Annotated in this window: 55 protein-coding genes (1 of these 55 running past the window's edge); 14 read left to right on the top strand and 41 right to left on the bottom strand. The window is 68.8% G+C overall.

All coding sequences use genetic code 11. The features are described from left to right. A protein-coding gene (locus tag CQ047_RS11035; protein ID WP_105675167.1) for an ABC transporter substrate-binding protein crosses the window boundary here: on the bottom strand, positions 1-1,420 show its 5' portion. It extends 221 nt beyond the left edge of the window; the window shows 1,420 of its 1,641 coding nt (coding positions 1-1,420); its start codon is at positions 1,418-1,420; the stop codon falls past the left edge of the window. After that, on the bottom strand, positions 1,420-3,093 hold the full coding sequence (locus CQ047_RS11030) for an amidohydrolase (protein WP_105675165.1): 1,674 nt from the start codon (positions 3,091-3,093) through the stop codon (positions 1,420-1,422). Before CQ047_RS11030 ends, CQ047_RS11035 begins: the two co-directional genes overlap by 1 nt. Before the next feature lie 160 nt (positions 3,094-3,253). Here CQ047_RS11030 and CQ047_RS11025 point away from each other — a divergent pair, with 160 nt between their 5' ends. From CQ047_RS11025 to CQ047_RS11010, 4 genes are all read left to right on the top strand, one after another. After that, positions 3,254-3,916 carry a TetR/AcrR family transcriptional regulator gene (locus tag CQ047_RS11025; RefSeq protein ID WP_105675163.1) on the top strand — a complete coding sequence of 221 codons (663 nt, stop codon included), beginning with the start codon at positions 3,254-3,256 and terminating at the stop codon, positions 3,914-3,916. A gap of 77 nt (positions 3,917-3,993) precedes the next feature. Then, complete coding sequence (locus tag CQ047_RS11020) at positions 3,994-5,244, top strand: flavin-dependent oxidoreductase (protein ID WP_105675161.1); 1,251 nt, start codon at positions 3,994-3,996, stop codon at positions 5,242-5,244. Beyond that, positions 5,241-5,723, top strand: coding sequence for a MarR family winged helix-turn-helix transcriptional regulator (locus tag CQ047_RS11015; RefSeq protein WP_105675159.1), 483 nt, complete (start codon positions 5,241-5,243; stop codon positions 5,721-5,723). The genes CQ047_RS11020 and CQ047_RS11015 overlap by 4 nt, the downstream gene beginning before the upstream one ends. After that, positions 5,720-6,181, top strand: coding sequence for a DUF3237 domain-containing protein (locus CQ047_RS11010; RefSeq protein WP_105675157.1), 462 nt, complete (start codon positions 5,720-5,722; stop codon positions 6,179-6,181). The genes CQ047_RS11015 and CQ047_RS11010 overlap by 4 nt, the downstream gene beginning before the upstream one ends. 41 nt (positions 6,182-6,222) lie before the next feature. Here the strand turns inward: CQ047_RS11010 and CQ047_RS11005 are convergent, their stop codons facing one another. From CQ047_RS11005 to CQ047_RS10995, 3 genes are read right to left on the bottom strand one after another with little or no spacing between them, the layout of a single operon-like run. Then, positions 6,223-6,957 carry a phosphatase PAP2 family protein gene (locus tag CQ047_RS11005; protein ID WP_105675155.1) on the bottom strand — a complete coding sequence of 245 codons (735 nt, stop codon included), beginning with the start codon at positions 6,955-6,957 and terminating at the stop codon, positions 6,223-6,225. Next, positions 6,954-8,429 (bottom strand): carboxylesterase family protein, encoded by a 1,476-nt coding sequence (locus tag CQ047_RS11000; RefSeq protein WP_308737046.1) that lies wholly within the window; start codon positions 8,427-8,429, stop codon positions 6,954-6,956. Before CQ047_RS11000 ends, CQ047_RS11005 begins: the two co-directional genes overlap by 4 nt. Positions 8,430-8,446: 17 nt before the next feature. Continuing rightward, a complete protein-coding gene (locus CQ047_RS10995; protein ID WP_105675151.1) occupies positions 8,447-9,754 on the bottom strand; it encodes an MFS transporter in 1,308 nt (435 codons plus the stop codon). 149 nt (positions 9,755-9,903) lie between these two features. Here CQ047_RS10995 and CQ047_RS10990 point away from each other — a divergent pair, with 149 nt between their 5' ends. Next, positions 9,904-10,470, top strand: coding sequence for a TetR/AcrR family transcriptional regulator (locus CQ047_RS10990; protein ID WP_105675149.1), 567 nt, complete (start codon positions 9,904-9,906; stop codon positions 10,468-10,470). Positions 10,471-10,643: 173 nt separating this feature from the next. Here CQ047_RS10990 and CQ047_RS10985 read toward each other — a convergent pair whose 3' ends face one another. The 5 genes from CQ047_RS10985 to CQ047_RS10965 form a co-directional block, all read right to left on the bottom strand. Next, the gene (locus CQ047_RS10985) at positions 10,644-11,606 is read right to left on the bottom strand and encodes a site-specific DNA-methyltransferase (protein WP_105675215.1); all 963 of its coding nucleotides are present in this window, start codon (positions 11,604-11,606) and stop codon (positions 10,644-10,646) included. A 134-nt stretch (positions 11,607-11,740) separates the two neighbouring features. Next, positions 11,741-12,790, bottom strand: a complete 1,050-nt coding sequence (locus CQ047_RS10980) for a biotin/lipoate A/B protein ligase family protein (protein WP_105675148.1) — start codon at positions 12,788-12,790, stop codon at positions 11,741-11,743. 26 nt (positions 12,791-12,816) lie between these two features. Further along, on the bottom strand, positions 12,817-13,554 hold the full coding sequence (locus CQ047_RS10975; protein ID WP_105675146.1) for a DUF1684 domain-containing protein: 738 nt from the start codon (positions 13,552-13,554) through the stop codon (positions 12,817-12,819). Between the two features lie 131 nt (positions 13,555-13,685). Further along, positions 13,686-14,540 (bottom strand): alpha/beta fold hydrolase, encoded by an 855-nt coding sequence (locus CQ047_RS10970; RefSeq protein WP_105675144.1) that lies wholly within the window; start codon positions 14,538-14,540, stop codon positions 13,686-13,688. Between the two features lie 45 nt (positions 14,541-14,585). Then, on the bottom strand, positions 14,586-15,320 hold the full coding sequence (locus tag CQ047_RS10965; protein ID WP_105675142.1) for a copper homeostasis protein CutC: 735 nt from the start codon (positions 15,318-15,320) through the stop codon (positions 14,586-14,588). A gap of 73 nt (positions 15,321-15,393) precedes the next feature. Here CQ047_RS10965 and CQ047_RS10960 point away from each other — a divergent pair, with 73 nt between their 5' ends. Both CQ047_RS10960 and CQ047_RS10955 read left to right on the top strand, forming a co-directional pair. After that, positions 15,394-15,834 carry a MarR family winged helix-turn-helix transcriptional regulator gene (locus CQ047_RS10960; protein ID WP_105675140.1) on the top strand — a complete coding sequence of 147 codons (441 nt, stop codon included), beginning with the start codon at positions 15,394-15,396 and terminating at the stop codon, positions 15,832-15,834. Between the two features lie 5 nt (positions 15,835-15,839). Next, complete coding sequence (locus tag CQ047_RS10955) at positions 15,840-17,168, top strand: MFS transporter (RefSeq protein ID WP_105675213.1); 1,329 nt, start codon at positions 15,840-15,842, stop codon at positions 17,166-17,168. A 60-nt stretch (positions 17,169-17,228) separates the two neighbouring features. On the opposite strand, the gene CQ047_RS10950 is transcribed toward CQ047_RS10955, so the two are convergent. From CQ047_RS10950 to CQ047_RS10870, 19 genes are all read right to left on the bottom strand, one after another. After that, entirely contained in the window at positions 17,229-17,759 is a 531-nt protein-coding gene (locus CQ047_RS10950; RefSeq protein WP_258132595.1) for a hypothetical protein, read from the bottom strand. Between the two features lie 34 nt (positions 17,760-17,793). After that, entirely contained in the window at positions 17,794-18,261 is a 468-nt protein-coding gene (locus CQ047_RS10945; protein WP_105675136.1) for a DUF4279 domain-containing protein, read from the bottom strand. Positions 18,262-18,269: 8 nt separating this feature from the next. Beyond that, positions 18,270-18,608, bottom strand: a complete 339-nt coding sequence (locus tag CQ047_RS10940) for a hypothetical protein (RefSeq protein WP_146114326.1) — start codon at positions 18,606-18,608, stop codon at positions 18,270-18,272. Between the two features lie 321 nt (positions 18,609-18,929). Further along, the gene (locus CQ047_RS10935; protein ID WP_105675132.1) at positions 18,930-19,415 is read right to left on the bottom strand and encodes a DUF2510 domain-containing protein; all 486 of its coding nucleotides are present in this window, start codon (positions 19,413-19,415) and stop codon (positions 18,930-18,932) included. Positions 19,416-19,860: 445 nt separating this feature from the next. After that, on the bottom strand, positions 19,861-20,379 hold the full coding sequence (locus CQ047_RS18705) for a hypothetical protein (protein WP_146114325.1): 519 nt from the start codon (positions 20,377-20,379) through the stop codon (positions 19,861-19,863). A 737-nt stretch (positions 20,380-21,116) separates the two neighbouring features. Continuing rightward, positions 21,117-21,596: a hypothetical protein gene (locus tag CQ047_RS18700; protein WP_146114324.1), complete on the bottom strand. Its 480-nt coding sequence runs from the start codon at positions 21,594-21,596 to the stop codon at positions 21,117-21,119. Between the two features lie 187 nt (positions 21,597-21,783). Further along, entirely contained in the window at positions 21,784-22,137 is a 354-nt protein-coding gene (locus CQ047_RS18695) for a hypothetical protein (RefSeq protein ID WP_146114323.1), read from the bottom strand. 507 nt (positions 22,138-22,644) lie between these two features. After that, the gene (locus CQ047_RS18690; RefSeq protein WP_146114322.1) at positions 22,645-23,115 is read right to left on the bottom strand and encodes a hypothetical protein; all 471 of its coding nucleotides are present in this window, start codon (positions 23,113-23,115) and stop codon (positions 22,645-22,647) included. Continuing rightward, positions 23,087-23,569, bottom strand: coding sequence for an RHS repeat domain-containing protein (locus CQ047_RS19235; protein WP_105675126.1), 483 nt, complete (start codon positions 23,567-23,569; stop codon positions 23,087-23,089). Before CQ047_RS19235 ends, CQ047_RS18690 begins: the two co-directional genes overlap by 29 nt. An 86-nt stretch (positions 23,570-23,655) precedes the next feature. Further along, complete coding sequence (locus CQ047_RS10915; protein ID WP_146114321.1) at positions 23,656-24,027, bottom strand: hypothetical protein; 372 nt, start codon at positions 24,025-24,027, stop codon at positions 23,656-23,658. Between the two features lie 25 nt (positions 24,028-24,052). Next, on the bottom strand, positions 24,053-30,508 hold the full coding sequence (locus CQ047_RS10910) for a DUF6531 domain-containing protein (protein WP_105675122.1): 6,456 nt from the start codon (positions 30,506-30,508) through the stop codon (positions 24,053-24,055). Then, positions 30,508-31,188 (bottom strand): LPXTG cell wall anchor domain-containing protein, encoded by a 681-nt coding sequence (locus tag CQ047_RS10905; protein WP_105675120.1) that lies wholly within the window; start codon positions 31,186-31,188, stop codon positions 30,508-30,510. Before CQ047_RS10905 ends, CQ047_RS10910 begins: the two co-directional genes overlap by 1 nt. 244 nt (positions 31,189-31,432) lie before the next feature. Continuing rightward, positions 31,433-32,560, bottom strand: coding sequence for a hypothetical protein (locus tag CQ047_RS10900; RefSeq protein ID WP_105675118.1), 1,128 nt, complete (start codon positions 32,558-32,560; stop codon positions 31,433-31,435). A gap of 88 nt (positions 32,561-32,648) precedes the next feature. Beyond that, positions 32,649-33,848, bottom strand: a complete 1,200-nt coding sequence (gene rocD / locus CQ047_RS10895) for an ornithine--oxo-acid transaminase (RefSeq protein ID WP_105675116.1) — start codon at positions 33,846-33,848, stop codon at positions 32,649-32,651. After that, a complete protein-coding gene (gene ddaH / locus CQ047_RS10890) occupies positions 33,845-34,705 on the bottom strand; it encodes a dimethylargininase (RefSeq protein WP_105675114.1) in 861 nt (286 codons plus the stop codon). Before ddaH ends, rocD begins: the two co-directional genes overlap by 4 nt. 172 nt (positions 34,706-34,877) lie before the next feature. Further along, positions 34,878-35,873, bottom strand: a complete 996-nt coding sequence (locus CQ047_RS10885; RefSeq protein ID WP_105675112.1) for an NAD(P)-dependent alcohol dehydrogenase — start codon at positions 35,871-35,873, stop codon at positions 34,878-34,880. Next, entirely contained in the window at positions 35,866-36,090 is a 225-nt protein-coding gene (locus CQ047_RS10880) for a helix-turn-helix transcriptional regulator (RefSeq protein ID WP_105675110.1), read from the bottom strand. The genes CQ047_RS10885 and CQ047_RS10880 overlap by 8 nt, the downstream gene beginning before the upstream one ends. After that, positions 36,090-36,536 carry a hypothetical protein gene (locus CQ047_RS10875; protein WP_223585812.1) on the bottom strand — a complete coding sequence of 149 codons (447 nt, stop codon included), beginning with the start codon at positions 36,534-36,536 and terminating at the stop codon, positions 36,090-36,092. Before CQ047_RS10875 ends, CQ047_RS10880 begins: the two co-directional genes overlap by 1 nt. 163 nt (positions 36,537-36,699) lie before the next feature. Next, positions 36,700-40,344 carry a proline dehydrogenase family protein gene (locus CQ047_RS10870; protein ID WP_105675106.1) on the bottom strand — a complete coding sequence of 1,215 codons (3,645 nt, stop codon included), beginning with the start codon at positions 40,342-40,344 and terminating at the stop codon, positions 36,700-36,702. Positions 40,345-40,490: 146 nt separating this feature from the next. On the opposite strand from CQ047_RS10870, the gene CQ047_RS10865 reads away from it, so the two are divergent. The 3 genes from CQ047_RS10865 to CQ047_RS10855 are packed head-to-tail and all read left to right on the top strand — an operon-like array spanning position 40,491 to position 42,384. Further along, entirely contained in the window at positions 40,491-41,168 is a 678-nt protein-coding gene (locus tag CQ047_RS10865; RefSeq protein WP_105675104.1) for a hypothetical protein, read from the top strand. Between the two features lie 11 nt (positions 41,169-41,179). After that, positions 41,180-41,725 carry a DUF4352 domain-containing protein gene (locus CQ047_RS10860; RefSeq protein WP_146114320.1) on the top strand — a complete coding sequence of 182 codons (546 nt, stop codon included), beginning with the start codon at positions 41,180-41,182 and terminating at the stop codon, positions 41,723-41,725. Beyond that, positions 41,722-42,384, top strand: coding sequence for a hypothetical protein (locus CQ047_RS10855; protein ID WP_146114319.1), 663 nt, complete (start codon positions 41,722-41,724; stop codon positions 42,382-42,384). The genes CQ047_RS10860 and CQ047_RS10855 overlap by 4 nt, the downstream gene beginning before the upstream one ends. Here CQ047_RS10855 and CQ047_RS10850 read toward each other — a convergent pair. Further along, the gene (locus CQ047_RS10850; RefSeq protein WP_105675098.1) at positions 42,339-43,736 is read right to left on the bottom strand and encodes a hypothetical protein; all 1,398 of its coding nucleotides are present in this window, start codon (positions 43,734-43,736) and stop codon (positions 42,339-42,341) included. The two genes, CQ047_RS10855 and CQ047_RS10850, sit on opposite strands and share 46 nt — an antisense overlap. Positions 43,737-43,815: 79 nt before the next feature. Next, the gene (locus CQ047_RS10845) at positions 43,816-44,376 is read right to left on the bottom strand and encodes an acyl-CoA thioesterase (RefSeq protein ID WP_105675096.1); all 561 of its coding nucleotides are present in this window, start codon (positions 44,374-44,376) and stop codon (positions 43,816-43,818) included. A 130-nt stretch (positions 44,377-44,506) separates the two neighbouring features. Here CQ047_RS10845 and CQ047_RS10840 point away from each other — a divergent pair, with 130 nt between their 5' ends. After that, positions 44,507-45,013, top strand: a complete 507-nt coding sequence (locus CQ047_RS10840) for a GNAT family N-acetyltransferase (protein ID WP_105675094.1) — start codon at positions 44,507-44,509, stop codon at positions 45,011-45,013. A 543-nt stretch (positions 45,014-45,556) separates the two neighbouring features. Here the strand turns inward: CQ047_RS10840 and CQ047_RS19110 are convergent. The 3 genes from CQ047_RS19110 to CQ047_RS10825 form a co-directional block, all read right to left on the bottom strand. Then, on the bottom strand, positions 45,557-46,663 hold the full coding sequence (locus tag CQ047_RS19110; protein ID WP_258132594.1) for a cytochrome b/b6 domain-containing protein: 1,107 nt from the start codon (positions 46,661-46,663) through the stop codon (positions 45,557-45,559). A 767-nt stretch (positions 46,664-47,430) separates the two neighbouring features. Further along, on the bottom strand, positions 47,431-48,405 hold the full coding sequence (locus CQ047_RS10830; protein ID WP_105675092.1) for an electron transfer flavoprotein subunit alpha/FixB family protein: 975 nt from the start codon (positions 48,403-48,405) through the stop codon (positions 47,431-47,433). 1 nt (position 48,406) lies between these two features. Next, positions 48,407-49,183 (bottom strand): electron transfer flavoprotein subunit beta/FixA family protein, encoded by a 777-nt coding sequence (locus CQ047_RS10825; protein ID WP_105675090.1) that lies wholly within the window; start codon positions 49,181-49,183, stop codon positions 48,407-48,409. A gap of 101 nt (positions 49,184-49,284) precedes the next feature. Between CQ047_RS10825 and CQ047_RS10820 the strand changes: the two genes are divergently transcribed. Genes CQ047_RS10820 through CQ047_RS10810 form a run of 3 tightly spaced genes read left to right on the top strand, consistent with a single transcriptional unit; the run spans position 49,285 to position 50,838 of the window. Further along, positions 49,285-49,821 (top strand): MarR family winged helix-turn-helix transcriptional regulator, encoded by a 537-nt coding sequence (locus CQ047_RS10820; RefSeq protein ID WP_105675088.1) that lies wholly within the window; start codon positions 49,285-49,287, stop codon positions 49,819-49,821. Between the two features lies 1 nt (position 49,822). Then, complete coding sequence (locus tag CQ047_RS10815) at positions 49,823-50,362, top strand: SRPBCC family protein (RefSeq protein WP_105675086.1); 540 nt, start codon at positions 49,823-49,825, stop codon at positions 50,360-50,362. A gap of 32 nt (positions 50,363-50,394) precedes the next feature. Continuing rightward, positions 50,395-50,838, top strand: a complete 444-nt coding sequence (locus CQ047_RS10810) for a YdeI/OmpD-associated family protein (protein ID WP_105675209.1) — start codon at positions 50,395-50,397, stop codon at positions 50,836-50,838. Between the two features lie 4 nt (positions 50,839-50,842). On the opposite strand, the gene CQ047_RS10805 is transcribed toward CQ047_RS10810, so the two are convergent. From CQ047_RS10805 to CQ047_RS10775, 7 genes are all read right to left on the bottom strand, one after another. After that, on the bottom strand, positions 50,843-51,619 hold the full coding sequence (locus CQ047_RS10805; protein WP_105675084.1) for an enoyl-CoA hydratase: 777 nt from the start codon (positions 51,617-51,619) through the stop codon (positions 50,843-50,845). Positions 51,620-51,665: 46 nt separating this feature from the next. Further along, positions 51,666-52,553 carry a 3-hydroxyisobutyrate dehydrogenase gene (mmsB, locus tag CQ047_RS10800; RefSeq protein ID WP_105675082.1) on the bottom strand — a complete coding sequence of 296 codons (888 nt, stop codon included), beginning with the start codon at positions 52,551-52,553 and terminating at the stop codon, positions 51,666-51,668. Next, positions 52,550-53,755, bottom strand: a complete 1,206-nt coding sequence (locus CQ047_RS10795) for an acyl-CoA dehydrogenase family protein (protein ID WP_105675080.1) — start codon at positions 53,753-53,755, stop codon at positions 52,550-52,552. Before CQ047_RS10795 ends, mmsB begins: the two co-directional genes overlap by 4 nt. Positions 53,756-53,840: 85 nt before the next feature. Then, positions 53,841-55,364 (bottom strand): CoA-acylating methylmalonate-semialdehyde dehydrogenase, encoded by a 1,524-nt coding sequence (locus CQ047_RS10790; RefSeq protein ID WP_105675078.1) that lies wholly within the window; start codon positions 55,362-55,364, stop codon positions 53,841-53,843. An 87-nt stretch (positions 55,365-55,451) separates the two neighbouring features. After that, positions 55,452-55,715 (bottom strand): type II toxin-antitoxin system RelE/ParE family toxin, encoded by a 264-nt coding sequence (locus CQ047_RS10785; RefSeq protein WP_105675076.1) that lies wholly within the window; start codon positions 55,713-55,715, stop codon positions 55,452-55,454. Further along, positions 55,715-56,002 (bottom strand): ribbon-helix-helix protein, CopG family, encoded by a 288-nt coding sequence (locus tag CQ047_RS10780; protein ID WP_105675075.1) that lies wholly within the window; start codon positions 56,000-56,002, stop codon positions 55,715-55,717. The genes CQ047_RS10785 and CQ047_RS10780 overlap by 1 nt, the downstream gene beginning before the upstream one ends. Before the next feature lie 31 nt (positions 56,003-56,033). After that, positions 56,034-56,480, bottom strand: a complete 447-nt coding sequence (locus tag CQ047_RS10775) for a hypothetical protein (protein WP_105675074.1) — start codon at positions 56,478-56,480, stop codon at positions 56,034-56,036. Positions 56,481-56,714 lie beyond the last annotated feature (234 nt).

The following is a 56,714-nucleotide window of genomic DNA, read 5'->3' as shown; positions in this document are numbered from 1 at the left end:
GGTCGGACCAGCCGCCGTAGTTGCTGAACTCGCCGGTGCGCAGAACCGAGTACATCTCGAGCGCGTCGGGGCTGGAGAGGTACCAGCTCGTGTAGAAGAGGTCGACCCCTTCCCTGGCGCTCGGGTCGGAGAACAGCGCCGTGTACGCGGCGGGGCTCACGGACTCGACCTTCACCTTCAGGCCGATCGACTGCGCGGCCGCGGCCGTGGCCTGTGAGATGACGGCGAAGTCGTTGCCGATCGGCGCCGTGACGTAGGTGAGGGTCTCCCCTTCGACGCCCGCTTCGGCGATGAGCTTCTTCGCCTCCTCGAGGTTCTGCTCGTAGTGGGTGATGTCGTCGAAAGCTGTGGTGCGGGCGGCATCCGATCCGTCTCGCCAGACCGACTCGGTGGTCATGACGTCGGTGACCTCGCCCACGCCTCGGGCCGCGGCCTGCACGATGCCCTGGCGGTCCATCGCCAGCAGCAGCGCCTTGCGCACCCTGAGGTCGCCGAGCGGGCCGTCGAGGTCGCTGATCACGATGTTGCCGACGGCGGTGGAGGGGCCGAACAGCACGTCGCCCTTGCCGGAGGCGCGCAGCTGAGGCACGGCCTCCATCGGGATCATCCAGCCGCCGTCGACGCTGCCCGACTTCATCGCGTTCACCCGCGCCGTGGAGTCGCCCATGAAGACGAACGTCACCTCGCCCGAGCGTGCCCGGAGATCCTCGTCCCAGTATCCGTCGTAGCGCGTGAGGGTGATCGACTCCCCCGACTCCCACGTCGTGAAGGAGAACGGCCCGGTGCAGTTGACCCCTCCGGTCGAGTTGCCGTAGTCGGCGCCCTTCTCGGCGAGGGTCGCCGCGGATTCGATCACACCCGCAGAGCCGCCCATCGAGAGGTTGAACTGCGAGTCGGGACCCGACATGGTCACGGTGACCTGGTTCTCTCCCGTCTGCGAGATGTCGACGACGTTCTGGTACACCGAGAACCACGACGATCCGACCGCGGGGTCGAGGTGGCGCGACATGGAGGCGACGACGTCGGCGGCGGTCAACGGCGTGCCGTCGTGGAACGTCACGCCCTGGCGGATGGTGTAGACCCAGGTCTCCGGCGTCGGGTGATCGACGGACTCGGCGAGGGCCGGCGTGAGCGAGAAGTCGGGGTTCAGCCGCAGGAGCGACTCGCAGACGTTCGCGAGCACCTGGTTGTCGGAGTAGTCGAAGGCGTAGGCGTAGTCGAGCGAGTACGGCTCGGAGTAGCTCGCGAAGGTGAACGAGTCGATGTCGCCGCTGGGGGCCGCGGTCGTCGACGTGATCTTCCAGTCGATCGGCTCGTCGGCGCCTCCTCCCCCGGCGGCGGGCGAGCAGGCGGCCAGGGCGGCGACCGAGAGGATGCCGGCGACGGCGACGGCGCCGCCACGGAGGAACATGCGCGACATCAGGACTCCTTGCGGGTGGTGGCGGATTCGGCTTCGTACACGGGCTGCCCCTCGATCCAGGTCGAGGCGACGCGGGTGCGGTGGATCTCGGATGCCGGACCGGCGAACGGGTTCGGGTCGAGCACGACGAGGTTGGCGAGATAGCCCTCGCGGATGCTGCCGGTGTCGCCCTCTCGGCGGTTCACGTACGCGGTGCCGGAGGTGTACGCGGCGAGCGCGGTCTCCAGGTCGAGACGCTGGTGGGCGCCGCCGAGCGGGCCGCGGTCGGAGCCGGGCACGGTGCGGTTCACGGCGATGTGGATGGCCGCGATCGGGTCGGCGGTCGACACCGGCCAGTCGCTGCCGGCGGCGAAGCGGACGCCCTCGCGTGCGAAGTCCCCGAACGGGTACTGCCTGGCCTCCTGCCCGTCCTGGAGGAAAGGGAGGGTGAGCTCGTCGAGCTGGTCCTCGTGCGTGGCCCACAGCGCCTGGATGTTCGCGATGGCGTCGAGCTCCGCGAAGCGGGGAACGTCGTCCTCCGCGACGATCTGCAGGTGGGCGAGGTGGTGCCGGCCGTCGGTCGCGCCGTTCACGTCGTGAGCATCCTGGAGGGCGTCGAGCGCCTCGCGCACCGCCCGGTCGCCGAGCGCGTGCATGTGCACCTGCTGCCCTGCGGCATCCAGCGCGGTGACGTAGCGGCGCAGGTTCTCGGGGGCGATGAAGCTGAGGCCGTGGTTGCAGGTGTCGTGCCCCGAGCCGTCGCGGTACGGCGTGAGCATCGCGGCCGTCTGGTTCTCGGCGACGCCGTCGACCATGATCTTCGTGGTGCCGAGATCGAGGCGGCGGTCGGGATGAGCCGCCGCTGCCGCCTCGCGCCGGGCGATCATCCGTTCGACCTGCTCGATGCCTCCGTCGCGCACCCACCACTGGGCTCCGACCACGTGCACCTTGAGGGTTCCCTCCTCGATGGCCCGCTCGTAGGCGCCGAGCGGATCGGCGATGCCGGCGACCCCGGCGCCGACCATCGCGTCCTGCCAGCCGGTGATGCCGAGGGCGATGAGCTCGTCCTGCGCGCGCAGCAGCCCCTGGTAGGCGAGCTCGTCCGAGGTCGCGGGGCGCACCTGGGCGAACAGGTCGCCCGCGCCCTCGTGGAAGGTCCCGGCGGGGTACCCGTCGGCTTCACGGACGATGCGGCCGTCTTCGGGATCCACGGTCTCGGCGGTGATGCCGGCGCGCTCGATGGCCGCGGTGCTGGCCCAGGTGCTGTGGTGGTCGCGGCTCTGCAGCAGCACGGGTCGTCCGCCCGCCGCCTCGTCGAGCAGCTGCCGGGGCGGGTTGCCGCCCGGGTAGTGGTCCATGCCCCAGCCGCCGCCGAGAACCCATTCGACCTCGGGGTTCTCCGCGACGTATGCGCGGATGAGGGCTGCGGTCTCCTCGGCGTTCTCGGCATCCGTGAGGTTGCACTGCAGCAGCTCGATGCCGCCGCCGACCGGATGGATGTGCGCGTCCTGGAACCCCGGGCTGAGCAGGGCTCCGCGCAGGTCGATGCGCCGGGCGTCGGATGCGGCGGCGAGGTCGGTCTCGGGGACCACGGCCGCGATGCGTCCGCCGCGGACGATGACCGCGTGGTTCTCGAGGGGTGCACCGCTTCCGGTGAACACGGGACCTCCGTGGAAGATGATGTCGCTCGTCATCGCGCGCCTTTCTTCGTCGTCGAAGCTGCAGGATCGCGATAAAGCTATCCGTCGTCATCGGCAATGTCAACACTGTTGTCATGACTGTTGCGCGGCCGTAGTCTGCTGAGGAGATCGCGCCGCGTCATGGCACGATGGAGCGAGGAAGACCGGAGAGACGATGGCGAACGACAAGGCATCAACCCGCGTGCGGCTGGATCGCGCGGTGATCATCGAGGCCGGCATGGAGCTCGCGGCGACCGGGGTCGCGTCGATCTCGGTCCGCGACCTCGGCGCACGGCTCGGTGCGGACCCCACGGCGATCTACCGGCACTTCGCGAGCAAGGAGGCGCTGATGGGCGCGCTCCTCGACGAGCTGAACGGCCGCGCCGCCGCATCCGTCTCCCTGCCCGTCGAGGAGTGGGCGGATCGCCTGCGCGCACTCGCCGAGGAGACGCTCGCGCTGTACGTCCGCCACCCCGCGATCGGCACCGAGGCGACCACGCTGACCACCCACGGCCCCGGGGAACTCGCCGCCATCGAGCTCATGCTCGACGCTCTGCATCAGGCGGGGCTCCGCGGACAGACTCTCGTGCATCACTACGCGCTGCTCGCCTCGCACGTCCTGTCGGTCGCAGCCGGCATCGCCAGGGCGCGCGCGGTCGCCGAGGACGACGACGCGGACAGCCCGTGGATCGACTCCCCGCTCCTCGCCGATCCGCGGCAGTTCCCGCTGATCGCGGAGCACAGCGTCCTGCTGTCGGACCTGCAGGACCGGGAGCTCTTCCTGCTCGGGGTCGACGTCATCCTCGAGTCCGCCGCCCGCGCGGCCGCCCAGGACTGAACCCCCTCTTGCGCCCAAACTAGTTTTGTTGCAAAACTATCTCCGGCGCCCACGGCGGGTGCGAGAGGGAGAGATCGATGAAGATCATCGTCGTCGGCGCGGGCATCGGCGGGCTCGCCGCCGCGATCAGCCTGCATGAGGCCGGCCTCATGGACGTCACCGTCTACGAGCGCAGCACCGGCATCCGCGGACTCGGGGTCGGCATCAACCTGCTCCCGCATGCGGTGCGCGAGCTCACCGAACTGGGCGTCGCCGAGACGATCGCCGCGCTCGGGGTCGAGCCGCGCACGCTCGCGTACTTCACGCGCTTCGGGCAGGCGATCTGGGACGAGCCGCGCGGCGTCGCCGCCGGGTACCGCTGGCCGCAGCTGTCGGTGCACCGCGGGCGGCTGCAGCTGGCCCTGCGCGATCTCGCCGACGCGCGGCTGGCCGAGCCGATCCGTCTCGGCCACCGCCTCATCGGCATCCGCTCGAACGCCGACGGCACCGAGACCGCGCGATTCGCGACGGCCGACGGCGAGGTCGAGGCGACGGCCGACGTGGTCGTCGGTGCCGACGGCATCCACTCCGCCCTGCGCGCCCTGCGCTATCCCGCGGAGGGCGCTCCGCCCTGGAGCGGCCTGACGCTGTGGCGGGGGGTCGCCCGCATCCCGGCGTTCCTCGACGGTCGCACCATGATCATGGCCGGCGACGGCGAGCAGAAGTTCGTCGCGTATCCGCTGCAGGAGGCCGATGCCGACGGCCGGGTGCTCGTGAACTTCATCGCCGAGAAGCGCGTCGGGGGCTCGGGCGACGCCGACTGGAACCGGGCGATCGACCCGGCGCCGATCGCGGAGCTGTTCCGCGACTGGAGCTTCGACTGGCTCGATGTTCCGGGGGCGATCGCCGCAGCCGAGGAGATCCTGGAGTATCCGATGGTCGACCGCGACGCACTGCCCCGGTGGACCTTCGGCCGCACGACGCTCCTCGGCGACGCCGCGCACGCGATGTACCCGAACGGCTCGAACGGCGGCTCACAGGCGATCCTCGACGCGCGCACCCTCGCGTTCCACCTCGCCACGGCCGACTCGATCGACGAGGCGCTCACCCGCTACGAGGACGACCGCCGTCCCGCGATGACCGCCCTGCTCGCCGGCACCAGGGCCACCGGCCCCGAGCGGGTGATGCTCGTCGCCGCCGAGCGCGCGCCCGAGGGGTTCGCCGACATCGACGACGTGGTGCCGCGCGCCGAGCGCGAGCGGATCGCCGCCGACTACAAGACCGCGGCGGGCTTCCTCCCGGAGACGCTCAACGAGCGTCCGTCGCTGAGCGCGAGGGCGGACCGATGAGCGCTCTCGACGCCGCCCGCCTCGCCGGCGTGATCTCCCCGCTGCGGCGGGCGCTGCTCGCGGCGACCCGTGCCGAGGCCCGCCTCCCCGAGCTCTCCGAGGCGCAGATCGACGTGCTCCGCACCCTCCCGCGCGGTGTCGCGAAGGGTCCGGCCGAGATCGCGGCGACGCTGCGTCTGAGCCGTCCGACGGTGAGCAACCTGCTCGGAGCCATGCAGGCCGATGATCTCGTCGAGCGCACCCCCGACCCGGCCGACGGTCGCCGCGTCGTCGTCCGCGCCTCGGCGCGCGCGCTCGATCTGTTCGACCGCTTCGACGCCGCCCACTCCGCGCTCGTGGCGCGCGCGGCCGATGCCCTCGACGAGGAGGAGCGCGCGGTGCTCTCCGCGGCGGTTCCGGTGCTCGAGAGGCTGTGCACCGTGCTCACCGGAGCGGATGCCGCGGCATCCGCTCCCCACGACCCGAAGGACGACCGATGACCCTGCCCGTCCCCACGCTCACCCCCGCCTTCGACGTCGAGGTCGCGCTCGGCCCGTTGGAGGACCACCTCGGCACCAGCGCCGGCCACCGCAGGGTCGTGCCGATCCTCGGCGGGCGGGTGAGCGGAGAGGTGGACGCGGAGGTCCTGCCCGGCGGCGCCGACTGGCAGCTCGTCCGCCCCGACGGCACGATCGAGATCGACAGCAGGTACTCGGCGCGCACGGCATCCGGCGACCTCCTGCTGCTCCACGCCCGCGGGCTGCGCACGGGTTCGCCCGAGGTGCTCGCCCGGCTGGGCCGCGGGGAGGACGTCGATCCGGCGCTGTACTCCTTCCGCACGACGGTGACGGTCGAGACCTCGGCCCCGGCGCTCGCCCACCTGCAGCAGAGCCTCTTCCTCGCGTCGGCGCAGCGCCTGGCCAGCGCCGTGCACTACCGCGCGTACCGCGTGGGGTAGCGCCGCGCGGCGCCACCCCACGCCGTACCGGGGCTCAGCGCTCAGCGGCCGAGGAAGCTCGCCTTCCGGGCTCGATCCCGACGCAGCCAGGGCTCGAACGCCCACCAGAGCAGCAGCGCGACCGCCGCGCCTCCGATGAGTCCGGCGAGCGTGTCGCTGAACCAGTGCGCGTTGATGAGCGTGCGCTGCCACACGATGCCGATCGCGAGCAGCACGCCGACGACTGTCCAGATGCGGCGCATCCACACCGCGGATGCCGGAATCAGCGCGAACACCGTGACGATCACCGTCGCCGTGCTCACGGCGTGCCCCGAGGGGAACGATCCGTGGTCGACCATGACGAGTGGCCCGAAGAGACCCGCGGCCTCGTCGGCGGCGGGGCGGGGTCGATCGACGAGGTTCTTCGTGAGCTGCGAGAGCAGTCCGGGGCCGGCGAGCTGCACGGCGATCACGAAGAGCGCGGATCGCCAGCGCCCGATCGCGACGAGCGCGAGCGGCAGCACGATCATCATGAGCGCGAAGCCGGGCAGGGCGCCGAGGTTCTGGAACAGCTGCGCCACCGGACCGGCCGGCAGCGCCGACTCCGGCCCCACTCCGAGCAGCGCCCGCCACGCGTCGTCGAGCGCCTGCGTCCACGGAGACGGCGGGGAGGCGAGCACGCCGACGCCGAGCAGCACGAACACGACGAACAGGGCGACGGCGGTCCACAGCAGCGCACGCGGGCGCGACGGACTGGCGGGAGGGGCCTGCCCCTCCCGCCCGGATGCCGCGGTCACGACACCGGTTCCCGCAGCGCACGCACCGACGCGTACCCGTCGACCACGTCGCTGACCGGCGTGTCCCACACGCGGACGACGCCGCGATCGCCCTCGTGGACGGGCCAACCGGGGTCGCCCGTCTCGATGAACGAGGTCGCGGCCGCGTGCACCTGATCGGCGAGGGCCTGGGGCGGGTTCGGGCCGGCGAGCGGCACCATCGCGGGGCCGTCGAGGCAGTCGAAGAAGAAGGGCACGTCGAGGCAGTGCTCGGCGAAACCGAATGTGCCGGACGGCCAGGAGAACCGGTACAGCCAGGTCGGAGCGTCCCCGCGGTCCTCGGCGATGTTCAGCACGGCGGTGCGGAACATCCTGTCGGTGAGCAGGCGCCCGGCGATGCCCGCGGTGCCGCGCTCCAGGGCGTCCTGGTTGGCGGCCAGGTAGGGACGCATCGCGCCCTTCGGCATCCCGAGCCTGTTCAGCAGGAACGCCTTGGGAACCCAGCGCAGCTTCTTCGCGACCCCCGAGAAGGCCATCGTGAACTCGTCGTCGGTCGCGCCCATCACCAGCGGCTTGTCGGCGCCGACGCCCGCCCGCAGCGACTCCCGCGTCGGACGCACGAGAAGGTCGCCGTCGATCGACGGGCCGAGCGGAAGCCCCTCTTCGACGATGCTGCCGAGAGAGCTCGGGCCCAGCTCCGTCGCCTTCTTCTGGAGCGCGATCACGCGCTCCTCGTCGAGAGAGGAGAAGCCGGCGACGGTCGGGGCGACCCCGCCGGCCGCGGCCAGCCCTCGGCCGAACTTCTCGGCGCGCTCCGCCGAGACGTCGGCGAGCGCACCCGAGATCGCGTAGACGCCGTGGAACAGGTGCTGCGCCTTCTCCATCCCGAGCAGGGTGAGCACCGCGCCGCCGCCGGCGGACTGCCCGGCGATCGTGACGCGCGAGGGGTCGCCGCCGAAGGCCGCGATGTTCTGCTGCACCCACTCCAGGGCGAGCAGCCAGTCGCGGATGCCGCGGTTCGACGGGGCGTCCTCGATCCACCCGAAGCCGTCGAAGCCGAGCCGGTACGAGATCGACACGGTGACCACGCCGTCGCGGTTGAAGTTGCGGCCGTCGTACCAGGCGCTCGCGGGGGACCCGGCGAAGTAGCCTCCACCGTGGATCCACACGAGCACGGGCAGGCCAGCCGCCTCGGGATCGGGCGTGAAGACGTTCACGTTGAGGGTGGACTCCCCCGGCACGGACGGCTCGGGGATCAGCGTCACACCCGGGTCGCCGCGCTGCGCGGTGGCGGCGAACTCGAGCGCGTCGCGCACGCCCTCCCACGGAGCCTTGGGCACGGGCGCCTGGAATCGCAGCGGCCCGACGGGGGCTTCGGCGAACGGGATGCCGAGGAACGCCGCCGACCGCGGCATCCGTCCGGTCCCCGTCGTCGGGCGCCAGCGTCCGCGCACCCGCCCTGCCGCGGTGTCCACCTCTTCGAAATCGGTCATGGTCGTATTCTCGGTCATCAGCGGACTCCCTTGATCGGTGCGGTGGCGATGGCGGCGAGGATCACGAAGACGATCGCGAAGCCGAAGAGCATGGCGTAGCCGCCGAAGGACGTGATGATCACCGCGGCGATCGCGGGGCTCATCGCCTGCGGGATGTTGGTCGCGACGTTGAGGATGCCGAGATCCTTGCCCGCCGCGGTGCCCTCGCTCGGCAGGACCTCGGTCATCAGCGCGGCGTCCACCGACATGTACAGACCGAACCCGATGCCGTTCACGACGCTCATGATGATCATGCCCGTCATGTTCGGCAGGAAGATCGGCGCCGAGAGCCCCGCCACCATGACGACGGAGGCGACGTAGATGAACACCTTGCGGCGTCCGAGCCTGTCGCTCAGCCACCCGGAGAGCACGATGGCGATCAGCGTCGGGACCAGAGGGATCAGCGTCAGGGTGAGGGTCGCGCCCTGCGCCTCGACGAGCGACATCCCGATGTAGTCGGTGAGCAGGTAGAGCTGGTAGGTCGCGACCACGAAGTAGCCGAGGATGAGGAGGAACCTCGCCCCGAAGGCCCAGGCGAAGTCGGGGTGCTTGCGCGGGTTGATCCAGAAGCCCTTGAAGAAGGCGCCCCAGCTGAAGGGCTCGACCAGGGCGCTCTTGGACGACCAGTCGCGGTTGAGGAGGACGAACAGGACCGTCACCACGATCACCGCGATGCCGAAGGTGGAGTAGCCGATCCCGATCTGCGAGCCGAGTGCGGCCGCGATCATGACGCCGACCGTCATCCCGAGCTGCGTGCCGAGTCCGATCATCGCGCTCGCGCCGCCGCGCTTCGACCGCGGGAACCGGTCGGCGGTGATCGTCGTCAGCGGCGCCTGGAGGAAGTTCAGCGCGACCTGGATGACGACCCAGAACACCGTGATCCACAGGATGTCGGTCAGCGACCCCAGGCCGAAGAGGAAGATGCCACCGACGATCGCGCCCATGACCATCCACGGCGCTCGGCGGCCGAAGCGCGAGCGCGTCCTGTCGCTGAAGGCGCCGGCGAGGGGCTGCGCGAACAGCGTGAAGACGAACGACACGGTCGTGACGATCGCGAGGTTCGCGACCTTGTTCTTCTCGTCCAGGAGCGCGATCTGCGACGGCAGCAGGATCGCGATGAGGCCGCCGTAGGTGGCGAACAGGGTGAGCGACGAGATCAGCATGCTGGGCAGCAGCCGCCGATTCGCGGGCGGACTCGCGGCGGGAGAGCCTGCGGACGGCGGTTCGGTGGCGATGACGCCGGTGGCCGCGATCTCGGCGGCCGGGTCGAGCGGGGAGAGAGACATGGGGGCTCCTCGTTGAGCGGTTTCAGGACCAATACCAAACATCATTCGGTATTCATGAGACATGCTGGCAGATCGGATGCCGACCTTGCAAGCCATTCACGAACTTCGTTCGGTTTTCGCGATCGGCGCCGCCGGTTTACGCTGGGGTCATGGCGACTCGAGGGGCATACGCGAAGGGCGTCATCAAGCGCGAGGAGATCCTCGAGGCGGCGCTGTCCGTCGTCGCGGCGCATGGATACCGCAAGGCGTCGGTGCGGGAGATCGCGGATGCCGCAGGTCTGAGCCCCGCCGGACTCCTGCACTACTTCGGCACCAAGGAGGAGCTGTTCGTGGCCATCCTCCGCGCCCGCGACGAGCGCGACGAGCTGGAGTACGTCGGGGAGGACACCACCGAGGCCTTCCTCGCCGTGATCCGGCACAACGCCTCGGTGCCCGGCCTGGTCCAGCTCTACTCCCAGCTCGCGGCCGAGGCCGGAGACCCGGAGCACCCGGCGCACGCCTACTTCCGCGCCCGCACCGCCACCGTCGAGAGCGCCGCGATCGCCGGTGTCATCGAGGCGCAGGATGCCGGCGGCATCCGCGCCGACCTCGACCCCGCCTGGGTCGTCCGCTCGCTGCACGCCCTCGCCGACGGCCTCCAGTCCGCGTGGATGCTCGACCCGACGCTCGACATGGCCGCCGACATCGAACGGTTCATCGCGCTGCTGCGCCCGTAGCCCGGTGGCGGCGGCGCAGGCACCGCCGCCCCGCCTGCCCTGCTCGCCTGCCCGCCCTGCCTGCCTGCCTGCGCTGCAGGTCGACATGCCGGTGCGAAGCTCGCGCTGCCGGTCGGATCCGCCTGTTTCGGCCGACGAACCGGACTCTCCGCCGACAGAACGACCGGCCTGACTCAGTCGACCCGCGTCACCTCGGCGTGCGGCATCCGCTCGCTCATGACCCTGATCGCCTCGGGGTTGTCGTCGACGAGCACAGCGTCGCGCCCCAGGGCCGACGCCACGGCCCCCGTCGTGCCGGATCCGGCGAAGAGGTCGAGGACCCTGTCTCCCGGACGACTCGACGCCGTCACGATGCGGCGCAGGATGCCGGCGGGCTTCTGCGTCGGGTACCCGGTCTTCTCGCGCCCCGTCGTCGGCACGATGGTGTGCCACCACACGTCGGTGGGGAGCTTGCCCCGTGCGGCCTTCTCGGCCGTGACCAGCCCGGGGGCCATGTACGGCTCCCGGTCGACGTCGTCGGAGTTGAACACGTACTCGCGCGGGTTCTTCACGTAGACGAGGATCGTGTCGTGCTTGGTGGGCCAGCGGCGGCGCGACTTGGCGCCGTAGTCGTAGGCCCAGATCAGCTCGTTGAGGAAGCAGTCCCGCCCGAAGACCGCGTCCAGCATCACCTTGGCGTAGTGCGCCTCGCGGTAGTCAAGGTGCAGGTAGAGCGTGCCGTCGTCGGCGAGCAGCCGCCAGGCCTCCTCGAGCCGCGGCATGAGGAAGTCGCCGTAGTCGTCGAAGCGGTCGTCGTAGGCGCGGAGCATCCCGCGCACCCGCTCGTACTGGTGCCCGTGGAAGCCGTGCCGCACCTCGGTCTCGGGTTCGGGCTCCGGTCTCGCCGGTTCCGCACCGCGGGACTCGCTCGGCTCCGTGCCAGAACTCCGGAGATCTGCGTCGGATCCGCCAGCTTCGGCAGCATCCGCCCCGGTATCGACCCGATCCTCCGGAGTCGTGGACATCCGCGTGGCGGTCATCACCCGGCGTTCGCGCGTGCGCCCCGTGTTGAACGGCGGATCGAGGTACACGAGCGTGAACGATCCGGAGGGGAGCGTGGCGGCGGCCACCAGATTGTCGCCCTCGATCACGGTCACCGCACCCACGGTCACCGCACCGTTTTTCGGAGACTGGTCCGTTTTTCGGATGGATGCCGCAGAATCGTCCGAGATTCCTGCATCCGTCCGAATTCCTGGAGCGTCTGCCGCCCCGGGTTCCTCCGAGGGGTCGGTCACGGAACCCTGTGCAGCCACGCGTCCGTCGCGAACTTCGACGCGACGAGGGCCTCGGCGTCGGCGTACTCGTCGGCCGTGATCGCACCGTCCTCCGCGGAGGTGAGCGAGCGGAAGGTGTCCTTGAAGCGCTCGATGATCTCGGCGCGGGGCAGGCCGGTCTGGCTGCGCAGCGGGTCGACGCGCTTGGCGGCGGACGTCGTGCCCTTGTCGCTGAGCTTCTCGCGGCCGATGCGCAGCACCTCGGTCATGACCTGTCCGTCGATGTCGTACGACAGGGTCGCGTGGTGCAGCACCCCGCCGTTGGCGAGGCGCTTCTGCGCGGCGCCGCCGATCTTGCCCGACGAGGAGGCGATGTCGTTGAGGGGCTGGTAGACCGCGTCGATGCCGAGGGAGCGCAGCGCCTGCAGCACCCAGTCGTCGAGGAACGCGTAGGAGTCGGCGAAGGTCATCCCGGCGACGAGGGATGCCGGCACGTAGAGCGAGTACGTGATGATCTGCCCGGCGGCCATGAGCATCGCCCCGCCGCCGGAGATGCGGCGGACGACGTCGAAGCCGTGCTGAGCTGCGCCCTCGGGGTCGACCTCGTTGCGGTACGACTGGAACGAGCCGATCACCACGGCCGACTGGTCCCACTCCCAGATGCGCAGCGTGGGGCGCCGGCGGCCTTCGCCCACGCGCGAGGTGAGCACCTCGTCGAGCGCCAGGTTCATGCGCGGGGAGACGGCCTTCTCGTGCACGATCTCCCAGTCGAAGTCACGCCATCCGGGGGCCGTGACGAGCGCACGACGCACCGCGGTGCCGACCGCGTCGGGGGTGAACCCGAGCAGCTGCGCGCCGTCGGGCAGCGCGGCGCGCACGGCGGCGGCGATGGCCGTCGCGTCCGCCTCGGCGGGGAGGCCGTTCACCGCGGCGTTGATGTCGTCGAGCGCCGAGTCCGGCTCGAGGAAGAAGTCGCCGGCGAGGCGGAATCCCGCGAGCCTGCCGTCCTCTACCTCGACGTCGACGACGACGAGCTTTCCTCCGGGGACCTTGTATTCACCGTGCACCCCTCCAGCTTAAGGCGCGAGGAGCCTCACCGGCCGAGGATCACCGCCCGCTCGCCCGCGCGGATCGACGCCGTGTAGCGGTTGCCGGCCGGGGGCAGCGGGCACACGAACTGGTCGGAGAACGCGCACGGCGGCAGATACGCCCTGTTGAAGTCGATCCAGGCGCTCCCGTCCGCCGCGGGCTCGTCGATCGGCAGGAACCGGAACCGGTACGTCTCGATGCCGTTCGTGGCGTCGGCGAACACGGCGCTGAGCGCCCCCTGCGCCCCGCGCGTCACCGTGAGGGAGAGCGGGATGCCGTCGAGCGTGAAGTGCAGTCGCCCGGCGACGGGAGAATCCTGCTCCTCGCCGTCTACTGCGGTGATGGTGATGCTCTCTCCCGGCGTCTCCTCGAAGACGGCGGGCACCCGCCAGCCCTCCCGCGGCGGGTAGGCGTCGATCGCGCTGAACCGCTGCCGCTGCGGCCGCTGCGGGTTGAACACCCGGAGGCCGATCGTGCCGTTGCGCTCGAACACGCGCAGCTCGCGCCTGCCGAACCTGATCGTCTCGGTTCCGCGCAGGGTGACGCTGGCCCCCGCCGTTCCGAGGTCGCTGCCCCGGATGCCGCCGTCGCCGGTGAGCGCCCAGAGCCCCGGGACCCCGTCGACCGCGGCGGGTTCGGTGATCAGCCAGTTCGTCGATTCCAGCGCGGACGGCCCGTACTCGGCGCCCGCGTAGCTCTCCCGCGACGCGTGCCAGCCGCGCCAGTCATCCTCGAAGCCCATCGGAGAACCTCCCTCTCGCCGCGAATCTACGGGGAGGGAGAGGGCTGGCGCGCGCGCATCGTCATCCGGTTACACCCGACGTAACGTCACGACTCCGAGCGAAATGTTTCGGGGTCGAGGGAATGCGCGGCTCAGCGTCGGGCGATGTGCGCGTCGAGCCAGGCGAGGACGTCGGCGCGCACCTCCTCCTGCTGCAGCTCCTTGAAGATCTCGTGCCGGGCGTCGGGGTAGACGAGCGTCGTGACATCGGTCAAACCAGAGCGCGAGCGGTACTCGTCGGCGAGCTTGTGCACGCTGCGGGGGCCGCCGACCGGGTCGTCGCGGCCGACGAGGAGCAGCATCGGGATGTCGCGGCCGAGGTCCTTGCGCGGGCGGCCGTAGAGCTTCGCGGCCTCGATGGGGCCGAACAGCTTCAGCAGCGGGACGTCGGTGGTGAGGGGGTCCTCGTCGAACTCCTTCCACACCGCGGGGTCGCGGCTGAGCCACTCGAGTCCCGTCGCACCCTCCCCTGCCCAGCGGGCGTTCAGCGGGGCGGCGTTCAGGGAGGTCGGCGTGCGCAGGGCGGAGCCGGAGAGGATGACGGCATCCCACGCCTCCGGGTGGTCGTTGACGAGCATCTGCGCGAGGAACGATCCCCACGAGTGCCCGAGGAGCACGAGGGGGAGATCGGGGTTCTCTTCACGGATGATGCCCGTGAGCTGCCAGATCGCCTCCTTCGTCGCACGGATGCCGCCCTTGCCGAGGTGGCCGAGCCCTGCAGGTCCGTCGTGCTGGCGGATGCCGGTGCGCCCGTGGCCTCGGTGGTCGTCGGCGTAGACGATGAATCCGGCGTCGGTGAGGGCGGCGATCAGCGCGCCGTAGCGGCCCGCGTGCTCGCCGACTCCGTGGAGCAGCTGCACCACCCCTCGCGCGACACCCGCCGCGGGGTGCACGTCGTAGACGATGGCGATGCCGTGGGCATCCGTGAACTCACGCGTATCCGTCACGCCCCCACCCTACCCACGGGGTGCGGGGGCCGCGAGGGCGATGGCTCAGGCGAGAGCGGCGACGAGGGCGCGCGCGGTGGCGAGGTCGGTCACCTCGTAGCCGCCTACGCCGTCGGCCGCCGATCCCATGCGCACGCCGCCGTCTTCGACGACGCTGCGCTTGGCGGAGAAGTGCAGGGCGTCGACTCCGGTGGCGGCGAGCGCTCTGGCGGATGCCGCGGTCACCCCGCTTCCGGCCATGATCTCAATCGCCCCCTCAGCCTCGGCGACGAGGGCGCGCAGGGTGTCGATGCCGTCGACGGCCGCCGAGGCGCCGCCGGAGGTGAGCACCCGGCGCAGCCCGAGTTCACGGGCGGCGCGGAGGGTCGCGAGCGGGTCGGGTGTCACGTCGATGGCGCGGTGCAGGGTGACGGAAGCTCCGCCCGCGGCGTCGCGCAGCCGCGCCATCGCGTCGAGGTCGAGGACGCCGGATGCGCCGAGGGCGCCGATCACGACGCCGTGCGCCCCCGCGTCGACGGCACGGCGGACGTCGCGCTCGGAGACGGCGAGCTCGTCGGCGTCGTAGTGGAAGCCGCCGGCGCGGGGGCGGATCAGGACGTGCACCTCGGGCCCCGCCTCTCGGGCGGCCTCGATCGAGAGCTCCAGGGTGGCGGGTGACGGCGTGAGTCCGCCGAGGGCGAGGGCCTGGGCGAGCTCGACGCGGGCGGCGCCGACGGCTCCGGCGACGCGCACTCCGGCGGGGTCCTGTACGGCGATCTCGAGGGCGAGGTTCTGCGGCATCCGTCCATTCTCGCGCGCCGAGCCGGCATCCGCGCTTCCCTCCGGCCGAAGAATTACTTAGACTGTCTAAGTAATGTCTGCGTCTGATGAATCCCTCCACCTCACGGCGACAGAACTGCGCATGGCCACGTTCCGGTTGGCGAGGCGCCTGCGGTGCGCTCGCGCGATCGATGCCATGAGCGATGCGCAGCTCGCCGTCCTGTCCACCCTGCGCATGTACGGCCGGCGCACGATCACGTCTCTCGCCGAGCGCGAGCGCGTGACCGCCCCGTCGATGACGAGCATGATCAACGGCCTCGAAGAACAGGGGTTCGTGACCCGCACCCCCGACGACGAGGACCGCAGACGCGTGCAGGTCGACATCACGGATGCCGGGGTCGAGATCGTCGCCGAGACGATCCAGCGCCGAGACGAGCTGCTGTTCGACGCCATGCGCGAGCTCGAGTTCACGGAGGACGAGCTGAAGATCCTGCACGACGCCAGCGTCCTGATGCGGAGGGTGGCCGAGCGATGAGCGCGATGTTCCGTTCCTTCTCCAACGTCAACTACCGCATCTGGTTCGGCGGGGCTCTCGTCTCGAACGTCGGCGGATGGATGCAGGCCACCGCCCAGGACTGGGTCGTGCTCACCGAGCTGACGAACAATGACGCCGCGGCGATGGGCGCCACGATGGCGCTGCAGTTCGGACCGCCCCTGGTGCTGGTGAGCCTCACCGGCTGGGTCGCCGACCGCTTCGACCGCCGACGCATCCTGCTCACCACCCAGACCGCCCTGCTCGCCCTGGCGGTCGCGGTGGGAACGCTGCTGCTGCTCGGCGTGATGACGCTGCCGATGATGTTCTGCTTCGCGGCGGGGTTCGGTGTCGTGAACGCGTTCGACGCCCCGGCCAGGCAGACCTTCGTGTCCGACATGGTGTCGGCGAGCGAGACCTCCAACGCCGTCGCGCTCAACTCGGCGTCGTTCAACCTGGCGCGCATGATCGGCCCCGCCGTTGGGGGTCTGCTCATCGTCGCGATCGGCTCCGGGTGGGTGTTCATCGTGAACGCCGCCACGTTCCTTGCGATGATCGTCGCGCTGATGCTCATGCGCAGGAGTCAGCTCGCGCCGCGCCCCAAACACCGCAACCGCGGTGGCCTCGCCGCGGGCTTCCGCTACGTGTGGGGGCGCAGCGATCTGCGCGTCGTGTTCGTGACGGTGTTCCTCATCGGCGCCTTCGGCATGAACTTCCCGATCTTCGCGTCGACCATGGCGATCGAGTTCGGCGCGGGCGCCGACGGCTACGGCATCCTGAGCTCGATCCTCGCGATCGGTTCGCTCACCGGTGCGCTGCTGGCCGCACGCCGTGACCGCGCCAGGGTGCGGGTGGTGATCTTCGCCGCCGGCGGGTTCGGCGTGTTCGCGTTCGTCTCCGCGGCGATGCCGACGTATGCGGCGTACGCCGTGACGCTCATGTTCACCGGATTCACGATCGTGACCCTGCTCACCACCGCGAACGGCTACGTGCAGACCACCACCGATCCGGCGCTGCGCGGACGTGTGCTCGCGCTGTACATGGCGGTCATCATGGGGGCGACTCCGATCGGCGCGCCGATCGCCGGATGGGTGGCCGACACGTTCGGGCCGCGCACCGCGATCATGCTCGGCGGTGTGGCCGGACTCGTCGCGTGCGCGATCGGGGTGACCTGGGTGCTCACGAGCGGGCGTCTGCACCGCGACGAGAACCGGCGGTTCCTGATGACACTCGACGAGACGCGTCCGCTGAGCGTGATCGACGAGGTCGACCCGGTGGAGTTCAGCGACGAGGCGGCGGCGACCACGCCGATCCGCACGGCGAAGAAGTCGAGCTGACCCCGCCGAGCGCGGGCCTCCCTTCGCCGGGTGCGGTCGCCCGGAAGGACTCCGGCGTGATCAGCCGCCCGCGGCATCCACGCGAGAACGCCACTCCTTCCAGAACCGGCGCCATCCTGCGGCATCGGACTCGTCGTCGGGCAGCGCCCGAGGCACGGAACGGGAGTAGAACGCATCGATCTGGCGGGCGAAACCGAGAACAGCTTCCCTCCACTGCGCACGCGTCGTGGTCGCGATCGTCGTGTCCCGCCGGAGCGTGACAGACTCCCCCTCCGTGACCACCGACATGTCGACGCCCATCGGGCAGCCGCTGATGAAGCATCCGCCGCTTCCATCATCGATGACGAGATGCCCACAACAGGGGAAGAGCTGGTTCCCACCCGTGAGCAAATCACCCGGCAGGTGATCTGCGTCCAGCGTCCGCAGCAGGAACAGACCGGCAGCCGAGACCGTGACTTCCTCGTCCTCCGGTCCGACCAGCACGAGGTCCCCCACGTCCAGTCGAACCAGACCGTGCGCGCACTGGTCCTCCCCCGCATCTGCATCTCCAGCGAGCCATCTCAGCCCCGTCGCTTGCAGGGTGACTTCCACGTCCGTTCCTCTCGAGTTCATGTCGCCACTCCGATCAGCTTCCGTACTCATCGCAATCGAGGCTCGCCCCGATGCGGACCAGGAACGCAAGGTCGGCAGGCTCCAACCCCCATCCGAGCAACTGATGCTGGCCGGGCAGCTTGGTGAGGATCTCTCCGTCCGGGGTCACGATCTCGTCGAGGACTTCGTCCTCTCCGTTTCTCGCGTTGAAGTCGCGAACGATCTGTAGCCTGGCGGTGACGTCGGTCGTCTCGATGAGAGCGACTATCGGTTCGACCAGCGGGCGGACGCGTCCGAGAACACGTTCGATCTGCTCGTCGATCGTAAGGCCCGGCTCGTCGCAGCGCACCTGCCACGAATGCTGGATCGGAATCGGCGGCTCTGATCGTCTGCTCGCCCGCACGGTGAACCGGCCGGGTTCGCTCGCGAGCACACCGCTGATGTCTGCTGCGGGCACAGTCTCACTGTCCAGAGCGAAGTACACGTACTGGCGGATGCGCATGGGCTTTCCTATCTCCGGTCGCCCGGGCTCGCGGGTTCGCGATGCACCTTCACGGCTGTGAAGGCGACCTCGTACTCGCCACGAGGCCAGAGCAGAACACGATGCACGAATCGGCCGTCGGCTTCCGCATCGACTTCCGTGTAAAGAATCTCCGTCCGGTCGTGCAGAAGTCGAAGAGCTCGAACGCTCCCGACCTCGCTCACCCGAAGCTCGGCGTCCATGTACGTGAGCTCGGCGAACTCGTATCCGACGATGAGATCACCCATGAGCGCGCGAACCGTGAGGGTCTCATGCGGGCTGTACTCGAACGACCGATGCTGCGCATCGTGCAGATTCACGTCCAGCAACAACTCTGCATCCTTGGAGAGACGCGAACGCACCTCAGCGCAATGAGAGGCGTACTGCTCCCACCGCGCGTCCCACTCGGAGTCGTCCAACTCCCCCGACGCCCACTCTCGCGTCAACCATTTCACCGCGGGTCCCTCTGTCCGGTCATTGATCAATTCCTCTGTTCCGATTCCCCCGCGCCCGGCACCATCCGTGACCTGATGTACGGCCCGAGAGGCCGAGCTGGCATCGTGTCGATCTCGATCCCGATGGGGCGACACACCCCTCCGTGTGTGCTTGCGGGCTTGCTACCGTCTCACCACATCTCACCGACGCCGCACTCATGAGTACGCGCCGACGAGGTAGGCGACGCCGATCGCGGAGAGCACGCACACGAGGACTCCGAGCACCGTGCCCGAGAGCGCGCGGGCGAGTCCAACCCCGGTCTTCACCGCTCGACGCACGCCGATCAGACCCCATACGACCGCGCTGATTGCCGTGAGCACGCTCAACAACACGGCCGTGAAGTGCGGAATCTGCCCGGTGATGACCGAAGCCACCCCCATCACGACCGACATGGTCGCAGCGGCGTTGCCCCTCGCCGACTCGTCTGCTCGAGCGCTGTACAACCGCGACCAGAAATCCGCTTCGACGGCCACCGCACCGGGGAGAGAAGCGACGTCCGCCGTAGACGGAGCGGTCGCCTCAGCCCAGTCCTGTCCGTCCCACCACCGCAGCGACCCATCGAGATCTTCCGGGTCCGGATACCAGCCAGGCTTCGGCGCAACAGCGATCAGCCCTTCCCGCGACATTCGCGACCTTCGCATCACTTCTTCCCTTCTTCATCCTCAAGGACCGCAGCACGCCCCGGCCGGTGAACGTCCTCGTCGATGCCTGCTCGGTCCTGCCGGACGTCACCCATCCCGATCAGTCGCATGCCTCATTCGTTCCGCGATAGCTGCGAAGGCTTCGTCGGTCACGAGCCGCCCCGAGAAGATGAACACCACCTTGGTCGCCGTGTTCGTGACGAAAACCGCACCATTCTCCCTCTTCAGATCGGACAACCGATCCCACGGGAGAGTCATCGTGCCCAACTGCCCTGTCACTTCGAGCCCTTCCTCCCGAAGGACGAGGCGCTGCTCCGCCCCGAGCGGAAACGCTGACTTCGTATTCTTTCCGATCCCCCGGACGACTGTTGCGACCAACAAACACGCGATTCCCGCGACTGTCAGAAAGACCGCCAGGAGCGGCCGGGAAGGACCCCCCAAACGATCATTCATGGGACCGGCCTACCCGCTCACCAGTCACCTCCAGTTGTGCTCCGAGAGCGCGCAAGCCGTTGATGATTCGGGCAGGCACAATGATCCCCGCGTTTCCTGAGCCCGCCTGTAGGTGTATTTGGATACTACGGGCCCTCTGCGCTGCGGCGTCAGCGAGAACAGTCTCCAGCTGGCTTTGACGCTTTGCTGCCACCGCCTCACGGATGATGAAATTCCTTGCGAGACCTTCTGACGACCATTTCACAACCACCGTGTCGATGCCAGGATCAGTTGGATCCTCAGCGGGATCGTCCCAATGGAGAACTTCAGCCCAGACATCGAAAGACCTCCCGCATCGTGCTAGCCAATCCCCCCTCAGCATCGCGGTCTGTCCTCCTCCGGACGCTTCGAACCACAGCGCCAGGTCGACATCTATGTCTTGTTCGTTTCTAAGGAGCGGCCAGATGCGCTCACCCCGAAGGAGAACCGCATCGATTGCCTTCCCAAGATCTGTCACCCCTTCCTGGGTCATGACATCAAAGTTGGCAACCGCACGCCGAGCGTTTTTCGCGACGTACCAACCTGGATCGACGCGATCCGCGACACGTGTCAGGGGTGGACCTACCTCGACCCACGCTACAAGAGAACTCGTCAAGATCGTTGACATTTGTACCTATCCGGATGCTGCGGTAATTGGTGAAGCAACGATGACAAGTATCGCACCGAAGATCGTCAAGATGGTTGGACCCCAATCAATCCGTCCTCCGCGAGGTTAGATCAGGCCGCCGTCTTCCTCTTCATGTCGGCGATATACCCATAACTCCCCTTGACGCACCACTCTACGTTCTGCTCGAGGGAGGCTGACGACGCTGCAAACGACCTCAACTGGTGGCACGAAATCAGCTACAACAAGTGCCTCTATGTCATCAGTCGCAGATCGCTCATCAAGCCCGACCAGCTCATATATGCATTGGACTTCTATCCGAGGGTACGCGATAACGACTGCAACGCCACGAAGAGTTGGCAGTACCAGATCAAGCATCGCGTCCTGGAGCGATAGTAGAACCTCAGTCCGGAACGAGACTTCGAAAGAACTCATGGCGTTGGCCTCCCCGGAATTATGTGGATAGTCCCATCTAGTCGATAGTGCAGGATCCCCACCGACGTCGGCTGGGTCGCGATTCCGCCTACAACCACGCCGATGGCAGACAGCGGGAGGTTGCGAATCCATCGCACTGTCGGCGGAATCACCTCGCGCACCATGTATGCCTATTTCGGAGCAACGTCTTTACAGACGGTATCGCGCACATCACCGGTCGAGGTAAGCCATTTACCCTTGGGAAGCCCTGTCTCGGGGACGACAAACCATGCCGAAGATAGATTCACTTTATCCTGATTGAATTCCACATAGTACTCGTGCCCCGCCTCCAGAAGCGAAGATTCGACGAGAGTGTTTTCAAGTCCACTGTTTTCACCCCCGACGATGAGAAGGTCGCCGACAGATAGTCGCCGGGAGCCTTCCGCTTTCCACACATCACGAGATTTCCGAGCGCCATCAACGAGGAAGAACTCTGATACAGATACCGTCTCCACGTCGCGGTTGACGCAACTGACAACTTGAAGGTTACGACCATCGAACCCGAGCTCATATGGCCCATGACGGTAAGAATTCTCGCAGCCCGTGAGCGTTACAAGGAGTACAGCACCCGCCACGATACCTACTATCTTTGCCTTGCCAGTTACTTGCATATCACCTCATAGTTGCCGCCAGGACCAGCGGCCCATTCAATCGGATTGAGGCACCCGCCTCCGCCTTTCGCTTGTCCGAACATCCAGGATGTCGCCAGGCCATCCGTCCCACCACCAAACCGCCGCCGATCCGTCCGGCGCCGGATACCACCCCGCCACAGGGGGTCCGCTCAGCCTCTTCACACTTTCATCCACGTGAATCACGCAGCCAGGGATCGGCTGCCCGCAATGGTCCGCGCAACCAGCCACGAAACTCGGATCCGGGAAACCCTGGGTCTGGGATCATTTCGACACCGCTCACGACGACGAGTTCTTGAACAGACTCCGAGCCAGCGGCATACGATTCTTCCATCCAGCGAATGACAGTGACACACGCTTCATGTTCGTCTGCGCGATGGTTCGTCATCCATCTAATGACATCCGAAAGCACCAAGTGCGGCAAGATCTCGTCATTGTCGATCTCACTCTCACGAAGAATCGGATTCAATTGCGGAACCGAATCTATTAATTGCATAATCGCGCGCTGCGTGTCGCTCTTCATTGCGATCACCTTCTAACTTCGGCGGGAGGCCTGGTTGAAACATCTAAGCGCGGCAGCATGCAAGATCGTCCCACCAAGCCCCAGCAAGAGCGTCCAGATGGCGGCATCCAGGTATCGCCACCAAACGAGGGAGAGAAAAACGAATCCTACGGGCACCGCAACAAGGTTTGCAATCGATGATGCAAACAGTGCACGTCGCCAAGAAAGACGCCGAACCTTTCTCGCCTGCACGAGAATCACTAGAGATGCAATGATCCCCCCAAGCAAGATCACACCACACTCCACCAGCTGACGCAGGATTGTAACCTCACCTCGGGCGATGATCCTTGAAGGTTCGAAAAAGATGATCTCTCTAACAATTGTGGATCCGACAGCAACAACAAGCGATGCGCCAAAGAGCAAGATCACGCGCCAAAATAGCTGTCGTCGACTTAGTGGGCCTTCGATTTGCATAATCTGATCAACTCGCTAGGGCTGTCCGCCTCTTCATTCAGGCAGATCTCCTTTCTACGGACATGGAGCCAACCCGGTGCTTCCATCCCAACGGATCCAGTAGTTCTCCTTAGCATCCGCGAGATCATATGTACTCACACCATCCGGATCACCATAAATAAAGACGACCAGGCTCTTCGAGTTCTCCAGGTTCTCGGGGAAGAGCTTCGTTTCCGTCATTCCTACTGGCACGCGGAAGACCTCAAATTTCTGTCCGGCGGTGATCTGTAGATCACCATCAATTTCCCATGCAGTCCGACTAGTCGACCCATCTCCGGAGCTGGCGCCCAACGCCAAGCCTGTCATCGAGACGTTCTCGCATGCAACGATGCGAATGTCCTCTCCGTCTTTCAGAACTGAAAACTCCGCCTCTCTTGCGCGATCGCATCCTGTGAGCAGGACGGCGATAGCGACAAGACTTAACGAGAGCGCAAAAGACCTATACGGAACCGATCTGCTAGCGACAATCATCAACATGTTCGGCATAGCTTGCCCCCTTAACTCCCGCTTCTTGTTCCAGCGCATTACATGCATTAGCTCCTCCACCAATAAGCCATGGCACGAGAAAACCCAAATTGCCTCCGCCTCGCGCCCATTGCCAGGTGTGATTGGTTTCGTGAGCAAGCAGGTCCGGCTTCTTGCTCAGCAGGACGTCTATGTCATGTCCGCCGTAAATTGTATTGCCAATCGTCACTGCTGCACCTGTTGAGGTGCCCCAGCCTTGTCCCCTGATCCCGTTGCCTCCGCCCCCGGCATTCGCCCACACACCACAAGCCCCTCGAAGGTCATACGCGACAGACGTCGTCACCTGATTCGGGCGCGTCACACCCGTCAACCGATTCGCGGCATCCCACGTGTACCCGAGATCCCCCTCGGGTGTGGTCTGAGTCACCGGGTTCCCCGCCTCGTCGCCGCATCCGGATAGGTGAGGGAGGAACATTTGAACCTTGTCTGCGCATTCTTCCGCAGTCGCCTTTCAATCTCGACAGCGCCTCCGACGGGTAGCTCCTCAGAGAATGCTAAAGTCTACTCGCTCATCAGCCTCAACATGTCTTTTCCTTCATCGGCACTGATTTCTCCGTCAACGAGGTCACCTATTTCGTCAAGTCTCGCGAGGACATCAATGATCTTGTCCTCAAAAGAACGTTCATAGTCGACTTCCACCGCGATAAGACCCGAAGGGCGACGCATTGCTCCCCAGCGCATCATTGACGCCCACGACTGAACCGCCTCCGGACTGACGTCACCCGCAAGCATCAGTCGGAGCACGCGTGAGACCGCAGTGCGGCCAACTGTGAGCGGTTGAGCAAGTGTGTCAGCCCACGCCTTAATTTCCTCGGCACCGGCGCTGTCAAGCGCCGACAGTTCACTGAGCTCCCCCTCCGCGAGACGTCTCATCGATTCCTCAAGGTTGTATTCCTGACTAGGGCCCACCCGCCAACCACTTCCTCTCAATCAGGCCCTTGGGCCCAACAGTGTCCTTGTACCATCGCAAGACATTACCAAGCGCGTCAACTTCTTGTATATACCATTTACCATAGCCCGCGTTGTTGGCAGGCGAAAAGAACTTCAGTTGATAGCCACCTCCAGCGAGCTCCTGAGCCGAAAAGTTTGTACTCTTGCTTGTTGCACCTCTAAAGAATTTGTTTACAGCGGCCGCGGCGGCACCCTCGATACCTGCTCGAGCTTCTGACTTTGTTGCAAATACAATTAGTTGTCCTACGGTCTGGGTGACCTTCTTCGCAACAAGCCTTGCAATTAGTTTTTCGATAAGAAATTTGATTGCTCGAACAGCAGGCCCTCCGACCGGAATCGCCAGGATAAGGATGTCGACGGCCTTCGACATCAGCGTTGACAGCCGGTAGTCCATCGTGCAGGTCGCCGGCGCAATCGTCCCGAGAATGTTGTCAGAGCAGTAGACGCTTTCGCGCCCACCCGGGCGCTTACAGATCGGTTCAAACTCTGAGCATTTGTCGGCAATGCCCGTCCGATGTACGGCGGAAAGCAGCGATCGAGATCGCGTCAACGGCGACTTCACGCCTTGCTTCGGTAGCGACTTCATGAACTTGGAACCCGCGTTTCTCGCGGTGTCCTGGTTCAACGTGGTTCCGGTCCTCGCGATCACGGTCTTCGCCAGCGCCTTGCCGACGACCTTGGCCGTGACGGATCTGCCTCCGTCCGACATCGCCATGGCTTTGATGACGTACCCGAGGTGGTCACTGAAGGCGACGGGGGTGTTCTCGATGTACGCGTACCGATTCAAGGACTGAGGCCGCTGAAGCAGGCCCCGCCATTCGTCGGGTTGGACCCACGTGCCTGTGGTGGTGTCGTAGTCGCGGGCGTAGTAGTTGTCGAGTCCGAGGGTGGGGTCACCGGGTTGCTGGTCGTTGCCGACCAAGCTGGACCATCCTGTGGATTCGTAGTCCGCACCGCCGAAGTCGGCGTAGTCGACGAGGTCTGTGATGGCGCCGTCCGCTCCCGCGGTCGCGGTCGCGTTGCGCTGGTCACCGAGAACCCACTCGTTCCCGTACGGGCCGTCCTGGAACGCGACCGCACCATACGGGTCACGGAACAAGTCGGTGGCCCCGTGCAGGTCACTAGACGTCGCGGCGGGGTCGAACCCGTCCCAGACCGTGCCGGTCGTGTTCGTCCCGAACTCGGTTTGCTCTGCCGTCGTCACACGCCGGTCGAGACCGTCATACGCGTACGACGTCGACCGCCCATCCGCCTGGGTGCCGAGGAGGCGTCCGGCGGGGTCGTGGGAGAACGAGGTCGACTGGCCGTTCACGGTCTGCGACGACCGGTTCCCCGCCCCGTCGAACGCATACGACGCAGACCCTGCACCAGCACCGGTCGTGGTGGTGCCGGTGAGCTGCCCCGCCGCGTTGAACTGCGCCACCAGCTCCGACTCCCCCGCGGGAGTGCCGGAGGTGGTCACACGGGTGCGGTTGCCGGCCGGGTCATACCCGTACTCGTTGACCTCCCCATCCGACGCCGTCGACGACGACAGCCTCCCGACCCGGTCATACGTGTACGCATGCTCGAGAACCTCCGGCACCACAGCAGCAGGCGTCGGAACCACCGGAGCCTCCACGGCAGGCACCTCACCCGCCGGAACCTCCGGAGTCACCGGCGTCTCCGGCTCGGCCAGCTCGGGGCCGTCGATGGTGCGGACCGTGTCGGTGACGTTCCCCGCCGGGTCGTACTCGTAGTCGTACTGCAACGACGCACCCGCCGGAACCGGAGACACCGGCTCCGGGAGCGTACGACGGTTCAGATAATCCCACGTCTTCACACACGGCTTCTGCCCACCCGCCGCGGGGATATCCCGATCCTTGTAGTAATCGGATGCCGCGCACTGCTCAGCCGTCATCTGCAACGGCACCACCGGCGCCACCGCCGGCGGGGCCACCGTCGCGGGCTGCGGGGTCTCGTGCCGCACCTGCGTGACCCGACCCGTCACGTCATACGCGACAGACGTCGTCACCTGATTCGGGCGCGTCACACCGGTCAACCGATTCGCGGCATCCCACGTGTACCCCAGGTCCCCATCCGGGGTCGACTGAGTCACCGGGTTCCCCGCCGCATCGAACGTGTACGCCGTCGTCGCCCCATCCGGATACGTCAACGACTCCCGCAACCCCGCCGCCGTATACGTCGAGGTCAGGGTCTGGCCGTGCGTGTCCGTCTGCTCCACCAGCCGGCCGACCTCGTCGTACACCCACCCGGTGGTGCCGGTCGGGTCGTCCATCACGATGGGCTGCTGCTCCCCGTCGTACTCGAACGACACCTCCCCATCCGCCCGCGACAGGGTCGCAACGTCACTGCGCGCGTCATACGCGTACGCCGCGACAAGACCCGCAGGATTCGTGACCCGAGCCACCCGCCCCGCCGCGTCATACGCGGTCGTCGTGGTGATACCGGTCGGACCCGTCTCCGACGTCGGACGACCCGCCGCGTCATACGCGAACGACGTCACCGCATCCAGCGGATTCGTGATGCTCTCCAATAGCCCGGTCGGCGTGTACGCGTACGCGGTCTTCACGTTCGTGTCCGCCGACACGGGCTCCCCGGACGCGTACCCCTCGATCACGCTCGTGAGTTGACCGGCAGAGTCGTACCCGAAACGCGTGGTCTCCTCCCGCGGATCTGTGACGGACGTCTGCCGCCCCGCCCTGTCGTACGCGAACGACGACACCGCGCCGAGCGCGTCGGTCGCCGACACGACACGCGACGCCCTGTCATACGCATACGTCGTGGTGGCGCCCATCGGGTCGGTCATCGACAGCATCCGCCCCGCCGCGTCATAGGCGTACTCCGTGCGCGCCCCACCCGGAGCGACGATCGCGGTCTCCTGGCCGTTGCGGTCGTACTCGATGCCCGTGACTCGTCCGTCGGGATCGGTGATGGAGACGATGCGCCCGGCGGGGTCGTACTCGAAGCTCGTGACCGCCCCGGTCGCATCCGTCTCGGTCAGCACCTGCCCCGCGGCATCCACTTCGTACAGCGTCGGGTTGCCGTTGCGGTCCACCATCCCGATGAGGAACCCGTCCACGTCGTACAGGTACGTGGTCTCGAAGCCGGCCGGGTCGGTGACCTTCGTGACCCGGTCCATCAGGTCGTACGTGTAGGTCGTCTTCCCACCCGCGGCGTCGGTCTCCGACGCCACTCGGCCCGCACTGTCGTACGCCACCTTCGAGGAGGCGCCGGTCGCATCGGTCGTCGTCGTGGGACGGCCGGCATCGTCCACCGCGAACGTCGTGGAGGCGCCGAGCGGGTCGGTCGAGCCGGTCAGGATGCCGGTCGGATCGTAGGTCCTCTTCCACTCCCCGCCGTTGGGGTCGACGACCCCGACCGTGCGGTACGTATCGTCGAGAAGGAACTTCGTCGTCCCGCCCTCCGGGTCGACCGTCCCGGTGAGGTTGTCTTCCGCATCGTAGGAGAACGACGACTCCCCACCCTCAGGGTCGGTGACCGTCACCAGACGTGCCGTCGAGTCCCACGCATACGCGGTGACCGCACCGGTCGGGTCGGTCGCAGACGTGAGCTGTCCGTTCGCGTCATACGCGTACGCCGTGACCCCGCCCTCGGCATCCGTCGACGCGGTGAGGCGGTCAGCAGCATCCCACGCGAACGAGGTGACGCCGCCCGCCGGGTCGGTCACCGACGTGAGCCTGTTGCCCGCGTCGTAGGCGAACGTCGTGACGCGGCCGAGCGGGTCCGTGGACGTGACGAGGTTGCCCCGGGCGTCGTACACGTACGTGGTCGCAGACCCTGAGGGCAGGATGCTGCGGGTCAGGTCACCCGCCGCGTCGTACTCGAACCGCACGGTCGTGCCATCGGCCTGCTGCACCTCGGTCACCAGACCCCGCGCGTCGTACACGGTCGTCTCCGTGCGGTCGCCGTCGAGGTCGGTGACCGTCGCGACATCGCCCTCGGCGGTGTACGTGTACTCCACGATCGCGCCGGTCGGATCGGTCTCCGTGAGGAGGTTCCCGTCGCCGTCGTACGTGTAGCTCCAGGTGCGGCCGGCCTCATCGGTGTGGGACTTCACTTCGCCCGTGGACGTGAACGTCCACTTCGCCGTCTCACCCGCGGCGTTCGTGATGCCGGTGATGCGGGACTTGTCGTCGAACGCGAAGACCGTGTCCTGGCCCTCGTTGTCGGTGTACGTGGTCTCCCCGTCGCCGTACTCGAACGTGCGGACGTTGCTCTCCGCATCCAGTTGCTTCGTCACACGACCCGCGTCGTCGTACTCGTTGACGAGGTACGTGACGCCGTTCGGGTCGACAGCGGTCAGCATCCGATGCGCCGCGTCGTACGTGAACGACCGGGTCGTCCCATCCGGGTACGAGAGAGACGTCAGGTCGCCCGCCGCGTTGTACGCCAGCCCCCACGTGCGACCGTCCGGGAGCGTGAACCCTGTCACACGTCCGACGCCGTCGCTGCTGGCGGAGACGGTCTGCCCCGCGGCATCCGTGATGGAGGTCAGCGGGGTGAACTGGTGGACGTTCCGGTCCGCCGGACCATAAGTCAGCGTCGTCGCATTGCCCTGCCGGTCGACATGGCGGACGAGCTCGCCGATGCCCCAGACATCCGCCGCGTCGAACACCCACGTCTCACCCGTGTCGCTGTCCAGCCGCAGCTGCCCGGCGCCGGCCTCGGTCAGCGTCAGCCCCAGGCCATCCTCGCCCTCGTATCCCCCGTTCCCGTCGGGAGCGAACACGAACGACGCCCCGTCACCGCGCACGACCATGACCGAGTCGTCGTCGAAGCGCTGCGCCCGAGCTCCCAGCCCGAACGTCCACCCCGCCCCGACGCGCGACAGCCGCCCGTCCTGCGAGTTGTAGACCAGCGATGCGCCGATGCTGCTCTCGCCGGGGCCCGTGAGGTCGAAGAGCGGGAAGGACTCGACGAGGTTGCCCGTCGAGAACGACACCGGGTCAGCCCCGTAGGTCTGGTAGTTCTGGTAGCCGAGCTGCCGCCACCGGGCGAGCTCCGCCTGCGACGGCGGCGACGGCCAGCCGCCCACCACCGGGTCGGTGCAGTCGAACCCCGCACCCTCCAGATACCCGCCCAGGCTCCGGAACGCCCCGTCGACGATGGACGGGAACCCGTTGTCGATGACCGGGCGGTCGAAGTTGCCGTCCAGGAACAACGTCTCGATGTGCGCGTACGCCCCGGGAAGACCCGCGTACTGAGAGAACGGGAAGTTCGCGTTCGACGGCTCCGCATTCGCCGGCCGACCTGTGTACGTCGGCATGTGCGTCAGGAACGAATCCCGCAGCGCATTGTCCGCAGCCCCTCCTCGGGAGAAGCCCATCGTGCCGCCTTCCGACACCGTCCCCCACGCGTGCCCCTGGTTCGTCGCGAAACCGAACCCCACCGTCGCGACCGGGTTCGCCGCCGCGGCGACCCCCGCACGAGTCGCGCGGGACACGAACGGAACCCCTGCCGGGCGGGTGACGACGACCTGCGCGTTGCACTGGAGGGCCAGGTACGCGCTCAGCCCCTGCACGAGATTCCAGTTGTACGGGAACTCCGTCGCCGGCGACGGAGTCGTGACGATGCCCTCGTCGTTGTCCGGGTCGAGAACGACCACCGGGCCAGGGGGAACGGGGAACGGGGTGCCGATGACGACGAACTGCGACAGGTGATCCGACTCGCCCTTGACCGTCTTCGTCTTCGCGTCGAAGTACGACGGCAGCTCCGTCCACTCCTCATCCGGCGTCGACCGCGTGTAGATCCGCAGCGTCGACGTCGCCACACCGGCATCCTTCACCCGGTCCATGTCGACATCGAACGAGAGGCTGATGCCCGGGATGACGTCCTTGACCACCGGGCCGTGCTCGGGGTCCTCGTCGGGGACGTCGATGAGTTCCGCGGGGAACGACGTGACCTTGTCGCCGTCGCCGTTGCGGGCGATGATCTCCACCGGGTCGCTCACCACGACCCCGGAGGTGTCCACCACGGCCGACCGGCGCGCCTGCGCCTCCGCCGGCGCCTCCGTGAGACTCAGCGTCACCGGCGCCGTCACCTCATGCCCGGAGAACACCGCCTCCACGCCCAGCGCATCGGACGACACCGTCGCCTGCTCACCGGGGCTCAGGTCGGCATCCGTCGCGGCTGCGGTCTTCGCGCCCGCCACCGGCACCGACGACAACCCGCCCGGAACAGCGGGCGTCGACTCCGGCTCGGGCGTGGCCGTCGCCTCCGGCTCCCCCTCCGCGTTCAGTCCCGCAGCGGCGTAGACACGCTGCAGCACCTCATCACGCGCAGCCTCCATCAACTCGGCCGCGGTCATCGGAGCGGGCGCGACCGCGCCGACACCGAGCACGAGCACCGCCGCCGTCGAGGCGGCCAGCGAACGGAACCACATCAGAGAACAGCCTCGGTCGAGTCGGCATCCGCCACCTCAGCGGCAGCCCGGCGCCGACGCCACCACCACAGTCCTCCACCACCGCCGAGGAGGACCACCGCGAGGATGATCAGCCCCCAGGCGATCTGCCCGCCCGTGATGGCGAGATCATCGATGCGCACCACGCACGCCGCAAGCTCCGCCGCATCCGAGACGCCGTTGCCGTCGAAGTCCTCACTGCCGTCCGCGCACGTCCGCGTCCCGCAGATCACGAACTCGACCCAGTCGCCGATACGGTCGCCGTCGGCATCCTCCTTCGAGTTCGAACACGTGTCGGTCCCGCACACCAGACGCTCCGCGAAGTCGGGGATGCCGTCCTTGTCACGGTCGGCCGTCACCTTCGCGCACGTCGTCGAATCGCACGACAGCACCTCGGTCCAATCCGGGATGCCGTCCGCATCCCGATCCTCGGTGCCCACCGCGCACGTCGCCGTGCCGCACACCTCCCGCTCGACCACGTCGGGGATCGTGTCGCCATCGACATCCTTCTCCGACGCCGCCAGCGGCACCAGCACGCTCGCCGGAGCCGCCAGAGCCTGCACTCCGACCGCCGGACCGGCCGGCAGCACTCCGGCCGACGCCACCTGCGGCACCAGCATCATCGACAGCACAGCAACGACACCGAGCACCGTGCGAGCCACCGCTCGCCTCACACCACGACCAGCCACAGCGATCCCCCCGGACGCTCACAGGCGCCTCACAGGCGCCGACACTGCCACCCAGAATGGCGGCATGCACAGGTCTACTGCAAGCCCGAAGACGGAAAAATCCCCCGTTCAGGGGAACTTCTCGCAATCGCGTAATGAAACCGCCGTCACCGGGTCTTGTTAACCTCGAAACCGCATCCGGTCACGCACGAGCGCGGCGAAGAACAGCCCAGGCGGTCTACGCCCCGAGCTCCGGCCACTCGTCGAACCGGTAGACGCGAGCGGGATCGAGCGGCTCCCGGTCTCCGATGACCTCGCCGATGTCGTAGTCGTAGCCCCACCAGTGCGGGCTCGTGACCTCGACATAGATGTCGTCTCGCACGACCTCGATGCGCAGGGTGTAGCCCTGCGCGTCGGTCGCCTCGAGGCGGCTTGTCGCCTCGACATCCCAGCCCTGAGCACGCAGCGGCTCGACGATCGACTCCAGGTCCGACGCCCCCGACGTCGAGGGGACCGCGAACTCCGCGGCGAACGCGTAGCACTCGGCATCCGCGATGCGGCACGCCGTCGGGGTTCCGGTGAAGCCGCTCTCGCTCACGGTCCACCCGTCCGGCGCGATCAGCTCGCGCACCGCCGATGCCCGCTCCTGCGTCTCGGTGTAGTTCTCCCGTGCGCGGTCGGCCTGCTCCTGCAGGGGCGTCGCCGCGACCTCCGCGACCGTGAACCCCGCGGAGTCCCGCTGCTGCGGGGTCAGCGAGACGCCGAGCACGATCACCCCGATGAGCAGGGCAGGGACGACGACGGCGGATGTCCACGCCGCGATGCTCCACGTGCGGGTCTGCTGCGACGGCTGCGGCTTCAGCACGCACGCGAGCACGAGGACCACCACCCAGGCGGCCACCGCGGTCAGAACGGCTCCGCCGAAGAGAGTCCCCTCGTAGTCACGCGCCAGCGGGGCCGTGACGAACATCCGGAGCATCGAGGGCAGTGCGCCGTTGTCTCCGGATCCCTCCATCGTGAGGGTGAACGTCACCCACCCCCACCAGTTGAGGAAGAGCAGCGGAACGATGACACCGGGCGCCGTGCGGTGGCCGCGCCTGCGGAGGATGAAGCGGGGCAGGGAGCCGAGGAGTCCGAACGCCGGGACGATCACGGGCGAGCCGACGAGGAGCATCAGCGACTCCCAGCCGCCGACGCTGCCGATGAATCCGTGGAGCACGAGGAACACCGGCAGGATCCAGTTCATCCACGGCCAGACCGCCCAGACGAAGCCGAGGATCCCGGTCGGTCCGCCGCGGCCCGGAGGCGGCGCGGAGAAGGCGTCGATGCCGACGCGCATGTCCGTTCGCTGCTCGATGCGGACCACCCCCTGGATGGTCAGCCTAGCCCGACGCCGCGACTCCGCACGCGAACCGCTCCCCGGTGCGCGGCGGGGAGCGGTTCGATGCGATGGACTACTCGCCGAGCACGAGACGGAGCTGCTCGACCGCCCAGTCGAGCTCCGTCGCGCGGATCACCAGGGGCGGTGCGATGCGGATCGTCTGGCCGTGCGTGTCTTTCACGAGCACGCCGCGGTGCATCAGCTTCTCGGAGATCTCACGCCCCGTTCCGCGAGCGGGGTCGATGTCGACGCCGGCCCACAGGCCCGCGATGCGCACCACGGTGACGCCGTGCCCGATCAGCGGCTCGAGTGCCTGCGCGAGGTGGGCGCCGAGAGCGCGGGCGCGCTCCTGGAACTCACCCGACTCGAGCATCTCGACGACGCGGAGCCCGACGGCCGCCGCGAGCGGGTTGCCGCCGAAGGTCGAGCCGTGCTCGCCCGGCTGGATGACACCCAGCACGTCGGCGTTCCCGACGACAGCCGAGACCGGAAGGATGCCGCCGCCGAGCGCCTTGCCGAGCAGGTACAGGTCGGGCACGACCTCCTCGCGGTCGCACGCGAACGTCTCGCCCACGCGGCCGAGACCGGCCTGGATCTCGTCGGCGATGAACAGCACGTTGTTCTCATCGCAGATCTCGCGGATGCGTCGGAGGTAGCCCTCCGGCGGGATGACGACTCCCGCCTCGCCCTGGATCGGCTCGATCAGCACGGCGGCGGTGTCCGGCGTGATCGCGGCGGCCACGGCATCCGCATCTCCGTACGGGACGACGTCGAAGCCGGGCGTGTACGGGCCGAAGCCCTCGCGCGCCGACTCGTCGTCGCTGAAGCTCACGATCGTGGTGGTGCGACCGTGGAAGTTGCCCGCCGCGACGATGATCCGGGCCCGCCCGTCGGCGATGCCCTTGACCCGGTAGCCCCAGGCGCGGGCGACCTTGATGCCGGTCTCCACCGCCTCGGCCCCGGTGTTCATCGGCAGGACCATGTCCTTGCCCGCGAGCTTCGCGAGCGCCGCGGCGAACGGCTCGAGCCGATCGCTCATGAACGCGCGGCTCGTGAGCGTGACCCTGCCGAGCTGCTCGGTGAGCGCGGCGACGAGGGCCGGATGCCGGTGGCCGAAGTTCACCGCGGAGTAGGCCGCCAGCAGATCGAGGTAGCGCTTGCCCTCGACGTCCGTCACCCAGGCGCCCTCACCGCGGGCGATGTTGACAGGCAGCGGGTGGTAGTTGTGCGCGACGTGCGGCTCGGCCGCGGCGTCGACGCCCGCGGAGGTCACTCGGCACCGCGCAGTTCGAGGGTGCAGCACTTGATGCCACCGCCGCCGAGCAGCAGCTCGGACAGGTCGATGAGGATCGGGTTGTAGCCGCGCTCGCGCAGCTGCTTCTCGAAGCCCTTCGCCCGCGGCGAGATGACGACGTTGTAGCCGTCGCTGGCCGAGTTCAGCCCGAAGACGGCGCCGTCCTCGTCGGAGACCAGGATGGCGTCGGGGAAGCGCTCGGCGAGCACCTTCTGCGAGGCCTCGTCGAAGGCGTGCGGCAGGTACGCGATGCCCGCGGTCCGTCCTTCTTCGACCACGGGGTCGAGCACGGTGAGCGCGGTGTCGAGGTGGTAGAAGCGCGGGTCGACCAGGGTCAGCGTCACGACCTCGCGGCCGAAGACCTCGCTCACCTCGCGGTGGCTGTCGCCGGCGGAGCGGAAACCGGTGCCGGCGAGGATCACATCGCCCGCGAGCAGGAAGTCGCCCTCGCCCTCGTTGATCTCCTTCGGCATCACGGTGTCGAAGCCGTGCGCGCGGAACCAGTCGGCGAACGCGGGGGACTCGCCCTGGCGCTGCTCGTAGTAGAACGAGGGCACGTACGCGCGTCCGCCGATGAGGAAGCCGCCGTTGGCGGTGTAGACCATGTCGGGGTAGCCGGGGAGCGGCTCGATGAGCTCCACCTCGTGGCCGAGCTCGATGTAGAGGTCGTACAGCTTCTGCCACTGCGCGACGGCCTTGGCCGTGTCGGTCGGGTTGGCCGGCTCCATCCACGGGTTGATCGAGTAGTTCACCGTGAAGTGCTCCGGCTTGCACATCAGGTAGCGGCGGTGATGCGCGGTGCGAGTGGACGTGACGGCGGTCTCAGGCGTCGACATGGTGCTCCTTGGGGACACAGGTGCGGCGGACGCTGTCCAGGGGCCCGGCGGTCCTTCGACCCACGCCGCTCTGTCAGAGTCGGCGCCCGGGGAAGATGCGACTCGGGCACGCCAGCATCCATTCTGTCACCGCTGGCTGGGCGTCGCCAGGGATGCCGCGGCCGCCCGCGGCTCAGGAGCCACGGACCACGAGCTTGCCCACGACGTGCCCCGCTTCGAGCCGCTCCAGCGCCGCACCGGCATCCGCGAAGTCGTACTCCTGCGCGATCACGGGCGCGAAGCGTCCGGCGGCCAGCAGTTCGAGCATCTTCGTGAGCACCTCCGGACGGTTGCTCGCGGCGAGCGAGCGGATGCGCGGCCCCGAACCGATCGACAGCAGCGCCGCCCTGATCATGCGCGGGATCGGCCCCATCACGTGACCGCCGTCTCCGGTGACGAGCACGATCACGCCGTCGCGCGCGACGAGCCGCTGCAGGTCGCGCAGGTCGATGCCTCCGGCGATGTCGACGACCGCGTCGAAGTGGCCACCGGGGATCGCCGAGAGCGGCTCGCGACGGTGATCGAGAGTCCGCACCGCTCCGAGGCCCTGCACGAACGACGCGTTGCGCCCGGAGCAGCTGGCCCACACCTCGGCGCCGCGCAGGGCGGCGAACTGCACGGCGAAGGTGCCGACCCCGCCCGAGGCGCCGATGATCAGCACCCGCGCGGGGCGTTCGCCGAGGCCCACCCCGGCGAGGTCGAGCGCCTGCCACGCGGTGCCACCGGCGACCGGGAGGGTGACCGCGATGCGCTCGTCGATCCCCGGCGGCAGCGGCTGCACCCTGGTGGCCGGAACGCTCACGTACTCCCCCAGCCCGCCGCCGCCCTGCATCTCGCCCAGGACGACATCGCCGACCTCGACGCCGATGACACCGGGGCCCGCCGCGACGACCTCGCCCACGGCATCCATCCCGCGGATCGGATACTTCGGGCGGGTGAGCCCGAACACCGGACGCACCAGGAGGGGATCTCCGAGCAGGAGCCGCACGTCGCCCGCGTTGAGGGACGTCGCACGCACACGAAGCAGCACCTCGCCGGCGCCGGGCTCGGGGATCGGCACCTGCTCCAGCGCCACGCCCGCGGCCGGCCCGTACGTCTCACGACGCCAGGCCCTCATCGATTCAGTCATTGCGCACCTCCGGGTACTGGAAGAGTTCGTCGAGCCCGACGCCGAACGCGCGTGCGATCTGGAACGCCAGCTCGAGAGTCGGGGAGTACTTCTGCTGTTCGATCGCGATGAGGGTCTGCCTCGTCACGCCGACCGTGCGAGCGAGCTCGGCCTGCGTGAACCCCGCCGCCTCGCGATGAGAGCGGATGCTGTTGGACACCAGCGTCGGCTTGACCATCAGACGAGCCCCCTGCGGTAGGCGACCACCCTGGCGATCCCGCCGACGAACGCCGCGATCGCGAAGCCCGCGAACATCGTGTTGGCGATCCAGAACACGTCGGCTCCGACCGCGCAGAGGGCGATCACGCCGAGCCCGGCGATCGTGACGAAGCCCTGTTCGACCCGTCCGCCCAGCTGGCTGATGTCGCGGTCGCGGATGTCCGACGCCATCGCCGACTCGCGATCGCCGCGGCTGCCGATGATGCCCCACGCGATCGTGAGCACGATGCTGAGCACGATGCCGCCGCCGATGGTCCACAGCATCAGCGGGAGCCAGTCGACCTGCTCCAGAGGCCCGCCCGCGGCATCCCGCAGCACGAGCACGACATAGGCGACCATCGTGACGACCGAGGTGATGAGCCCCGACCAGGCGAAGCGCTCGTGATAGACCATGTCAGCCTCCATGTAAAAGATTCTTGACATGAGCGTACGCCGCCCCCTCGTCACATGTCAAGAATTCTTTACACTCCCATCGTTGCCTCTCCGCTCCCGTCGCGAAAGATCCCGGTATCGACGCCGGATACCGGGATCTTCTGCGACGGGAGCGCACAGCCCCGAGGGCGGAGGCTCAGATGACGTCGCTGAACGTGGAGTCTGGGTTGCCGTAGCGGTGCGCGGTGATCGTGATGGACTGCTCGTGCACGAACGTGAGCAGCTCGATGCGACCGGCGGACGTGACCTCGCCGGCGTAGACCGCGAGGTCGGGGTCGCCCTCCACGGCGACGGCCAGCGCTCGATGCAGCGCCGCCACCGATGCGCGCTGCCCGACGAGCCGCACGCGGTCGGGGCGCGGCGCCGCGTCGGCGAACGGGTCCGCCTCGGTCGCATCGCGCCGGCGCATCCGCTCGATCCACTCCTCGTCGGTCTCCATGAACACGACCGCGCCGAGGTCGCCCAGGGCATGACGAACGGCCGACGGCAGGCCCACCGGGGTCGACAGGGTGAAGCCGGCACCCGCACGCACCGCGGCGATGACGACCCGCAGCAGCTCCTGCCATCCGGCATCCCCCGTCGCCCTGATCGCGACGGGCACCGGGCGGTAGCGGAACAGGTTGCGCTCGACGCCGAGCCTCGACACGTCGCGCACCCTGCCGAACTCGCGATCCCAGGCGAGGGCGTCGGACAGCGCCGCCCTCCGCAGCCACTCGAAGGCCTCGTAGTCGAGCGACGGCTGGGCGGCCTCGATGAGAGCAGTGATCCGGGCGTCGAGTCCGCGGAGGTGGAGTGTGCTCGACACGGCGCCCGCCTGCTGAGCACGCCAGGAGCCGAGGCCGATGAGGTAGTTCGGGCCTCCCGCCTTGGCACCGGGTCCGACCGACGAGCGCTTCCAGCCGCCGAAGGGCTGCCGCTGCACGATCGCGCCGGTGATGCCGCGATTGACGTAGAGGTTGCCCGCCTCGACGCGGTCCAGCCACAGCGCGAGGTCGTCGGGGTCCTGCGTGTGCAGCCCGGCGGTGAGGCCATAGGCGACCGCGTTCTGCAGCTCGATCGCCTTCTCCAGCGTCGGCGCGTGCATGACGCCGAGCACCGGTCCGAAGAACTCCTCCCGGTGGAAGCGCGAGCCCGGCTGCACGCCGACCCGGATGCCGGGGCTCCACAGCCTCCCGGACGGATCTCCGCCAACCAGCCGGGGGCGGATCAGCCACTCCTCGTCGGCCTCCAGCTCGCTCAGCGCCCAGGCCAGCTTGCCCTGCGGCTTCTCGATCACCGGACCGACCTCGGCGAGCGGGTCGGACGGCCAGCCGACGTGCAGCGACCGCGCGGCATCCGCCAGCTGCCGCGCGAACCGCTTCGACCGACCCACGGGACCGACGAGGATCGCGAGGGATGCCGCCGAGTACTTCTGCCCCGCGTGCCCGAAGGCGCTGCGGACCAGGTCGGATGCCGCCTGATCGAGATCGGCCGATGGGGTGATGATCATCGCGTTCTTGCCGCTCGTCTCGGCGAGCAGCGGCAGGTCGGGGCGCCACGACCGGAACAGGGCGGCGGTCTCCCACGACCCGGTGAGGATGACGCGGTCGACGGCCTCGTGCGCGATGAGCCGCTGACCGAGACCGTCCTCGTCGATGTCGATGAGGGCGAGCGCGTCGCGCGGCACCCCCACCTGCCACAGCACCTCGGCGATGGCGGCGGCGCAGCGGCGGGCCTGCGGCGCCGGCTTGAAGACGACACCGGAGCCCGCGGCGAGCGCGGCGAGCACTCCCCCGGCCGGGATCGCGAGGGGGAAGTTCCACGGGGGCGTGACGACCGTCACGCGAGCGGGCTCGAAGGCGGCGCCGGAGACGGCATCCAGCTCCCTCGCCTTGGCGGCGTAGTAGCGGGCGAAGTCGACCGCCTCGCTCACCTCGACGTCGCCCTCGGCGAAGACCTTGCCGGTCTCGGATGCCGCGATCTCGATGAGCTCGCCCCGACGCCCCTCCAGAGCGGCCGCGGCACGCAGCAGGACCTCGGCGCGTTCCGCCGCCGACCGCGACCCCCAGCGCGCACCGGCCTCCTGCACCCCGGCGATCACGCGATCGAGCTCATCGGGGTCGCTGACACGAGGGGGAACCGCGTGCTCCGCGGAGCCGATGCGGCCGATCACGGCGCGCGCCCAGTCGCGGTTGGCCGGCAGGGAGGGGTCGCTGTCCGTGGTGTTCACGAAGCCGGGGGCTCCGCCGGCATCCGCACCGACCTCCGCGGCGGCCAGCTCCCGGTCGGAGTAGACGGCGGTCTCGAGGAACGCCTCATCGTCCGAGCCCCGGGTGATGCCGAGCACCGCCTTGGTCAGCTCCTCCTCCTCGCGCGGAGCGGCCGGTGCGGGTCGCGCCGACTCGTGCACGGGAGAGAGTCGGTTCTGCGAGCGCCGCGGGCCGGTCCGCAACGTCGGCGACGTCGAACGGCGCAGCGCATCGAGGAAGCGATCCCGTTCGCGGTCGAAGAGCGCCGGGTCCTCGTCGAGGCGGAACGCGGCGGAGAGGAAGTTGTCCGACGACGCGTTCTCCTCGAGACGGCGGACCAGGTAGCTGATCGCGACGTCGAACTCGGCGGGCTTCACGACGGGGACGTACAGCAGCACCGGTCCGACCTCGCGCGACACGGCCTGCACCTGCCCCTGCGCCATGCCGAGCAGCATCTCGAACTCGACGCCGTCGCGCACGCCGCGCTCCCCCGCGAGCAGCCACGCGTAGGCGATGCCGAAGAGGTTGTGTCCGGCGACGCCGATCCGCACAGCGTGGGTGCGGTCGGAGTCCAGCGCCCAGTCCAGGCAGCGCAGGTAGTTCGCGTCGGTGTCGAGTTTGGTGTCGTAGGTCGCGGGCGTCCAGCCGTGCATGGTCGCGTCCACGCGCTCCATGGCGAGATTGGCGCCCTTCACGAGGCGCACCTTGATGGCCGCGCCGCCGTGCAGAACCCTGTCCTGCGCCCAGGCGCTGAGCTCCTGCAGAGCGGGGAGGGCATCGGGCAGATAGGTCTGCAGGACGATCCCGGCCTCCAGTCCCTTCAGGCGCGGATCCTCCAGGATGCGCGTGAACACCGCGATGGTGAGGTCGAGGTCGCGGTACTCCTCCATGTCGAGGTTGATGAACGTGCCGTCGGCGGACGCCGTGAGGTAGAGGGGCAGCAGACGCTCGACCACGCTGTCGACGACCTCGTCGAACGCCCACATGGAGATGTGGCTGATGATCGACGACACCTTCACCGACACGTAGTCCACGTCATCACGACGGATCAGCTCGTGGATGCCGTCGAGCCGCCGCTTCGCCTCGGTCTCGCCGAGCACCGCCTCGCCGAGCAGGTTGAGGTTGAGCCGCGCGCCGGTCTCGCGGATGCGCGCGACCGCGGCCCCGAGTCTCGCCGGCCGGGCGTCCACCACGAGATGACCCACCATGTCGCGCAGCATCCGCCGGGCGATCGGCACCACCGGCGACGGGAGGATCGGAGCGACGCCGCCGCCGACGCGCACGGCTCCGCGCAGATACCAGGGCAGGAACTCGGGCACGAGGGGCGCGATCCGGTGCAGTCGGGATGCCGCGGCGCCGAGGCTCTCCGGCCTCATCACGCCGTCGACGAAGCCGAGGGTGAACGGGAGCCCGTTCGCGTCCTGCAGGACGCCGGCGAGGCGCTCGGCCGCGGGATCGACGTCAGCCGCCGCGGCTTCGGACACCCATCGCCGCGCGAGCTCCACCGCCCGCTCGGCGAGCGTGGGGGAATCGGACGACAACGGCTCTGGCATGGCTTCAGCCTAGGCGCGGCAGGGGCGGCAACCGGGTCGGACGGTGGCGCGTTTCCCGGACGGTCCGGCCGCGTCGAGGCGAGAAACCGCGCGGTCTCCGCAAAGGGGCCGCGATCGAGCGCCGATGACCGTTCTATGCTGTCTGCGTGGGGGAAGAGAAGGCGTCAGGAGCCGCCGAGGCGCGCGCGAACGCGAGCGCCAGGGCGAAGGTGCTCGGGTGGGCGCGGCGCACCGTCGACCTCATCCCCACCGGATGGCTGATCACGGGCGCCGGCGCCGTGCTGCTCACCACGACCGCCGCGTTCGGAGGGCTCGCGACCGCACCCGTCGCCCCCGTTCCCGAACTCGCCGTGGGAGACCCGTACACCGGCTCGGATCTCGAGCTGTCGGTCGTCGGTGTCGAGCTGCGCGAGGACCAGGGCAATACGGCCATCTACCCCGATCCGGAGAGCGGCGAGAAGGTCCTGGTCGTGACGGTCGATGTCACGAACAGGTTCGAGAAGCCGCGCTTGGCCTCGGGCAGCGAGTTCGACGAGGGGTCTGCGGGCGCCATCCGGGTCGGCGAGCTGGAGGACGCCCCGTTCCTCACCTACGCCGACGACGGCGGCACGGCCACGACGCTGCAGCCCGACGTCCCCGTTCGGCTGCTGCTCGCTTGGAGCGTCGGCCCCGATGACTTCCACGACGGCGACGCCGTGACGCTGACGCTTCCGGCGTCGACGCACCGGGTCGGCGACAACGTGCTACGCGGAACGGACCTCTGGGAGGACCCCCGCGTCGGCGCGACGATGACGGCGACCGTCGAGCAGGTGAGCGCGCCGTGAGGTCGGATGCCGTGAGGTCGAAGATCCTGCCGTGGCTGCTCACCGCGGTGCTGCTGGCCGGCGCCTGGGTGATCGTGAAGGCCACCCTCCCGGTCGACGCCGCTCAGGAGCCGTTCGTGACCACGGCGACGCTCGGCGAGGCGGCATCCGCCCGCAACCTCGTCGCCACGGTCACAGATGTGCACGCCGCACGCTCCGTGACCGATGCCACGGGCTGGTCGGCCGACGGCGACTGGCTCGTGATCGACCTCGAGGCCGCGGCGCAGGTGACCCAGGAGGGGGCGTCGCTCCGCACCGCGACGCTGGTCGTCGGGGACCGCACGTTCACCGCGACCGAGCGCGGGACGACGTTCCTCAACCAGGCTCTCGTGACCGGGGTGCCGCGCTCGGGGAGCCTCGCCTTCCAGCTCCCCGACGACGCATGGACGGAGCACGCGACGCTGCGGCTCGGGCTGGGAACCCCCGTTCTCGACGGTGTGATCGAGATGGGCATCGACCTCTCCGACCTGCCCTTCGAGCCCGAGGTCTCCTTCGAAGAGAACGGCTGGGCGCGATGACGATCCCCGAACCGCCCCGACCTTCTTCCTCCTCCGCGAACTCCGGGGCTCCCGCACCGTCGAGCATTCCCCCGGTCCCCACGCCATCCGCGGATCCCGCAGGCGATGCGGCTGGCCCCGTATCGGCGACGTCGCCCTCGTGGTGGCGGCGCAACCGACTGGGTCTCGCCGCGACCGCGGTGCTCCTGCCCGCGACGCTGTTCGCCGTCGGATGGCAGCACTGGCACCTGATCTACGACTTCGGCGCCCGCCCCGTCGACCCGATCATCGTGGCGGAGGATGACAGCGCCGAGCTGGCGGGCGCGTCCTTCGGCCCCGTGCGCAGCGCGGTCATCGAAGATCTCAGCGGTCTGGACGTCCCCGACGGCACGCGGGTCATCGCCGCGGCGGTCCCCGTCGAGCCCGGTCCGGAGGGGGTGTCGTGTCGGCGCCCCACTCTGACGCAGCAGTCGTCGGGGCGGCAGTGGGCGCTGCAGAGATCGGAGATCGGCGTCCCCGACAACGCCGACGAACCCGAGTTCTGCTCGTCGGACGAGCTCGGCGACTACGAGCTCATCGCGCCGTTCGTCCTCCCCGATGACGTGGAGGGCCCGTTCTGGCTGGACGTCTGGCCTCAGGACTCCGGCGGGACGTTCCTGAGGTTCTCGATCGACCCCTGACCCCCGAGGACGTCGCGGTCGGATGCCGACACGACCGCCGCGGCGACGGCATCCGCAGAACTCGGCAGAAGACCCGCCGCATCCGCCACCGCACGGATCTCCGCCTCCTCCGACGTGGTCCCTTCCGACCGGAGATCCTGCTGCCTGCGGCGCAGCCGGCCCAGCGTGGCGTCGTAGGCCCCGCTGATCACCGCGATCCGCAGCGGCTCGACGATCAGCATCGGGATGAGCGTGACCACCGGCAGCGCGATCGACCAGAAATCGAACTCGTGCGGTCCGATCAGACGGGTGACGCCCAGGTCGAGGTAGGAGCCCAGCGCCTTCACCGCCACGAAGAGGAGCGCATAGGACGCGACGAGCACGGGGCCCGCGCGCCACATCAACAGGAGAGCGCGGCCGATGGGGCGGAACCGGGCGCCGAGCTCATCGCCCAGATCCTTCAGCCGACGCACCAGCGGGTTGGGGATGACCTTCGCGTGCTCGCGGATGCGGGTGATCAGCTCGCTCTCCACGCGCAGCTTCTCCGCGACGATCGCCTGGCCGAACACGACGCCGGCGATGGTCAGCCACGCGAGCGGCGCGAGCAGCACCGGCCCTGCCTCCGAGAGCACCCAGCCGATGCCGTCCCACAGCCAGCGCAGCGGCGCGACCGCGGCGAGGATCTGCTCGCGCATGTCGTCGAGGAGCACCATCACGGCGCGGCCGTCCACCCAGGCACGGATGGATTCGAAGAGATCGCCGAGCAGGATCACCGAGAAGAAGACCCAGACGACCTCGAAGTACACCGCGACCGGCGAGAGCCACGCGGCGAGCCGGTCCGACCACTTCGACCAGGCCCAGCGGCCGGCGAAGGCGAGCACGATGATCGAGACGGTCCACACGTTGAACGGGAGGTTCTGCACGGAGTCCTCGCTGCTCAGCGGCCCGTCGCCGTTCGCCGCAGCTATCCAATGGAGGTCCGTGCGCACCTGCAGCGCGCGAGCCGAGTAGTCGATCACGTCGTCCCGCAGCAGCTTCTGCGCCCAGTACACCGCGAAGAAGGGGAGGATGCCGGCGAGCAGCGCCGAGAGGAACGTGCGCCGCCGCTCGGCCGGGGACTCCGGCAGAGGAGCGACCTCCTGCAGATTGCGCAGGCCGTCGCGCAGCACGAGGAACATGGCGACGTAGCTGATGAGCTTCGCGAGGATCGCGACGGGCAGCACGAGGAACCCGACGGTCGCCGTGTAGGCGCCGATGATGCCGGCGAACTGCAGGATGACGTAATGCACGAGGATGCCGCCGAGGTACCACGCGAGCATCGCCGGCCAGTGCCGCCACAGCACCCGGCCGGCGGTCGTCAGAATGTCCCCCACGCCCCCAAAATAGCGCGTCGCACCGACTCCGGGCGAGGTCGCGTCGCTGCATCCCCCTCCGGGGCCGAGCGACCCGTTCTCAGGTCCAAAGGCTCGGCGCGCTCTTGCGCACCGGCGGGAGAGCGGATGCCGCGGCCCAGTCGTGCACCCACTCGTCGATCTCCGGTACGCCCTCGGGCTTGCCGACCGCGGCGAACAGCTCCTCGTTGCTGACCGTGCCGCCGGAGCGACGCAGCATCCGGGCCCTCACGATCGCCCTCGCGTAGATCTCGCCGTCGACGACGGCGCGGTGCTCCATGAACACGGCCTTGTCGTCGTGGCCGATGAAGCGCGACTGCACCTCGAACCGCTGCCACAGCTGCAGCGACTTGCGGAAGGTGATCGTCTCGCTCGACACGACGGCGTACCAGCCGCGCTCCTTCATGGCGTCGAAGAGGCCGGTGCGGATCAGCTGGTCCCAGCGTCCGAGGTCGAACAGCGACAGGTAGCGGCCGTTGTTCATGTGGCGGAGGATGTCGATGTCGGTCGGCAGCGTCGTCAGACGGATGGTGCCGACGGCGGACGGTTCGAGGGCCTTGCCCTGCCGCACGCGGCGGCGGGCGCCGAGGATCACGAGGAGGGTGCGCCAGATCACGTTCACGATGTCCGATCGTAGCCATTCGCGAACGATCCGCGAACATCGTTGTACGGATCCTCCATCGGCGTCGGATGCCCTGTTGACGACATCCACTCGATTTCCGGTTCGCCGACGCCGCGCGTAGAGTCGCGGCATGAGCGCCGAAGCCCAGCCCCAGATCTCCGTTCGTCCGGTCCGCGACGTGGATGCGGAAGCCCTAGGCCGCGTGCACGCGCAGTGCTGGCACGAGACCTACGACCACCTGATCAGCAAGGCCGCCCTCGAGAAGGTGTCGCCCCGCCGCATGGCCGAGCTGTGGACGCACTGGGCCTCGCAGGGGCCGGAGTTCAAGATGAACGCGGCCCTCGTCGATGGCGAGATCGTCGGCTTCGTCGGTTCGGGTCCCGCCCGCGACAAGGATGCTCCGGCGTTCCGCGAGCTCTACTTCATCTACCTGCTCGACGCGTACCACGGCACCGGCATCGGTCAGAAGCTGTTCGACGCCGCCGTCGAGAAGGACGAGCCGCTGTACCTCTGGGTCGCCGAGGACAACCCCCGCGCGCACCGCTTCTACACCCGCAACGGCTTCGCCCTCGACGGCGCCAGCCACACCGAGCCGTTCCTCGGCGAGACGCTGACCGAGGTCCGCTTCACGCGCTGAGCCCGCCCGCTTCGCCCGAGCCGCTTCGGCTCGGGCTGAGCCGCTCCGTCGGCTCGGGCTGAGCCGCTCCGTCGGCTCGGGCTGAGCCGCTCCGGCTGACCCGCTCGGGCTGAACCGCCCTCTCGGGCTGAGTCGCTCGTTCGGCTCCAGAACTCCGGAGAAGAGGCCGCCATCCACGGATGGCGGCCTCTTCTGCATCCGCACGCGGCAGATCTCCGGAGTTCTGGAGCTCGGCCGAGCCGCACCGCGTTCACAACTCCGCACAGATCGGCCCATCAGCCGCCCACACGGCCGGATCTGCGGAAGATCACCCGGCTCATGAGGAGTTGTGAACGCAGAACCCTCGCCTCAGGGTTCGGCGGCATGGACCCGCACGAGTCAGGGGGCGGCGCGGAGCCCGCGCGACTCAGCGGGCGATGCGGAACCCACGCGACTCAGGGGCAGCGCAGAACCCACGCGACTCAGGGGCAGCGCAGAACCCACGCGACTCAGGGGCAGCGCAGAACCCACGCGACTCAGGAGGCGATGCGGAACCCACGCGACTCAGCGGCCGGAGACGGTCCCGAAGAGCTTGGCGATCGGGGCGATCACCAGCGGGCGGGCGGCTGCCCAGCCGGCGGCGATCACGGCGACGGCCGCGACGAACACCCAGAAACCCGTCCACGTGACCGCGTCAGAGGACGCGAACATGTGGTTGAGGTTCGCGAGGAAGCCGGTGAGGAACACCAGTGCGACGTGCGCGATGATGAACAGCACGAAGTACAGCATCACCGGGAAGTGCACGGCGCGGGCCCACTCGATCGGGTAGGCCTTCGACAGCCGCTCCGCCTTCTTCGGCCACAGCCCCGACATCCGGAATCCGGTGACCGCAGCCAGAGGCGCTGCGAGGAACACGGTGACGAAGTAGGCCAGCTGCTGCAGGCTGTTGTAGTTGTTCCACCCGTTCTCGTGCGGCCAGTTGAACGAGACGTACTGCAGAGCCGCCGACAGCGCATTCGGGAAGACCTCCCAGCTCGTCGGCACGATCCGCGCCCAGTGCCCGGTGACGAACAGCAGGACGACGAAGATCGCGCCGTTGACGAGCCACAGGATGTCGAGGGCCTGGTGGAACCAGATCGTCAGGCTGACCTTGCCCTTCGGGTTGTTCTTGGGCGTCCAGAACGCGGTCGGCCGCTTCTCGCGCCGGATGGTGAGTCCCGATCGGATGATCAGCACCATCAGGAACATGTTGAAGAAGTGCTGCCATCCGATCCATGGCGCGAAGCCCGGCTCCACGTGCACCGCGGGCGCATACTCCCCGGGGAAGGCCGCGAGGAAGTCCTGCAGCGGATCCAGGCTCAGCAGCGTCCGGACGAGGGCGACGGCGGCGCCGGCCAGCACTCCGAGACCGGCGGCGGCCATGAGCGCGGCGATCCCCTGCGTCCACGTCGGACGACGGCGGTCGGATGCCGGTGCGGCGGGGAGATGCCGGGGCGCACTGCCGTTCCACACCGTGCGCGCGCCCCGCAGGGGGACGCTGAGGTCGGCGCCAGGCACGACGGCGGATGCCGCGACCGGAGCGACAGCGGATGCCGCGGAGACGGCGTCCCCCTCGCCGAGGGCGGATGCCGCCGCGACGGATGCCGCCGCAGATGCGGAGTCGACGCCCACAGCGTCGGAGGCAGACGGCGCGGCGGCCGCCCGATCATCGGGCGAGGATGGCGCCCCGGCCCGATCCGCCGCTCCGACCGGCGCCACGGCTGCCGGCACGAGTCCCGCCGGCGGCCAGGGCTCGCCACCCGCGGTTCTCGGAAGTCCTCGGCGCATGACGCCATCGGCAGTCGCGCCCTCGCTCTGCGCGGACGACCCCGTCGATGCGCGCGTTGCGTCTGGCGCCGACTCGGACGACTGCGGCCGCTCCGGTGCTGCGACCGCGCTCGGGACTGTGGTCGGCGCGACGGACGAGACGGACGACGGCGCGACAGACGAGGAGTCCGTCGACGCGACGGTTGAGGCGGTAGACGAACTGTTCGGCGCGACATCCGCCGGGGGCCACGGCTCTCCGCCCGGCACACGCGGGAGTCCGCGACGGATGCGAACTGCAGCGGTGGAGGCAGCAGCGGCGACAGAGGCAGCGGCGACAGAGGCAGCGGCGGCCGAATCGGCAGCGCGCGCCTCGTCTCGTTCTGCCCGCTCGACCGAGGCAGCAACCGAAGCACCGGAACCGGCAGCCGCATCTCCGGAAGCGCCCGCCGCGTCTCCCGATGCGCCCGCCGCGGCGCCCGAGGCACTCGGCTGCGTCGCAGTTCCGGACTCCGCACCCGGATCCGTCGCAGCATCCGCCATCGCGTCCGCATCGGCGCCGTCGCTCACCCCCGCGGGAGGCCAGGGCTCTCCGCCCGGTACCCGCGGAAGTCCGCGTCGCAGCGTGGCCATGCCTACTTCTTCCGCGCCTCGAGAGCGGCGATGACCTGCGGCACGATGGTGAACAGGTCGCCCACGATGCCGAAGTCGGCGACGTCGAAGATGGGAGCCTCGGCGTCCTTGTTGATCGCGACGATCGTCTTCGAGGTCTGCATGCCCGCGCGGTGCTGGATGGCGCCGGAGATGCCGAGCGCGACGTAGAGCTGCGGCGACACCGAGACGCCGGTCTGGCCGACCTGGTGCGACTGCGGGATGTACCCCGCATCGACGGCGGCCCTGGACGCGCCCACGGCTGCGCCGAGCGCATCGGCGAGCTCTTCGACGAGCACGAACTTCTCCTTCGACGCGAGCCCGCGTCCGCCCGACACGACGCGTGCGGCGCCGCGGAGCTCCGGGCGCGAGGACGCCTGCTCGACGGCGTCGATCGTCCCGGCGGTCGCGGCGACTCCGCTCACCGGGAATGCTCCGGTGGCCCCCGTGAACACGGCGTCGTCGATGCGCTCCGCGCGTGCGTCGATCGCGCCCTGCCGCACGGTGATGACAGGAGTCCCGAACGTCGGGGCGGAGTCGGTCAGGTAGGCGCCGCCGTAGACGGAGTGGTGTGCGACGATGCCCTCGTCGTCACGGGAGACGCCGACCGCGTCGACCGAGAGCGCGAGCTTCGCACGCACGGCGAAACGGCCGGCGACATCGCGGCCGGCGATCGAGTTCGAGATGAGCACGGCATCCGGTCGCACCCGCTCGTATGCCCGCTGCAGCGCGTCGACGATCGGCACGGTGAGCAGCGCGGCGTCGCCCTCCTCGGAGATGATCTCCGCCGCGCCGGCCTGGGCGGCCTGCTCCGCGGCATCCGCAGAGCCGCCGACGATCAGCGCGACCGGCCTGCCGATGGTCGATGCCGCGCCGATCAGCGCAGCGGTGCTGGACGCGACGTCTCCTGCGGGGTCGACGTCCACGAGGACGAGGATCGGGTTCTCGGACGAGCTCATCTCACACCAGCCTGTTCTGCACGAGGTACTCCACCAGCTTGTCGGCGGCGTCTCCCTCATCGACGATCTTCACGCCCGCTGCGCGCGGGGGCTTCTCCGCGACCGTCGTCATGATGGTCCGCGGCGCGAGGGACGGGTCGGCGGAGACGCCGAGGTCTGCGAGGGAGAGCACCTCGAGCGGCTTCTTCTTCGCCGCCATGATGCCCTTGAAGTTCGGGAAGCGCGCATCCGGCAGCGCCTCCGTGATCGAGATCACCGCCGGCAGGCTCGCCGACACTGGCTGGGATCCCGCGTCGGCGGCCCGCGTGCCCGCGACGGCATCCGCGCTGATCTCCACTGAGGAGAGCGCGGTCGCCTGCGCCCAGCCCAGGTGCTCCGCGAGCATCGCCGGGATCACACCGCCCGAGCCGTCGGTCGAGAGGTTGCCGGTGATGACGAGGTCGGGCTCTCCGCGACGGATCGCGGCGGCCAGCACCTCGGCGGTCAAGGTCAGGTCGGCGCCGGCGAGCTGCTCGTCGGCGACGTGCACGGCGGATGCGGCACCGATCGCGAGCGCGCGGCGGACGGATGCCGTGGACCCCTCGGGCGCCATCGAGAGGGCGACCACCTCGGTGCCCTCGTTCTTGTCGGCGTAGCTCAGTGCGACCTCGAGCGCGCGCTCCGTGATCTCATCGAGCACCACGTCTCCGGCGGCGCGGTCGGCCAGACCCGTCTCGAGATTCAGCTTGCGATCGCCATAGGTGTCCGGCACCTCTTTGACCAGGACGAAGATCTTCATCGATTGCTCCTCACGACTGGCTCGATTCTAGTCCCTTGAAACTGAGTGCCAACTTTTCTGCAACTGAGACTCAGAGCATCCGATGGCCTACCGTAGAACCTGTGACCCCGTCCCGCCCGTTGCCCGTGGATCCGCTCGCCGAGGCGAAGCGGCAGTGGCTCGCGCACGGGTGGTCGGATGCCGCAGACGGGATGACCGTCGTCACCTCGGTGATGCGTGCGCAGCAGTTGCTGCTCGCCCGCGTCGACGCCGCACTCAAGCCCTTCTCGCTGTCCTTCGCGCGCTACGAGGTGCTGCGCCTGCTCGCGTTCAGCCGCGCGGGGCGTCTGCCGCTGTCGAGCGTGGTGGCCCGTCTCCAGGTGCATGCGACGACGATCACGAGCACGTCCGAGCGCCTGGTCCGCGACGGTCTCGTGATCCGCGAGCCGCATCCGCACGACGGCAGGGCCGCGCTCCTCGCGCTCACGCCGGCCGGACGCGACCTCGTCGATCGCGCGACCACAGCCCTGAACGCCGACGTGTTCGCGAACCCCGGCCTCAGCGCCGACGACGCCGCGGAGCTCGTCGCGATCGTCGCGCGCATGCGCAAAGCCGCGGGCGACTTCACCGACCCGCGCCCCCAGCCCGAACCGCTCTGACATGGCGGCGTTCGTGCTCGAACGGGTGATCGCGGCGCCGCCGTCTGCCGTATTCGCGGCCTCCCTCGACCCCGGCCTGCACGTGCGCTCGATGGTGCGATATGGGGAGACGATGGTCGAGGCGCCTGCGGGCGGAGCCTTCACCGAGGGGTCGACGGTCACCTGGCGGGCGCAGCACTTCGGCATCCCGTTCCGGCTGCGTTCCGTCGTGTTCGACATCGACCCTCCGCACGGCTTCAGCGACCGGCAGCTGTCGGGGCCCTTCGGGGACTTCCTCCACGAGCATGTGTTCGAGGAGCATCCGCGGGGCACGCTGATGCGCGACACGATCACGTTCCGCTCCCCGTTCGGCCCGATCGGCCGGATCGTCGACCGCCTGTTCCTGCGCGAGTACATGCGGCGGCTGATCTCCGAGCGCAACGACCTGCTCGCCTCCGAGATCGAGGCGACGCCGCCCGAGTGGCGGCCGCTCGGGACACGCGGCGCGGTGCACCCGATGCCGAGGTCAGGACGACCCCGCACCGGGGCTGCTTCGGCGTGACCGCGCGCACCGCCCGGGCGTACGCTGTCGGGATGACCGAACTGCACCTGCACACCGTCCTCGCGGGGTCCGGGCCCGCGGCTGCCATCGTGCTCACCGATGAGCAGGTCGCCGCCTTCGGCGCGGGCAAGGCTTTCCCCGTCGCCGTCACGATCGGCGGGCGGACCGCTCGTCTGCGTCTCTCCCGCATGGGCGGGAAGAACATGATCGGCTTCAGCAAGGCCACGCGCGCCGAGCTCGGCGTCGAGATCGACCAGGAGGTCGACGCCGTCATCGCCGTGGACACCGCCGAGCGCACGGTCGAAGAGCCTCCCGAGCTCACGGCCGCCCTCGACGCGGAGCCCGCCCTGCGCGCCGCCTTCGAGAAGCTCCCCTACACGCACCGTAAGGAGCATGCCCGCTCCGTCGCCGAGGCGAAGCAGGAGGCCACGCGCGACCGCCGCATCGCCAAGGTCGTCGAGGCGATGCGCGGCTGAGAGCTCACCTGTTCCGGAAGTCGGGCGCACGCTTCTCCCGGAAGGCCGACATGCCCTCCTTCTGGTCCTCCGTGTCGAACAGCGCGGCGAACGCCGCCTTCTCGTGCGCGAGTCCTTCGGCGAGTGTCGTCTCCATCGCGGCGTCCAGGGCGGCCTTCGCGGCGTAGACCGATGGCAGCGACTTCGAGGCGATGGTCTCGGCCAGCTTCTCGGCCTCGGCGAGCAGGTCGGATGCCGGCACGACGCGCGACACGAGACCGGAGCGCTCCGCCTCCTCGGCGCCCATGAAGCGCCCGGTGAGCACGAGCTCCGCCGCCTTGTAGTAGCCGACCGCGCGGATCAGCCGCTGCGTGCCGCCCATGCCGGGGATGACGCCGAGATTGATCTCGGGCTGCCCGAACTTCGCGGTGTCGGCGGCGAGGATGATGTCGCACATCATCGCCAGCTCGCAGCCCCCGCCCAGGGCGAAGCCGGACACCGCGGCGATCACCGGGGTGCGCACCGCGGCGAAGTCGTACCAGATGCCGAAGTGGTCGGTCTCGAGCATCTCGGCGGCCGACATCGCCTCCATCTCCTTGATGTCGGCTCCGGCGGCGAACGCCTTCTCGGAGCCGGTCAGGACGATGGCGCCCACGCCCTCATCGGCGTCGAAGGCGACGGCCGCCGCCGTGACCTCCTCGGCGATGCGGCTGTTCAGAGCGTTGAGCGCCTGCGGGCGGTTCAGCGTGATCCAGCCGACCCTTCCGCGCTGCTCGACCAGGATCGTCTCGTACTCGGTCATCGTGAAGGCCCTCTCCGTCGTGGTCTTCTCAGTATGTCCTGCGTCATCAGACGCGATCGTCGCGGATGTCGGTGATGATGCCGGAGAAGTCGCGCGTCGCGCCGTCTCCCTCGGCGAAGGCCGCGTACAGCTGCTGCGCGAGCCTGCCCATCTTCGCGTCGGTGGACGTCTGCTCGATGGCCTGCAGCGCGAGCCCGAGGTCCTTCGCCATGAGCGCCCCTGCGAACCCCGGCTGATAGTCGCGGTTGGCGGGGCTCGTCGGAACCGGGCCCGGCACGGGGCAGTTGGTCGTGATCGACCAGCACTGGCCGGAGGCCTGGGAGACCACGTCGAACAGGGCCTGATGCTCGAGACCCAGCCGCTCGCCCAGCACGAAGGCCTCCGCCACGGCGATCTGCGAGACCGCGAGGACCATGTTGTTGCACACCTTCGCTGCCTGGCCGAGGCCGGGACCACCGCAGTGCACGATCCGCCTGCCCATCGCCTCGAGCAGAGGGAGCGCCGCAGCGAAGTCCTCGTCGGCCCCTCCCACCATGAAGGCGAGGGTGCCGTTCTCCGCGCCGACCACTCCGCCAGACACGGGCGCGTCGACGTTGCGGTGCCCAGCGGCGATCGCGAGCTCGTGGGCCGTGCGGGCCTCGTCGACCGCGATCGTCGAGGACTCGATGAACAGTGTGCCGGGGCGCGCCGCGGCCAGCAGCTCGTCCTGGTAGGCGGCGATCACGTGGCGCCCGGCGGGGAACATCGTGATGACGACATCCGCATCGGCGACGGCATCCGACCCGCTCGCGGCGACCGGGATGCCGGCGGCCCGCGCGGCGTCGATGGCCGCAGGCACCAGGTCGAAGCCGTGCACCTCGTGCCCGGCCTTGACGAGGTTGACGGCCATCGGGAGTCCCATGTGCCCCAGCCCGAGGAAGGCGACCCTGCTCATGACGCGCTCCGCGTCTGGCTTCCGCCGCTGCGCTGGAGGGAGGCCGACCCTGCGGGGCGCAGCATCTCCCGCCCGACGATGAGTCTCATGATCTCGTTCGTCCCTTCCAGGATCTGGTGCACCCGCAGATCACGGACGACTTTCTCGATCCCGTAGTCCTGAAGGTACCCGTACCCGCCGTGCAGCTGAAGGGCCCTGTTGGCGACGTCGAAGCCGGCGTCGGTGGCGAAGCGCTTGGCCATGGCGCAGCGCATCGTAGCGTCGGGGGCATGCTCGTCGACGGCCTGAGCTCCGTCGCGGACCATGAGTCGTGCGGCCTGCAGGTCGGTGCGCATGTCGGCGATGGCGAAGAGGATCGACTGCTTCTCGGCGAGCGGCTCGCCGAAGGCGACGCGCTCGTGCACGTACTGCACAGCCCGGTCGAGCGCCCACTGCGCTCCGCCGAGGGAGCAGGCGGCGATGTTCAGCCGACCTCCGTTGAGGGCGGACATCGCGATCGCGAACCCCTTGCCCTCGTCGCCCAGCATGGCCGAGGCTGGCACCCGCACCCCGTCGAAGATGACCTGGCGCGTGGGCTGCGCGTGCCAGCCCATCTTCTTCTCGGGTGCGCCGAAGCTCAGTCCTTCGGCGTCGCCCGCCACGAGGAAGGCGCTGATGCCGCGGGCCCCGGGTTCGCCGGTGCGCGCCATGACGACGTACACGCCCGCCTCGCCTGCTCCGGAGATGAACTGCTTGACGCCGGTGAGCACATAGGCGTCGCCGTCGCGGACCGCGCTGGTGGCGATGTTCGCGGCATCCGATCCCGCTCCCGGCTCGGTGAGGCAGTACCCGCCGAACTGCTCCATCGTGGTGAGCGCGGGAAGCCACTCGCCCCTCTGGGCGTCGTCGCCGTAGGTGTCGATCATCCAGACGACCATGTTGTGGATCGAGATGTAGGCCGCGACCGCGGGATCGGCCTTCGCGAGCTCCTCGAAGATCGCGACGGTGTCGGTGCGGCTGAGCCCCGTGCCGCCGAACTCCTCGCGCACGTAGATGCCGCCGAGTCCGAGCTCGCCGGCGCGGCCGAGACTCTCGCGCGGGAACAGGTGCTTCTCGTCCCGCTCGAGGGCGTACGGGGCCAGCTCGGTGTCGGCGAACTCGCGGACGGCGTCGAGGATCGCCTCGCGCTCCTCGGCGGTGGTGGTGACGGTGGTGAGTGTCATGGGGATTCCTAGTGGGATGGAGGCAGTCGCTGTTCAGTGCATGGTGGGGCAGTCGCTGCTCAGTGCATGGTGGGGTAGTCGCTGCTCAGTGCATGGTGGGGATGACGAAGCTCGCACCCTCTGCTGGTTGTTCGGCGCCCGACTGGCGGATCCCGCTGGGCCAGCGGCTCGTCACCGTCTTGGTCTTCGTGTAGAAGCGGAACGCATCGGCGCCGTGCTGGTTGAGGTCTCCGAAGCCGCTGCGCTTCCAGCCGCCGAACGTGAAGTAGGCGATCGGCACGGGGATCGGCACGTTGACGCCGACCATGCCCACGTCGACTCGCGCCGCGAAGTCACGCGCGGAATCGCCGTCGCGCGTGAAGATCGCGACGCCGTTGCCGTACTCGTGCTCGTTCGCCATGCGGAGCGCCTCCTCATAGTCCGCCGCACGGGCGATCACGAGCACGGGGCCGAAGATCTCCTCGCGGTAGATCGCCATGTCGGTCGTGACGTGGTCGAACAGGGTCGGACCGAGGTAGAAGCCCTCCTCGTGGCCGGGGACCGTGAAGCCACGACCGTCGGCGAGGAGCGTGGCGCCCTCGTCGACGCCCTGCTGGATGTAGCCCTCGACCCGTTCGACCGCGGCCCGCGTGACGAGCGGGCCGTAGTCGACGTCGGCGGCGAGGGAGGGGCCGATGCGGAGCTGTGCGACGCGTTCGGTGAGCTTCGCGGCGAGAGCATCCGCGGTCTCCTGCCCCACGGGCACCGCGACGGATATCGCCATGCAGCGCTCGCCCGCGGAGCCGTACCCCGCGCCGATCAGCGCGTCGACGGCCTGATCGAGGTCGGCATCCGGCATCACGATCATGTGGTTCTTCGCTCCGCCGAAGCACTGGGCCCTCTTGCCGTGGGCGGCGGCGGTCGCGTAGATGTACTCGGCGATCGGCGTCGAGCCGACGAAGCCGACGGCACGGATGCGGTCATCGGTCAGCAGCGTGTCGACCGCCTCCTTGTCGCCGTGGACGACGTTGAGGACTCCGGCGGGGAGACCCGCCTCCAGGAACAGCTCGGCGAGACGCACCGGCACGGACGGGTCGCGCTCGCTGGGCTTGAGGACGACGGCGTTGCCTGCGGCGAGGGCGGGACCCGCCTTCCACAGCGGGATCATCGCGGGGAAGTTGAACGGAGTGATCGCGGCCACGACGCCGAGGGGCTGACGCATCGAGTACACGTCGATCCCCGCGCCGGCGCCCGTGGAGTACTCGCCCTTCAGGAGGTGCGGCGCCCCTGCGGCGAACTCGATGACCTCGAGTCCGCGCTGGATGTCGCCCTTCGCGTCGTCGACCGTCTTGCCGTGCTCGCTGGCGAGCAGCTCCGCGAGCGACTGCATCTCGCGCTGCACGAGGTCGAGGAAGCGCAGCAGCACGCGGGCGCGCTTCTGCGGATTCGTCGCCGCCCATCCGACCTGAGCAGCCTCAGCATCGGCGATCACGTTGCGCACCTCGTCGGCGGAGGCGAGCGGCACCCTGGCCTGCACTGCTCCCGTGCTCGGATCGAACACGTCGGCGAAGCGCCCGTCTTCAGGGGTGAGAAGCGATCCGCCTACAAAATGCGGAATGGTACGAGTCATTGTGTGACATCCCTTCGCGCCTTCGTTGGCACATTGTCGATGTTACTCGGGTCTCCGGATATTTACTAGGACACCCTTGTATCTGTGTCATCGATAGATACTCCGCCTGTGCCCGACATCGACCGCCACGATGACCACCTCATCCGGCCTCACGTCGAGGACGACCCGATGGTCGCCGACCCGCAGCCTCCAGAGCCCCGCGAGTTCGCGTCGCAACGGCTTGAGCCTGACGGTGGGATCCTCCAACTCGGCCAGCTCGTACAGCGCGACGAGGATGCGCCGCGACGTGCTGCGGTCGAGCTTGCGCAGTTGCTTCTCGAATCGGGGCGCCGGCGTGAGCCGGTAGCGCATCAGGCGGGTGCAGGCGTTGCGGCGCCGTCGTGCGGCGTTCGGCGGAGCTCCATCGGATCGAAGCCGAGGTCGCGTGCGAGATCGTCCAGCGAGCGTGATGGCACCTCGCCGCGACGGACGGCTTCCGCCTCCGCCCGCACCGCGTAGGCGTACTCGAGGTCGGCGAGATGCTGCGACACCGCCTCCCGAACGTAGTAGGCCGCAGAGCGCCCGGTCGAGGCTGCAAGCGCGTCGAGACGAGCCTTCAGCTCTTCCGGAAGACGGACGCTCAGCACCCCTGTAGACATGTATACATCGTTCCACATGATCAGGCGCCTGTCACAGGATGTCATCGAGGTGGAGCAGACGCACTCCCCCGTCGTGCAGTATGAACTGCGCACGCAGCGGCACCCTGAGCGCGAACGCCGCATCGCGCATCGCCCGCGCCCACTCACGGTCGTCGACGCCCACGGCCGACGGGCCGATGCGCTCCCAGACGATCACGACGGACTCGCTGGAGGTCACCTCGCGCAGGAGGTCCGCGCGCTGCACGAGCAGCTGGGCCTCGGTGAGCTCGCCGAGATCCTCCGTGCGCGTCAGCGCGTTCGGATCTTCGGGATACCCCTCCATCGGGATGAGGGGCTCACCGAGGCATCCGCGCGCATCGATGAACATGAGCCACACCTGACGCCGACTGGCGCGTTCGAGCATTCTTTCGAGGAGGTCGCGGAGGTCGTCGTCATCGCGCAGCGGGCGGTCGTTCTTGGGGGTGTTCTGATCGGTCATGCCCCTGATGCTGGCGCGTTCGCCACCCCTCGTTCCGCGGCATCCACCTGATCACGGCGCGGTTCGAGGGAACAGAGCCGTACACGGACTCACGTTCCTGGCTCCCGCTCCCCGTGATCGCCTACTGAGTCCTGGCGGCCCGCCCCGCCGCCGAGCGCACGGGTTGTCGCCGAGTGCACGGGTCGTCCACGTCGACGACCCGTGCACTCGGCGACAACCCGTGCGCTCGGCGGC

Origin of the sequence: Microbacterium sp. MYb72 (genome assembly GCF_002979415.1) — a bacterium.
Classification (GTDB): Bacteria; Actinomycetota; Actinomycetes; order Actinomycetales; family Microbacteriaceae; genus Microbacterium; species Microbacterium natoriense.
The sequence above is the reverse complement of the archived record's forward strand: the minus strand, read 5'-3'. Positions and strand labels throughout refer to the sequence as shown.

Excerpts from the sequence above, each read along its gene's own strand:
- CQ047_RS11030 (WP_105675165.1), bottom strand. The coding sequence starts at position 3,093 with ATGACGAGCGACATCATCTTCCACGGAGGTCCCGTGTTCACCGGAAGC.
- CQ047_RS11025 (WP_105675163.1), top strand. The coding sequence starts at position 3,254 with ATGGCGAACGACAAGGCATCAACCCGCGTGCGGCTGGATCGCGCGGTG.
- CQ047_RS11020 (WP_105675161.1), top strand. The coding sequence starts at position 3,994 with ATGAAGATCATCGTCGTCGGCGCGGGCATCGGCGGGCTCGCCGCCGCG.
- CQ047_RS11015 (WP_105675159.1), top strand. The coding sequence starts at position 5,241 with ATGAGCGCTCTCGACGCCGCCCGCCTCGCCGGCGTGATCTCCCCGCTG.
- CQ047_RS11010 (WP_105675157.1), top strand. The coding sequence starts at position 5,720 with ATGACCCTGCCCGTCCCCACGCTCACCCCCGCCTTCGACGTCGAGGTC.
- CQ047_RS11000 (WP_308737046.1), bottom strand. The coding sequence starts at position 8,429 with ATGACCGATTTCGAAGAGGTGGACACCGCGGCAGGGCGGGTGCGCGGA.
- CQ047_RS10995 (WP_105675151.1), bottom strand. The coding sequence starts at position 9,754 with ATGTCTCTCTCCCCGCTCGACCCGGCCGCCGAGATCGCGGCCACCGGC.
- CQ047_RS10990 (WP_105675149.1), top strand. The coding sequence starts at position 9,904 with ATGGCGACTCGAGGGGCATACGCGAAGGGCGTCATCAAGCGCGAGGAG.
- CQ047_RS10975 (WP_105675146.1), bottom strand. The coding sequence starts at position 13,554 with ATGGGCTTCGAGGATGACTGGCGCGGCTGGCACGCGTCGCGGGAGAGC.
- CQ047_RS10965 (WP_105675142.1), bottom strand. The coding sequence starts at position 15,320 with ATGCCGCAGAACCTCGCCCTCGAGATCGCCGTACAGGACCCCGCCGGA.
- CQ047_RS10960 (WP_105675140.1), top strand. The coding sequence starts at position 15,394 with ATGTCTGCGTCTGATGAATCCCTCCACCTCACGGCGACAGAACTGCGC.
- CQ047_RS10955 (WP_105675213.1), top strand. The coding sequence starts at position 15,840 with ATGTTCCGTTCCTTCTCCAACGTCAACTACCGCATCTGGTTCGGCGGG.
- CQ047_RS10945 (WP_105675136.1), bottom strand. The coding sequence starts at position 18,261 with ATGCGCATCCGCCAGTACGTGTACTTCGCTCTGGACAGTGAGACTGTG.
- CQ047_RS10935 (WP_105675132.1), bottom strand. The coding sequence starts at position 19,415 with ATGCGAAGGTCGCGAATGTCGCGGGAAGGGCTGATCGCTGTTGCGCCG.
- CQ047_RS18705 (WP_146114325.1), bottom strand. The coding sequence starts at position 20,379 with ATGACCCAGGAAGGGGTGACAGATCTTGGGAAGGCAATCGATGCGGTT.
- CQ047_RS18700 (WP_146114324.1), bottom strand. The coding sequence starts at position 21,596 with ATGCAAGTAACTGGCAAGGCAAAGATAGTAGGTATCGTGGCGGGTGCT.
- CQ047_RS18695 (WP_146114323.1), bottom strand. The coding sequence starts at position 22,137 with ATGAAGAGCGACACGCAGCGCGCGATTATGCAATTAATAGATTCGGTT.
- CQ047_RS18690 (WP_146114322.1), bottom strand. The coding sequence starts at position 23,115 with ATGCCGAACATGTTGATGATTGTCGCTAGCAGATCGGTTCCGTATAGG.
- CQ047_RS19235 (WP_105675126.1), bottom strand. The coding sequence starts at position 23,569 with ATGTTCCTCCCTCACCTATCCGGATGCGGCGACGAGGCGGGGAACCCG.
- CQ047_RS10915 (WP_146114321.1), bottom strand. The coding sequence starts at position 24,027 with ATGAGACGTCTCGCGGAGGGGGAGCTCAGTGAACTGTCGGCGCTTGAC.
- CQ047_RS10910 (WP_105675122.1), bottom strand. The coding sequence starts at position 30,508 with ATGTGGTTCCGTTCGCTGGCCGCCTCGACGGCGGCGGTGCTCGTGCTC.
- ddaH (WP_105675114.1), bottom strand. The coding sequence starts at position 34,705 with ATGTCGACGCCTGAGACCGCCGTCACGTCCACTCGCACCGCGCATCAC.
- CQ047_RS10885 (WP_105675112.1), bottom strand. The coding sequence starts at position 35,873 with ATGACTGAATCGATGAGGGCCTGGCGTCGTGAGACGTACGGGCCGGCC.
- CQ047_RS10880 (WP_105675110.1), bottom strand. The coding sequence starts at position 36,090 with ATGGTCAAGCCGACGCTGGTGTCCAACAGCATCCGCTCTCATCGCGAG.
- CQ047_RS10875 (WP_223585812.1), bottom strand. The coding sequence starts at position 36,536 with ATGGAGGCTGACATGGTCTATCACGAGCGCTTCGCCTGGTCGGGGCTC.
- CQ047_RS10870 (WP_105675106.1), bottom strand. The coding sequence starts at position 40,344 with ATGCCAGAGCCGTTGTCGTCCGATTCCCCCACGCTCGCCGAGCGGGCG.
- CQ047_RS10855 (WP_146114319.1), top strand. The coding sequence starts at position 41,722 with ATGACGATCCCCGAACCGCCCCGACCTTCTTCCTCCTCCGCGAACTCC.
- CQ047_RS10840 (WP_105675094.1), top strand. The coding sequence starts at position 44,507 with ATGAGCGCCGAAGCCCAGCCCCAGATCTCCGTTCGTCCGGTCCGCGAC.
- CQ047_RS10830 (WP_105675092.1), bottom strand. The coding sequence starts at position 48,405 with ATGAGCTCGTCCGAGAACCCGATCCTCGTCCTCGTGGACGTCGACCCC.
- CQ047_RS10825 (WP_105675090.1), bottom strand. The coding sequence starts at position 49,183 with ATGAAGATCTTCGTCCTGGTCAAAGAGGTGCCGGACACCTATGGCGAT.
- CQ047_RS10815 (WP_105675086.1), top strand. The coding sequence starts at position 49,823 with ATGGCGGCGTTCGTGCTCGAACGGGTGATCGCGGCGCCGCCGTCTGCC.
- CQ047_RS10810 (WP_105675209.1), top strand. The coding sequence starts at position 50,395 with ATGACCGAACTGCACCTGCACACCGTCCTCGCGGGGTCCGGGCCCGCG.
- CQ047_RS10805 (WP_105675084.1), bottom strand. The coding sequence starts at position 51,619 with ATGACCGAGTACGAGACGATCCTGGTCGAGCAGCGCGGAAGGGTCGGC.
- mmsB (WP_105675082.1), bottom strand. The coding sequence starts at position 52,553 with ATGAGCAGGGTCGCCTTCCTCGGGCTGGGGCACATGGGACTCCCGATG.
- CQ047_RS10795 (WP_105675080.1), bottom strand. The coding sequence starts at position 53,755 with ATGACACTCACCACCGTCACCACCACCGCCGAGGAGCGCGAGGCGATC.
- CQ047_RS10790 (WP_105675078.1), bottom strand. The coding sequence starts at position 55,364 with ATGACTCGTACCATTCCGCATTTTGTAGGCGGATCGCTTCTCACCCCT.
- CQ047_RS10785 (WP_105675076.1), bottom strand. The coding sequence starts at position 55,715 with ATGCGCTACCGGCTCACGCCGGCGCCCCGATTCGAGAAGCAACTGCGC.
- CQ047_RS10780 (WP_105675075.1), bottom strand. The coding sequence starts at position 56,002 with ATGTCTACAGGGGTGCTGAGCGTCCGTCTTCCGGAAGAGCTGAAGGCT.
- CQ047_RS10775 (WP_105675074.1), bottom strand. The coding sequence starts at position 56,480 with ATGACCGATCAGAACACCCCCAAGAACGACCGCCCGCTGCGCGATGAC.